The sequence below is a fragment of the Dyadobacter diqingensis genome (assembly GCF_024220585.1).
Lineage (GTDB): Bacteria > Bacteroidota > Bacteroidia > Cytophagales > Spirosomataceae > Dyadobacter > Dyadobacter diqingensis.
The window spans coordinates 57672-115342 of record NZ_JAMXKF010000015.1 but is presented as its reverse complement, the minus strand read 5'-3'; the positions used below and the strand labels follow the sequence as shown (position 1 = coordinate 115342).

Here is a 57671-nt window from a genome sequence, read left to right as displayed (position 1 = left end):
ACGCCACCCATTTCGTGAATGTCGTTACCAGGATTTCTGTGCCCGTCGTGTGAACGAACGTTTTTGAAACCTGCATTGGTAAACATTTCGCTAACCTGCTCAATGTAATCCTTCACCATTTTTTCATCGTTATCATCATATCCGACCGATATTTTGAGCAATGGCATGCCATACGCGTCTTTCAACTCCTTATCCAGAGCCACGTAGTTACTTTCCTTAGGAATCGTTTCTCCCATCATGTGAGAGCCAACACTCCAGTTGCCATATTTTGTATCAAGCAAGCTCGATTTTAAGGATTCTCCAATATCGCTGCGATCGGAATAAGTCATACGGTTCGCACCAAAACCAGCCGCATATCCTCTTAGAAAATCCGTTTCCTGTTTGTAAACGTTTCTAAAACGGGGGATATATCCACTGTTCGGACGTTTTCCATCCGTTGTAGAATCAAGGAAACCTTCATATTCTCCTGAAACAGAAGCACGGTAATTGTGGAATGCAACATATTTTCCAAGCACTCCGCTGTCATTACCCAGCCCATTCGGGAAGCGGGATGAAATGGAATTCATCAGGATCAGGTTTGTGTTTAACGCGGCTGCATTCACGAAAATAATTTTGGCATAAAATTCCATCATTTCCTTCGTGTTGGCATCGATCACACGCACACCTGTTACTTTTTGCTTCTTATCGTCATAAATCACCGAGTGAACTACCGAATGAGGACGAAGCGTCATGTTCCCGGTTTTCATTGCCCACGGAATGGTAGAAGCATTACTGCTAAAATATCCGCCAAATGGGCATCCACGTTCACAAATAGCCCGGTGCTGGCATTGGGCACGGCCCTGATCCAGGTGGATTTGCTTGGGATCCGTCAAATGTGCAGCGCGTCCGATGATGATATGGCGGTCTTTATACTGCTTTGAAACCTGCTCTTTAAAGTATTTTTCAACACAGTTCAAATCATGTGGTTTCAAAAATTCACCATCTGGCAGTGTATCGATCCCATCTTTGTTTCCCGTAATACCCGCAAATTTTTCAACATGACTATACCAGGGAGCAATGTCATTATAACCGATCGGCCATTCCACAGCAAATTTATCTCTTGCCGGCCCGTCGAAATCGAACTGGCTCCAACGCTGTGTCTGTCTGGCCCAAAGCAGCGACTTACCTCCAACCTGATAGCCACGAAGCCAGTCAAATGGCTTGTCCTGAACGTAAGGATGCTCGTTATCTTTTACAAAAAAATGCTGCGACGACTCCTTGAAATTGTAACATCTGCTGGCAATCGGATTGGCATCCGTTACAGATTTCGGCAGCCTTTCCCTGTGATCAAACTCCCAGGGCTGCATGTTAGTCGTCGGGTAATCTTTAATATGCTGAACGTCACGTCCCCGCTCCAAAACAAGAGTTTTCAACCCCCTCTCGGTCAGCTCCTTTGCTGACCATCCGCCACTGATCCCTGAGCCAATAACAATGGCATCATAGGTACGGGCTTTTTCACTGTCTATATTAAAATTCGCCATTTTGGGTATTTTCTATTTCAATTTTTCTTCATCGCCGGACAAAGCCGGGGATTTATTAATTATCAGTACTCATTCCTTTTTTAACAGGAACACAGCCGTGATACCTTGCCGGTATAAACTCGAAATGTGTCAGGTTCGTCATCACATATTCCGAGGACATATACCCCTGGATCGTCAGGTTTTTCACCATTCCGAAAAACGCTTTCTGATCCGAATCCGCACTTTTTTCAACCTCTTTCAAAAGTTGCAGCTGCTGCGCCTTGGTTGCGTCAGCAAAGGATTTTCCAAAATTCTTTGTGCTTTGGGCTTCCACCGCATCAATGCCTTTCGAGAAAGTATCCTGCGCTTTTTTGTCGTAACAATCGGTCACCATCCGCTGCACAAAAGTGGCAACGCCCAGTTCTCCTGCACCCGGTGTATCAGTTTTAGGAATAATGGCTTCCACAACCGACTTTAACACTTCTGCCTGCCCGGCCATTGTGTATTTTACCTCTCCAAGAGACGAATGATTCCATCCGGATGCCCATACTGGCAAACTTACCATCGCTCCCATAGCTGCCGCCATGTTTTTAAGCGCTACCCGTCTTTCCATTTTATTATTTTTCAACGATTAATATACATCTTCAAATTTTCCGTTTCGCCGGCTATTCTTCCAGAAAATCCAGGTCTCTGCCATGGGTTTCAGGAATAGTCAGAATAGAATAAAAACCGATAACGAAACAAATAAGCCCAACCAGCGCTCCGGAGTCAATCACCGAAAAAGATCCTTTGAAACCGGCAAACAAAGTCGTCATCACCACCACCGTTCCACGTACCATATTGGGCACTGTGGTTGCAGCTGTTGCACGTAAATTGGTACCAAACTGCTCCGCACCTATCGTCACAAACATGGCCCAATATCCAATTCCGAAACCAAGTAATGTTGCGACAGTATATAAACTGCTGGCCGTTTTAATTCCCGTGTACAGATAAATACCCGTGCATATCAACGTAAAAGCCATCATAATAAATACAGCTTTTTTACGAGATTCCAGCCAATGACTTAAAAAACCACTCAGAAAATCGCCTACCGACAACCCAACATAACACCACATAATCGACAGCCCCGGTTTGATTGCTTCTTCGATACCCAGTGCTTTTCCAAATTCATTACTAAAAGTGGCCAAAATCCCGATCACAAACCAGGTCGGCAATCCGATGCCTATACATTTCAGATATCTGAACAATCTGTCTTTATTCGTAAACAAGGCGAAAAAGTTACCCTTTTCAACATGTTTCTGGCCTTTAACACCTTCAAAAATTCCCGATTCGAAAACACCGATACGCAGCAAAAGCAGCGAAATCCCAAGTCCTCCGCCAATGAAATAGGCATTCCGCCAGTCGAAAAACTCAACCGTAAAATAACCTACAATAGCGCCCAGCAGTCCGATCCCTGCTACCAGCGAAGTCCCGATTGCACGCAGATGTTTTGGCAGAATTTCAGAAACCAGGGTAATCCCTGCACCTAATTCTCCTGCCAGCCCGACCCCCGCAATGAAACGAAGTATTTTATAGGTCAACGGATCCTGAACAAATCCGCACGCAACGTTGGCAAGAGAGTAAGTAATGATTGATCCGAAAAGTACGGATAACCTACCTTTTTTATCTCCCAAAATCCCCCATAGAATCCCTCCGAGCAATAATCCTGTCATTTGCCAGTTCAATATACTGGCACCGGTTAAGGATATTTCTGCCTCTGAAAGCCCCAATGACGCAAGACTTGGCAACCTGACTATCCCAAAAAGAAGTAAATCATATATGTCAACAAAATATCCAAGTGCGGCAACAATAACAGGTGCGCTGAAAAGATGTGAAAAAGTTGAACGTGGTGTAACCAGGGTATCCATTCTGTTATTTAAAAATTTTCAGGATTTTATGCAATATTATATAAAATAGCCGGACTATTATCCGGCTATGCTGACTATAATTAGTATAAAAGTAATCTTAGAATCATGTTTTGATAAATAAGCATCACTTTTTTTGTTTTTCACGCTCTCGAAGCCCGTTTTCAATAAATCGTTACAGTTCGAGACGTTGTTTGTCTTTCAACAATTGCTCTTTAAGTTTTTCATAATCCACATCCTGTACGCTCACCTTACGGTCTATTGCCTGTACGGCCGCCGAAGCTGCGCTTTGTCCAAGAATCATAAAAACGGGTTCCATCCGGATGGAGCCATAGGCAATGTGCGAACTAGACAAACAGACCGGCACAAACAGGTTCTGACACTCCTCCTTCTTTGGAATAATGGAGGCGTAAGAAATGCTGTAAGGCGTCTTCGGATGAACACCAATATCTCCCTCATTTTGTACAAAACCATCCGCCTTCACATAACGCTGGGCATTGTGCGCATCAAGCGAGTAAGATCCCATCCCGACGGATTGCGAAACAGCTTTTTTCCCAAGCGTCTCATTTTCGGTCATTACCCCCTGCCCGATCATCCGGCGCGCCTCACGCACGTAAATCTGATGCGGCCAGCCACCGTTATCTTTAAATTCATCTTTGGGCAGGCCCCATTTGTTCATCTCCGTACGCACATCCTGCGGCACATTGCTGTCATTGGATAGATAGTACATCAGCCCTTTCTGGTACAGCTCATGGTCTTTGATAATCTGTTTTCTTCTTTCGTAGGTTGCATCCGGATAGTCGTAGTTCATACCGATAAAATCGGTACTGAACGGACCATGGTTGTTGGTATCGGTCTTTTTGTTCGGAATCGGATCATACTTATCAAAAGTCTCTGTCCAGCCGGCTTTGTACACACGGGCCAGCAGCTCGTATTGGGCAGGGTCATAACCTTCCGGTTTTACGAACGGAATCCGGTTGTCCGGGTTTGCAGAAAGGCACATACGGAAGCAATATGCCTGAATTTTATTATCGCCTTCACCATTTTTGCCAATTTTTTCATCCGTAACATAAGGCAGCAAACCGCTTTTCGGGTCACCTTCCACTTTGTAAGGACTTACATTTTTCTTGAAATAATGTCCATGCTGAAAAACTTCTGCCTGAATACCATTCCATTCTTCATTGTAGACGCTATTGGCTTCACGTCCCACATGATATTTCACGCCGGCAGCCGCCATTAAGTCACCTTCATAAGTAGCATCGATAAACATCTTTCCGGTAAAAATTTTTCCTGAAAGGGTTTTGATCGAGACGATTTTACCGTCCTTTTTGACCAATCCTTTTTCCCGGTCCAGCCATTCGTCGCGGTAAATCTTGACGTTATTTTCTTTAACAAAATCCTCAAAAACCTTTTCTGCTACGTGTGGTTCGAAAATCCACATCGTTCTGTCGGCACCGTCCATGGCAGGAGTTCCCTGGCCTTTGTTGCCATACTCTTCCTTTTTCTGCCACTGCCAGGCTTCCGGCTTATCGTAATGCATGAACACACGATGGTAAAATTCACGCGCCAAGCCGCCGATAACCGACTTATTCCCTGTGTCCGTGAAACCAAGTCCACCTGAGGAAAGTCCGCCCAGGTGCTTATCGGGTGATACGACCAAAACCGTTTTACCGGATTTAATAACCTGAACCGCAGCCGTTATCGCACCGGAAGTTCCTCCGTACACGATCACATCCGCGTTGTACGTTTTTTTATTCTGGGCTTTCGAAATCGTGATACCCAGCACAGAGGTTATCAGAAAACTGAGCAATACAACCCGCTTTGTCAAACATTTAAACAGCATATTACTTTATCTAAATTAAGGTAATGGAATAGTTTTCATTTCTTGATCAATCAAATAGATCATTGATCCATCGTCATTAATAACCCAGTAATTTTTTCAGATAACCCGGATAACTGTTACCTTCCACGCCACCGCCACCGTTGGTGATGCTGTCTCCAAAACAAACAAGCCGGTTGTAGGAAACGCCGGTACGGATCAGAGCTTCGTAAACAGCAACAGCCATGGTACGGTATCCTTCAGGCGTTGGATGAACACCATCTGTTTTCTGACTATTTAAAGTGTTTTGAAGCAAACTGCTACGCTCTTCACTGATATTTCCGACTTTGTCAAAAACCCGGTGCATATCCAGAAAATGGAGTTTATTATCATCCGCCACCTTTTTAATGGTTTCATTAACTTTTTCCTTCCGCCCTCTGTGACCCTCTTCGCCATAAAAGCTCTTTTCATGACGGGTGTATAAATGGGGTTCATAAACAGGCAGGATCGTCATCAGCATGATCTGGCTTTTCACGTCTAAAATCATTTCTACGATTTTTCGGAGATTCTTCTCATACTCAGGCAGCGGAATGTACTTTTTACTGTTCATATCATTTGTGCCAATCATCAGTATGGTAAAGTCCGGCTTATGACTCAAACAATCCTTGTCAATTCTGGCCAGCAGATCGACCGTATTATTGCCTCCGATGCCTGCATTGATGATAAATGGTTTTTCGTACACCTGTTTTCCGGAAACAGTTGTTTCCGGAAAAGCAAGTGAAGTAGCGGCTAACGTTGTCTGCAAAAATTGCCTTCTTTGCATTGATCTGATGTTTTAAGTCTGAAATATAAAATCAGAATCCCGGATTTTGTGTAAGGTTAGTATTTACGTCCCGTTCTGTTTGCGGAACAGGGAATAAATAGTTTTTCTCAGCCACAATGATGGTCGGATTCTGCGCCTTGATTGCACCCACCAGTTTTTTGGTGCGTACAAGGTCATACCAGCGATGTCCTTCAAAGGCCAGTTCAAGTCGTCTTTCAAGCAAAACGGCATCCCGGAATTCCGCTTGACTTAATGAAGCCGGCAATTCTGCCAAACCTGCCCGAAGTCTGATCCGGTTTACTGCTTTGAAGGCCTCTGCATTTCCCGCACCCTGCTCATTCAGCGCCTCGGCATACATCAGCAAAACATCTGCATAGCGTATGATCGGAAAATTATTGCTCCCCTCGCCGTTAGCTGTGGCCGACGGATCAAGATACTTATAAACATAACCAGGAAAATCTACGCTGGCCGGTGCAGCAGGCGTGCTGGTCGCAGAATACAGTTTGATATTAATATCCCTCCGTTTGTCAGTGGCGGTGTACGTATCATACAAATTTTTAGTAACCGGATCATCGCCAAAACCCGCGATATTATTGACACGATCAAAATTTGGGCGCATATATCCCTGCATCCAGCTTCCTTCTCCAAAACCTCCACCCAACGCCTGCACTTCAAAAACTGCTTCCTTCCCGTTTTTGTTGCCAATCAAAAAGACTTCTGAATAATTGGTCCACAGATCATAAACACCGGAATCAATGACCTCTTTCGCTTTTTGAGAAGCTTTTGCCCAATCCTGTCTCGTTAGGTATACTTTCGCCAAAAATGCAGTGGCAGCACCCTTGGTAGCCCGTCCCTTATCCGCTCCTGTATAAGTAGCCGGAAGAGCAGCTTCCGCTTCCGAAAAATCCTTGATCACCTGAGCGTAGATTTCATCCGCAGATGCTCTTGATGCCTGTAAATTGTTTAATGAAGTCGTTTCGGTCAACATAAGCGGCACGCCGCCAAATAATCTGACCAGGGTAAAGTAATAAAAACCCCGCATAAACTTGGCTTCGGCCAGCAGCCTGGCCTGAAGAGCTGCATCCATGGAAATACCCGGAACGCGTTCCAACACCGCGTTAGCCCTGTTGATCGCCCTAAATCCGGTGGACCAAACCGACTGAAAAGTACTGGTAGCCGGCGTAAATGTGTATTTGTCAAGATCATTTTTAGCCTGGTTCGCCGTGGAGCGGCCTCCACCCCACTCAGAGTCGTCGGTGGCCTGATCCTGAATAATCCACATCACCTGATTATACATATCAGCCGAATTCATGGCGTCATAAACAGCATTTACGGCCGCTTTGGCATCATCGGTATTTTTATAAAAATTATCGGGCGTAAAGCTGGACTGCGGAACCTGATCCAGCACATCACAGGAGCTCGCCCAAAACAAGACGAAGAAGAAAGGTATTATCTTTTTCATTATCCAAATATTTTATAACAACTTTATTAAAAGCGACTTACTTAAAACAAAGTCATGTTGGTGTATTAAAATTTAGGTTGCCTGCCCTGACGGACTTTTTAGAAACTTACATTCAGACCAAAAATCAGTGTTTTCGCTGCCGGGTAACTTGCGTAGTCAAAACCCTGGCTGCGGCTATCCTGTCCAAAACGGTTTACTTCCGGATCATATCCTGAATATTTAGTCCAGGTGATATAATTCTGCGCAGTGACATAAACTCTGACTCCCTGTACGTGAATCGATTTTGTCAGGGATGTGGGCAGGTTATAAGCCAGCTGCACATTTTTCAGCCTCAGATAGGATCCGTCTTCAATCTGACGCGTCGAAATTCTGTTGGCAGGACGGGTTGTGGACGCACGGGGAATATCTGTGTTCGTATTTGTAGGTGTCCAACGGTTCAGCATATCGCGGTCCTGATTGGTCGTTCCATTCAGATACTCAAGTTCAAAGCGGTTTGCGTTCAGGATTTTATTACCATAAACGCCCTGGAAGAAAACAGTCAGATCCAGCCCTTTGTAAGAAAAAGTGTTGCTGATACCGCCAATAAATTTAGGCTGTGCACGACCGATGATCGTCCGGTCATTATCGTCAATTTTCTTATCCCCGTTTAAATCCTTATAACGACGATCTCCCGGTTTTCTCGCACTCGCATCAACCAAAGCCGCCAGTTCATCCGTTGATTGGTAAAGGCCATCCGTCACATATCCGTAAAACGAACCCAACGGCTCCCCAACGCGGATTATTCCGGAATTAACATTTTGCGCAATATTGGCCACATCACCTGCGAAAATTTGCGGAGCGCCGCCAATATCCAGTACTTTGTTCCGGTTGATCGCATAGTTAAAATCGGTTTTCCATTTGAAAGCACCGTCCAGGTTATGCGAGGTAATACTCAGTTCAAATCCTTTGTTTTCCACTTTACCAAGATTTTTGATAGCACTTGAAAAACCGGATGAACTTGGAATCGTGACGTTAAGCAAAAGATCCTTCGTACGTTTCAGATAAGCATCAGCCGTCACGGTGATACGGTTTCCAAATAACCCCAGATCAATCCCAACGTCCGATTGGGTCGTTGTTTCCCAGGATAAGTCCGGGTTCGCAATCTGATTCGGACCGATACCGGTTGACACAACATTACCCAAAACGTAATTCTGCGTGCTTAGTAATGAATAAGCCGGATAATTTCCGATTCCGTCCTGGTTTCCTGTTGAACCAATCGTCGCCCTTATTTTCAGGTCGCTGATTGACTTAATATTTCTGATAAAACTCTCTTCCGAAGCCCGCCATGCCAACGCCATTGACGGGAAAAAACCATACCGTTTGTTCGCACCAAAACGTGAAGAACCATCAGCACGGAAAGATGCGGTCAGCAAATATTTTTCGTTAAACCCATAGTTAATACGTCCCAGATAAGATTCAAGCCCCCATGTGCCAATACCCGAAGACGGAACCAAAGCCACAGAACCCGAACCCAGATTGCCCGTCCCCAGATTGTCATTTACGAAATTACGCGAGGCAGCATAACTGCTTTCCGAGCGATTTACCTGCTGGGTATAACCTACCAGGGCCGTCAGGTTATGTATTTTGTTGAATGTTTTCGTATACGTTAAAAGATTTTCGTTCAGCCAGGTAATGGATTGACCATTACTGATACTTCCAACACCGCCTTGCGACAAACCACTGGAAACACTTCTCGGCAGATAACTGTCCTGTTTCTGAATAATACCGTCGATGCCCATCACGACCTTGAAGCTAAGACCGTCCATGATTTGGTATTCTCCAAAAACATTACCGAAAACACGGTAAGCGGTATTTTTATTTTTGCTCTCTCTTGCCAGCGCAGCCGGGTTATCGGCCGTGAAGTTTAATGCCGGATTGTTCATCAGGTAAGTCCCGTCCGGATTGTAAACCGGCAAAATCGAAGGAAATTGCAAGGCTGCGATCGTAACCAAACCTGCGCTTCCCAAGCTACCATCGGTACGCGACTGGTTGGAAAGTGTGCGGTTTACAGTAAGACTATTGCCGATTTTAATTTTGTTCGTCAGCTTTCTGTCAAGATTGACACGGAAAGAGTAGCGGTCAAAATCAGAATTGGTGACAATACCTTTTTGCTTAAAATAACCTCCTGAGATTGCATACTGGGTTTTCTCATCTCCGCCGCTCATCGACAACTGATAATTGTACATAGGTGCCGTACGGAAAATTTCATCCTGCCAGTCCGTCCCTTCACCGAAAGCCTCTACCTGCTGCGGCGTATAAACCGGGTTTCTTCCTTCATTTGTATTGGCGTCATTTACGAAGGCTGCATATTCGCGCGCATTCAGGACTGGATATTTGCGACGAACCTGTTGTACTCCATAATAAGCGTCCAAATTGATGGTCGATTTTCCGGCTTTCCCGCGTTTGGTTGTGATGATCACCACGCCATTTGCCCCTCTGGAACCATAAATCGCCGTTGATGAAGCATCTTTCAAAATCGCCATCGATTCGATGTCACTTGGATTAAGTGTACTCAAAACGTTAAAACTTGAACCGCTGTTTGACGACTCATTTTTAAACGGGATTCCGTCAATGACATACAAAGGCTCGTTATCCCCCTGGATCGAATTCCCACCACGTATACGAATAGTCGTAGCACCGCCGGGTGCTCCCGAGTTTTGTGTGATCTGTACACCGGCTGCACGTCCCTGCAATGCCTGGTCCATGGAAGTTACGGCTACTTTCTTAATTTCGTCAACCGGAATGGTCGTAACCGAACCAGTTAAATCCGTCTTTCTTACCTGACCATAACCTACCACCACGATCTCCTGTAAAGACTTATCCTCAGGTACCATATTAACAGTCAGCACACTTTGGCTACCAACGGGAACCTCCTTTGTAGCGTATCCTACAAAACTGAAGATCAGAATTGGTGCAGCATTTTCTGGCAAATCAAGCTTAAAATCACCGCCAGTATCGGTAGTCGTTCCGGTTTGCGTACCTTTCACTACCACGCTTACACCGGGCAATCCAATACCTGTCTCATCTAAAACCTTACCCGTAACATTCTTTTTAGGAGCATCACCTTTTCCGGGAATGACCGGTTCCGGTAAATTTTCCAGACGTTTCAGGATAATGATTTTTCCCGATATCTCATATTGTAGCCCCAAAGGCGTCAAAATATCATCCAGGACCTCGTAAAGCGGTTTATTTTGCGCTGAAACGTTAACCTTTCTTGCAGACTGAATCAGTTTGGAACTGAACACGAACCGTACGTCCACCTGTTTTTCTACCTGATTCAAAACTTTTTTAACTTCGCTGCCATTGGCATTAATGGATATTTTCTGGCTCAGCAATGACTGCCCGTAACTTTCGTGGGCATAGCCGTAGCCAATAAACATGAGCGCAAAGAGGAGTTGTGTAGCCGTTATTCGCATAGTCCAAAGTAATACCTGCTGGTATTGTACTGGTTTTTTCATAGATTTGATTGTTTTGTTAAGCTGGAAAATTTGGCAAAACGATCCCCGCCTCCGTTTTCGGAGGTTCTCTGGCGACAACCTGAGGGGATACATTCGGGAGTCGGTAATGCGGGAACATTGCCGGCTCTTTTTTGTTAAATAATTCGTTTGGATAATTTCAAATAATACAGAGATTTAAAGGGTTAATGTAGCATGGTTAATTGTTAATAGCTGATCAGTTCTTGCATCCTTTGCCATGGACTACGATCTGGCCATCCAGAATTTCGTAGTTCGCTTCGATTGCTTTACAAATAATCGTCAGTTTTTCGTGTAAAGTCTGATTTTCCAGAATCGCCGTCAACGGACAGCCTTTCAGCAACTCTTCATCGTATAAAATATCAATTCCATACGCCTTTCCGATTGAATCAAAAACCTCGCTAACGGGCGCGTCTTCAAAGATGAATTGTGGCGCCTTGGCTTTTGAGATGATTATTTCCGGTTTTTCTACGAGCGTTTTCACCATACGGATCTGATCTCTGGCGTAAATAATTTTCTGGTTGGGCGACAAAACCACCCCTTCCAGCTCACGGTTATTGATCTTCTCTTCAACATCGGGGTCTAACTGTGTAAATACAGAAACCCGGCCGGTTTTTACTTCCACCGTTACCTCCTTCGAAGTTTTGTAGGCTTTGATCGTAAAACTTGTACCAAGCACTTTGGTCACCAGTTCGTTGGCGTATACAAAAAAAGGACGTGCAGGATCTTTGGATATGTCAAAAAAGGCTTCGCCTGTCAAATAAACTTCGCGTTTACCGCCGACAAATTTACGTGCATAACGAATCCTGCTTTCCGGTGCCAGCGTGACCCGGCTGCCATCTTCCAGACTTACCAGCAGAGGTGCTTTTGTGGTATTAATTTTTTCAATCAATAACCCGCTATCGGTCGCCAGGTTTTCCTTTTCACCAAACTTGGCCAGATTACTTTCCGGCAAACGTGACTTGGCCAGCCAAGCGAAAAACATCACAAACGTAAGCGACGCTGCAATCCTGAACCAGAATTTTTTATAAAAAGGGATAACCCGGAAAGCTTCCGGTTCCATGACGGTAATACCTCCGGGAGTTGTTTTTGAAATCGTTTCCTTGACCAGCTTCGAAATTTCAGCCGTTGAGATTTCCGGCTCAGCCACGCGCAAGGACAACACCACTTCTCTTGCCTTGTTGATGTTATCCGTCATTTCCGGATTTTCGACCTGCAACTGCTTCCATACCCTATCCGATTCGCGTGTGGGCGTAAGTACCCATTGCCGAAAGAATGTGTCCCAGACAAGGTCTTCTATTCCGTATTTTTTATAGTCGTTCATATCAGCTTCATGCATCACTATTATACGATAGACAAAAGCACGAACCAGATACCAATAAATTTTAAATTATTTCTAAAAAAATTGATAGAAAAATATTCTTGACAGGATTATACTGCTTTTCATTGGTTTTAATCGAATAAAAAGGGTGTCGATTGAATAATGGGAATCTAAAAAATGAAGGGAAATTTTGATAACAAGAATGTGGGGGTATTCAGGAATTCAGGTCTGTTCGAACCTTCCGGACAAAATCAAACGTAACATCAACCACGGAGGCTATTTTCTCGTCACGCAGCGCAGACGTTTTGATAAGGTTTCTGATAATTCCAGTTGCGTTGTTTCAACTCATTGATGGGATCCCTTATCAATTAAGATCTCTAACATGCTCATCATTTTTACTTTTAAAGAATCTCACCCGTCTTGATACCGTTACAGAAAAAAGTGCACCATCAATAAAGTAAAAAACTCTGCTTTCCAGTGCTTTTTTAATTGTTTGATTGCGATCTGGAGGAGGTTGGAAACTGTTTGCGGTGAAATACTCATCACTTCGGAAATCTGGCCACGATCCATTTCCTGAAAAAATTTCAGATAAACCACTTCCTTTTGCCGGGTCGGAAGTTCATCCAGTAATTTTTTAAGTTTTTGCGTAATCACCAGAGTCGATTCATTTTCGATGTATTCCTCTTCCACGGAAAATTCGATATCAAAATTTCCATTGATTTCTTCTACCGATGAATCCGAAAGTAATGGTTTTGACATTGCACTTCTGTGCATCAACCGCCGCAGTGAAGCCATCAGATAAGGTTTTACGGCAATATCATGACTTAAATTCTGACGGCGCTCCCATAAGATAAGGAACAGGTCCTGAATATTATCCTTTACAAATTCCTTGTCTTTCGAGAACTTGCTTCCATAATGAAAAAGCGTACGAAAGTGAGTCGTCATCAGATGGTCGAATGCTTCCACTTCACCGGCAAGAAACCGCTGCCAAATGATCTTATCATCGGGAATTTCCTGTAAGTGAGTGACTGAATGCATGGGTTTTAAAATCTAGACTTCAAATTAACACATTGCACCCTACAAATCACAATAGATTTTATAAATTTATTTCTACTAACTATCGTCTACTCAACTAAAAAGCGAAAATATTTACGTCCTCGATTCCCGGAAATCGAAAGAATATATAGGCCCGAAGTCATTTCACTACGCGGATAGATTTCAATCATCCCTTCGGTGCCGGTTTTAAAATCAAAAGGCAATTCTCTTCCAGTCAAATCATATATTTTCATCACATCGGGCTTTTCACCGAAACTATTAATCCTTATCAACGCAGCAGAAGCCGGGTTCGGGCTGACATAAAACTCTCTCTCTTCTTGAAATGAAAACCCAGTTTCTTTAGTGTCTATAACCTGACCATATTGATCCATCTGTTCGATACGATACCGATTAACGCCTTCGTCCGGTTCGTTATCCAAAAGCGAATATTGCTGTGTGGTTTGTCCGGTCGCCTTAACCTCACCGATGATGCTGTGCAAGTTGTTGACCGTATTTTTACTGATTATAAAATGATCGGAATCGCGTTCCATGGCCGTTTCCCAGGACAGTCTCACCTTGCCATGATCCTTTTCCGCTTTAAACAAAACAATATGCAGCGGCAGAACACCCGTTACATCGCGTATCCGCAAACTTGTAAAACGTACTTTTCCGACCGCATTACGGAAACGGATTTCAAAATTGGACAGTTTTGACGCCGAATAAGCTGATGCCCCGGGATAGGCATCGGCATCATTCACCTGCAAGGTTTCGTTCACCCAAAGATCATATTTTCCCGGCATCACCTTATGATCAGGATTAGCTGCTGTTTCAGGCTTGCGATAGATTTGCCCGTCCGGCGAATTATTCAACACCCACGTGAGTGTTACGGGCGTACGAAGGGGTAAAGGGCTGCTATTCCTTCCGGTTTCAATATCGTGCACGACAAAAGACGAGGCCAGAAAATTCAGAGAAAACCTGCTGAACAAAAGTGCATTGGCGGGAATCTTGTTATTGGTCGGTGAAAAATTTTCTCCGAGATAAAAATACACGGCATTCGTCCCCGCAGCTCCTATTTCTTCCACGCTGAAAGTGATCTGAATATACAACGTTTCAGGATTTGGAGAAAACGGTACCGCCCGCAAAGCTCTCACGATACCACCTGTGGCTGAATCCTGCTGCAAGCGTATCAGATCCATATAACCCGGTCCGAATTCATATTTCGACAAGGCTGCATTTGTCGTGATCAAATGACTGAACTGTCCGATACCCGGACTAGGGCTGACAAACGGCCCGCCGCCAGCAAAATTTTGCTCCATGTAATTGGTTTGTGCTGAAACATTTTTTGTCAGACAAACCGTCAGGCAGACGATCAGAATGAGACGATATTTAGCCATAATCAACATCGTTATAGTTAAAAAGCTGTTGATTTGACGGGTAATCATCTCTTTGTCACACATTTAATCGAACATCGATTAAAATAAAAAATCCCTTTCCGGGACAAAGGCCGAAAAGGGATTAAACAACACCAGGTATCTCTCACTTATTATTGATGAGCAATTTTAAAAACACGCACCGTACCATCTTCCTGTTCCAGATGAATGAAATAAATTCCATGCGCATAAGATTTCATATCAAGCTTGATCGAAGCAGCGGTGACTTGTCCGTCGTACATCACGTGGCCGAAAGAATCGATCAGGCGAATTTTACGGACCCGCTTATTGCTGATCACAATTTGCAATACATCGCTGACCGGGTTCGGAAATAACTTGGCCCAGGCGAATTCAGGGAAATTAACCGACCTGATCCGGCTGTAAGCAAAAGTGCCGTCACGATCGACCATTTTCAGTCGGTAATAATTCATTCCCGACTCCGGAGTTTCGTCCGTAAAATGATAGTTGGTCCGGACCTCGCTGTTCACGGCTGCTGATACTTCACCGAGCTTATCCCAGTTTTTTGCATCCGGGCTACGTTCAATTTCAAACCGGTCGCTGTTCATTTCAATTGAAGTTGCCCAGGTCAGCAACGAGGTCAAACCCTCCTTATTGGCTTCAAAACTAATCATCGTGACAGGTAAAGGCGTGCTAAGATCCACCGTAACTGTCGCGGTATTGCTTTCCTGCCCGGCCGCATCTTTTACCGAATAAGTAAACGTATCAATTCCCTTGTAATCCTGATTGCCTTTAAACCTGAATTTCCCGTGACTTCGAAAAACCGTCCCATGCAGCGGAGCACGCCTGATCGTCAAAGTCGTTGTATCCCAGACCGTACATAACGACTGGTCGTTGTTCAGGACATCCAGCAGCAGCTCGACATCACTTTTTCCCGACGTCATATCGTCGGTGGCAACCGGTCTGTTAAAAATCAGATGTATCGCCACCGAAGCATTGGAACTACACCCGTCGGCATTTAGCGCATAGGCTGTGTAATTCCCTTCCTCGGAAATAACCAGGTCACTTCCGGAAATATCCGGAATAACCTGGTCGTTTTTATGCCATTCGTATTTACTGGCATCAGCGGACGCTGCCTTAAGCCTGATAGAAGTTCCCTTACAAATCGCTACTTCCCGTACCCCGCTCTGCGCGAACGCGGAGCCGGGTAAAAAAAGTATCACTGCGATGAAGAGTACATTTTTCATATTTTGATTCAATGAAAATCCTTTCTGGTTCCTCAAAAAACAATAAAAAGAAAAACCTCAGATTAGTTAAGCGAAATACTTGGCACCACAGGAAGCGGCAGATCGTTTTTGATCTGTTTTGCAACACCATTCACAGCATTAAGCAGCTTCGAAGCCGTTGGTGCATTGGGTTGGCCGGTTGCGGGAAGAATGTAACTTACCAAAGCTTTGTAGGTACCAGCCGAAGTGATTGCCAAGGTGCTGCTTGTTTGTCCGCTCACGTCTGAACCGTCTTTTGTCCAGGCAAAAGGAGAAAGCGTTACACCATAAGTACCAAGCCCGGTGACAGCCGTTACGTTGGCCGTCAGTGTGGTATTGACCGGAATACCCAAACAGTAATTATCTTTCCCGTCCGCGGTCGTCAGCGAGACGGTTATTTTAGGCAATACAATAATGGTATGTTCAATCAGGTCAGACAAACAGCCGTCGACTGCCTCCAAAACGCCAAAAGTCAGCTTATGGGTTTCAACACCCAGCTCCGAGCCCGTTCCGAATATCTTCGTGTACACACCCCCTGTGGCTGTATTCAGCGTTGTGGCAACCTGCCCGGCTCCCGGATCCAGCACCCAGTGGTATTCAAACAAACTCGCCACCGCAGGGGTCAGCGAGAAGGATTCTCCGCTGATTACATAATACGTCCCACCAGGAATCACAGCTGCTTTTGAAGAGAAAGCAATAACAAAAAGCGCAAAGCTAAGGCACAATGATGTAAGTGTCTTTTTCATAAAGATTACGTTGATTAAATTTTCTGATGTTTAATTTTCTGCTATTCGTTGTGACTCAATCTATGGATCACCGATTTGAATAATCTGTTTATACGATAATTGTTTCTGTACAAATGTCGCTGTTTGCCGGAAAATTGATCAGGTTGTCCGGATAAAACCAGCCACTGTCACTTATTAAGAAAAATAACGTTGAGTAAATGGTGTAGCATTTACTGTTTTGAGTATCCCATATTCATGCGGGAGATATTTCGCCCTTAGAATTTAAAATTATTTACCTGTGCACGATTAACTATAAACGTCAGGCAGTATCTTTCCCGCTCAGCCGGAAAACACATTCCGGCGTCCAAAGTACAGACATACCATTCCTGTATCTCTTTCACCAAAATCACGTTCATTTTAGTAATAGAAACAGGCAATTCTGAGCAATTGAATTGATTTTTTACATTCAGATCATCAATTGGAGTATCTTATTGGTTTGACGAAAATATCCGGGATCCCGTCTCGCATTACCATGCTGAGAAACGGCCGAAAAAAAACTGAGGAGTACATCTTTTTTCATGATAGTTGAGTTAAACTGATGAGAAATATTTAGTAAAATATCAAAAAGGGTTTATGTTCAATATATAGTCAATCAGGGTGTTAACGCAACTCCGGGCGAAACGGGCGGGTTAATAATACTCACATTCACCTTTTTCCGCCCCGATGGTGTCACACATCCTGATTTTTGAATATCTACGTAATAGTTTTTTACCTGTCCTGCTGTCGACAAACCGCTTACTGAGTAATTTTTCCCGGTATTAAGCAGAGACCCGTCTCTCAGGGTATCGTACCATTTGTATGTAAATGTTCCTATCCCGCTCAGGCTTTCCTGTACAGTAAGGGCCGATAAGGCCGCGGTGGCAATATTGGAACAAACCGAAAGATCAGGCGAAACTGGCACATCAGGAACTCTTCTTATATCAAAGATACTGAGTCCGTTACTTCCCAGCGCGACTCCTAACAGCCCCAGGTCAAGATCCACGGTGACCCTGTCAAAAATTACCGAATTGTTGGATGCGTCTTTCGGGGCAAAGTAGGCTGTCACTTTGTTGTTATTGGTACTCAAAAGATTCAGCAAGTCCACATCCAGTAATGCACTGAACAACTGGGAAGTACCTACGGCTGTTGCGCCGTTATACCCTTGAACCTTAATACTACCTGCCAGCGAAACTGCCGTAAATGCGCCATTCTTTGCCAGAACGATCCTTACCGCATCCGCGGAATTTGATGTCCCGTTAAAAAAGAAAGTCTGAAAAATATGCCCTGACAATATCGACAAGCCAGTTGCGTAAAACGAAGAGGCTGTGGATGAAGCATCACCATCAATGGCATTTCCCGGGCTGCTGACGCCAAACGAGCCTACAGTGATACCCGAACTTCCTGTTGTGCTGACATTGGGTAAACCACAATCAGCTACATTAAATGGAAACGGATTGGAGTCATTACCTGCCGTTGGACCATAAAAGGCATAAAACACATCAAAAGTATTGGTTCCCAGTGCTACCGGCGATGTCAGCGTAATCCGAATCGACTGAAAATTTCCGGTTGGCGTAACAGCCATGTATACATTTCCATCACCCGTATAGTAAGTTTTGGGTGCCGCATAAGCCTGTGCCACAGCAGTTCCCGTTCCGGTAGCCGAGGTATAGGCTGCTATTGTAACGCCTCCGCCCAGCAATGCTACCGCCGTGGCTGTTGTTTTTATATACACGGTCGAGTTGCCCGTCACAGACCCCGGAAACGCCAGCTGCAACCAGGCTGTGGCCGTTCCTACTGTACTGGATGCAGTCAGACGCGCATAATTTGCATTTGGTTCAACATTGGTAACCGTATTGATCGCATTGCCAGGATTCGCTACATCAAAGCTGCCAATAGTCCCGTTTGAGCCGCCATTCGTTTGCGAACTTGCATATATGGCATTCGACGGCTGGCATAGAGCAAACTCATTTAAAATACCAATCAGACTAATAAAAATAATCAGGTAAAACGCTCTTTTCATAGGCGAGTTGACTATTTGTAGAATTATTACTAGTACGTCACAATATTATAGAATCTTTTCTACAAACCAAATTATTTTACAAAAATTCTAAAAAAATATTTTTCACCTTAAATACTTTACTGTCATATAGTTGCGGGACAACTAAAAAAACGTTCAAATTGAGATAATCGGCCCCATAAGAGTTCCTATTCCATAAACAGTGCGCAGATAACTATGTTTTCTCTACAATCAACAAATTTGTCCGATAGTTAGCACCTATCATAGAAACCGACACTTTTTAGTAAGCATTGGCTATTATGGCCAGTTAATTTATTTCACCGACATTTAATATCCGATCGTATCAATGTTTTACAATATAAAAATAATAAAGTTTAATTTGTAGAATTAATACTAATTATTTTTAGACAAAAAAACCTCCATGTCCATTTGCGTCAAAATGTGAGGCAAAAAATGAACAAGGAGCTTTTAAAAATTGGAATTAATAATCAACGGCTTCCGCCCTGATCCTTAATCTTTGATAATTCTTCGGCCATCAGTTTAACCTTGTTTGGATATTGACCGGCCAGGTTTGTCCTCTCGCCCATGTCTTTGCTCAGATCATACAGCTGAGGTTTTGGGTCATTTCCAAGCTCCGTCCCGGTGAGTTTGTTATAGGACTGGTTTGTATTCGGCTCAATGTATTTCCAGTTACCCTTCGTAAAAGACAACGCGCCGCCTTGCTTCACAATGCTCTCCCGACCGGTTTTCGCCTTGCCAATCAGTGCGTCCATCAGCGCGAAACTATCGGTCGCTTCCGTATCAGCGATTTTCTGCTGAAAAAACTGCGCAAAGGAAGACAGCATATCAACCTGACATATGAGTGCATTGGAAACCGTACCTGCTTTAATGGAGCCTGTCCATCGAACAAGCCAGGGGACCCGGCTGCCGCCTTCAAAAGCGCTGTATTTCCCGCCGCGCAATACTCCGGCAGGTTTGTGTCCCTCTGCCAGTTCAACGGCCCTGTCGGCATAACCATCGTCAAGAACCGGGCCATTGTCGCTGGAAAACATAATGATTGTATTTTCATCCAGATGTAAGGCTTCCAGTTTTTTCAGGATTTCGCCGACCGTCCAGTCCATTTGCAGAATCACGTCACCACGAAGCCCCATTTTACTCTTGCCTTTAAACTCCGTGCTGGGCATCCTTGGAACGTGGATATCGTTCAAGGAAAAGTAAAGGAAAAACGGATTTTTCTGATTGTCTTCGATAAACTGTTTTGCCTTATTTAGAAAGACATGCCCAATCTCTTCGTCGGTCCAGCGCGCCTGCTTTCCGCCGCTCATATAACCAATCCGGCCGATTCCGTTTACGATGGTATTGTTATGCCCATGCTCCGGCGAGGCCTGTAATTTCAATAACTCCGGATTTTCCTTGCCCGTCGGCTCCTTTCCCACCTTTTCCACATAGTTAACCTCAATCGGATCTTCCTTATCGTATCCCACGATCTCGTGATTTTCAATAAAAACAGTCGGGACGCGGTCGGATGTCGCCGGAAAGAAATAGGCGTAGTCAAACCCTACTTCGTTCGGCCCAACCTTGATAGGTTTGTTCCAGTTGATATCCTTTCCCGGCGTTCCCAGGCCCAAATGCCATTTCCCAACGGCCCCGGTTTTGTACCCTGCATTTTGAAAAACAAGCGGCAGTGTAATCTTGTCCGTCGGAATGATCAGCGAAGCATTTCCCGGCAAAACACCCGTACCTTTTTTACGCCATGGATAATTGCCTGTCATTAGCGCATAACGCGAAGGCGTGCAGGTTCCCGACGTGGTGTGCGCATTGGTGAATTTTAAACCCTCCTGAGCCAGGCGGTCAATGTTTGGAGTACTGATTTTGGTAGCGCCATAAGAACTCAAATCCCCATAACCGAGGTCATCTGCATAGATAAAAATGACATTTGGTTTTTGAGATTTTCTTTGGGCCGTGGCCCCTGAAGGGAAACAGAAAACAAAAAATAATAAAATTCTGGACAATGATTTAAATATCGGACCAGAGTTTTTATTGGTAAAATGATTCATAAATAGCAGGTTTACTTATAAAATAGGTTCAGGAAATTTTTATACAACTTAATGCGATCATCAAATATATCGTAAAAAAATAATCCCGTAAAGGTATGATTAACCTTCACGGGATATAAAATAAAGTTTTAAATCGCTTACTTCCTGGCCGTCAATTTCTTAATCAAATCAACCTCAGCCTGCTTATAAGGTGTTCCGTCTTTTCTGAAAATGTCGTGGAACCAAAGTGGAGGCTCGCCGGAGTAGCTCTTTTTCCAGCTATCCCAGGGATAAATGGTTTGCGATTTTCCGTCAACCAATCCCCAGTTGATCGCACCAACGTTGTATTTTTTAGCAATCGGAAGGGAGCCTTCGAAAAAGCTGCCGTTCCCGCGCGACATATATTCCGTACAGATCATCGGACGGTCATACTGCTGCAATTGTTTGATGCGTTTTTCGAACTCCTGCGCACTGTCGTAGTTATGGAAAGTAATCACGTCTGACTCGTCGATACTCGCTTTCTCAATCGGTTTCAAAGTTTCGTGAGAAGTCCAGTCGCCTGCCCAAACGCCGGCTGTCAACGGCTGCTCAGGATTTACCGATCTTGCCCATGCAAAAGATTTGGTCATCAACGGCAATACATAATCCACTTTATTGGGAAGCTCAATTTTGCCGTATGAACTGTTGTTCGTATTGTCCGGCTCGTTCCAGATATCCCAGGCCAGCACGCGGTCGTCGGCGGCAAATTTTCCAACCACACCTTTCACATACTGCTCCAAACGTAGATACTGCGTACTGTCTTTCAACGCGTTGAATCCAGGGCTTTGCACCCATCCCGAGTTATGCACACCAGGCTTAGGCGCGCGCTGCGTTCCCAATTTCGGAAAGGGATCCCAGCAAGAATCAAAAAGTACCAGAACAGGTCTGATCTTATGTTTGGCTGCGATGTCTAAAAATACATCAAGCCGCTTTAAAAAACCGGCTGAATCCTGCTGATAAAGTAAATCATGCAAGTACACCCGCATCGTATTCATACCAATTCCCTGTGCCCAGCCCAGCTCTTTGTTGATAGTAGCGGTATCAAAAGATGCTTCCTGAAACATTTCAAGCTGGTTAATGGCCGTACTTGGCAAAAAGTCTGCGCCTACAATCCATTCCTGCCTGGCATACCAATCTTTTGCCTGCTCCTTCGTCCAGATTTCCCGGCCGGATGTTTTCGTCGTTTCGGCTGTACTTTCCTCCTTTTTCTCTTCTGCTTTTTTCGCGCAGTTTTGGAAAGAAAGGCAAACCAGTAATGCCCAGGCTGTCGTTTTTAAAAATTTCATTTGTAAAGATTTAGAGTTTTAAGTTTTTTCACGCAAAGAAGGAAAGACAAACGCGAAGATCGCTAAGTGTGCTTTTCAGTCTTCCGCCGGAAAACGTACACTATTTAAAAAAAGGCGCTTCACGCTCATCCATACTTGGTTCTGCATTCAGAATTTCCGGCCAGCCATTTTTCCAGCTCACCCGGTCCAGCATCAAAAACCGGCGATTTGCCCCACTCGACACAAGCGGATTTTTAACGTCAATGGCATGGTACAACATCCAGTCCTGCCCCTTTGAATCGGTTATTAATCTGGAATTATGTCCGGGGCCGGCGATTGTTTCGGTGCGTTTTACCAATACCGTACCCGTACCTCGTTCCCTCAGATCTTTCCCATCCTTGTCGATGTAGGGGCCAAACAAAGTTTTGGATCTGCCCACCCGGACATTGTATTTGCTTGCCGCTCCATCACAACAGTTTTCTCTCGAACCAAAAAAGTAATAATATCCGTCACGCTTATGAATCATAACGGCTTCGAAATCCCCGGCGGCAATTTTGATTTTCTTCTTCAGATCAGGAATTGATTTCCCGTCAACGGCCATTTCCACGCCATAAGTTCCCTGTGTCGGAGCATCGCTGAAACTTCCCCAGAAAAGATATTTTTTACCCTGGTCCTCAATAAAAAAAGGATCGATTGAATTCGGCACATTCACTTCCGAGCTCAGCAGCAGTTTGCCATGATCGGTGAAGGGTCCCGCAGGCGCATCGGAAATAGCCAGCCCAATACCCGGATTGGGATCTCCCCAGGTCGAATAGGCATAATAAAGGTGATACTCTCCGTTTACTTTCACCACCTCCGGCGCCCAGATCCCTCCCTTTTCTTTCCAGGTAGGTCTTGTCAAAAAGGCGTCCTGTACAAAAGTCCAGTTCGTAAGATTTTTCGAGCGTACAACCGCCACCAGGTGTCCCGGTTTGCCATCACCCCAGTTATCCTGTGTTCCGTAAGCATAAAACCAACCATCGTCCGCCTTGATCACAGACGGATCGGCCAGGATCGGTTCAAAAACCGGGTTGTGATACCTGGAAACATTTGTATTCGCTGCATTCTGACCGAAAACACTGCCCGAAAAAGCGGTCAGGACAGACAAAATAAGCTGTACTTTTCTCATATAATTCTCTGTTTTGTAAGTCATCTATTCCAGCCAGATCATTTGTGTAAACGCACCGTTTGCAGCAACATCCCATACTTCAACCCTCACCCACTTTCTGTTTTTGAGGTTTGGTGTAAAATGGAATGTCTTTTTACCGAAAGCCTGGGTGTCATGCAGGTTAACCACTTCCCGGAAAATTTCTTTACCATCGCCGGAGATAATTTCGACTTTGTTCAAGGGAAATGTCCAGCTGGTTTCCAAAACGATATCCGCGATACCTTTTGTATCCAGTTTTACTGTTTCTCCCAACGGCTTGTTGTTTACTTTAAATACCGGCAATAAAATCTCACCGGTCGTTGAGAAAAATTTACCTTTTTCCATCGCGTCCAGTACCGGCTGCCAGCCGTTTTTAAATTCCGGTATTTCGTCCAGTTGCAAATAATTCACATTCAAATGACCATACAGCTCGTACTCGGGTTCTATTCTGAATAGATCGGCTTCGGCAATGATATGCTTTTTCAGTCCCCAGTTGGCCATATCGTCCATCAGGTCAAGCGCACGTTTCCCTAACTTATCCTGCGAAAGATCAGCCGGAAGTGCTTTCCAGGCAGCACCCAGAAAACGATCGGATTTAAAAAATGCCTCTTCCTTGTATTTGTCAGGAAAACCGGTGGAACCTTTGGTTCTGGCATGCGCCGTCCAGGCAAGTCCCTTCTCAATTTCAAGCAATTTCAGCATATCTTCCTTGCTCCCGATCCGGTATAGTTTGCCGTACTCCGGGTGGTCTTCCACAAACGGATCGTCTTTACCTCTTGACATCAACCAATAAACCGGTTTTGGAAAAATATTCATCCAGTGCCCGCCAAAGAAATTGTTAGGTTCCTCGCCAGGCAGTAACAGGAAATTTCCGCCGGATAACCGGGTACATTCTTCAAACAAAGTTTTTTGTTCCAGCCATCTTTTCACCTCAGGGCCACGGGGACTTCCAGGCCCGTGAAATTCTCCAAGGTGTACAATATTGACGCCCGTATTTCTGAAAGCTTTGACAAAACCAGGGATCTCGGGAAGCGGTTTATGTGTCAAAACATCGTCCACATGCTCCTGATGAAAATGGCTCGCCATCGTGTAATATCCTTCCTGTGACTGATACGTATCGTTATGTGTAAAAGCCTTTACTTTTTCCAGCACTTTACCATCCTTTTCCGCACTGATGAGACAGAAAAAATTAAGACGTTGCTCCGTTCCCGGAGGGGCATTAAACCAGGGCACCCAACGTCGGTCGCCAAGCATATCGTTTCTTATTCCCAATCCATAACCCGGTATCAGCTTTCTGTAATTATTTCCAAACCAGGTATGGTTTAAGTTGTAACAGTTATCCAACGGATAAAAGTATTGGTGAGGCGACGGAAAAACAGCCATGCTTCCCTCCTTGCTCTGCCCGATAATGGTTCTGTATTTCACTTCCAGCTCTTGTCCGGTTTCCTTTCCGTCAAGATTTTTGTGCTGGATATACTGCTCCGTATCCGACCAGAATATTTTCTCCCAAGGAGACTTCTGGCTTACCAGTCCGGCATCGTAAATAATGGCGACGGAATCACGTTTGGTTGTTAACGCAGCCGCAATATTCAATAACGGACTGCCATTGTACAGGGTAATATCAACCGAGCCGGAAAAAGGACCCGCATTGGCTCCGTCTATTTTTATCTGCGTGTGTGATCCGGATGAGATTACTTTGACACCGGTTTTTACCAGTTTTACAGTGTAGGTTTCGTAAGGCAGGTAGGCTGTTTTGTCGAAAAAAATATTCCAGCCATTTTGGGATACCAGATCCCTTTTTCCAACATTGATAATAAAAGCCGGATCCAGATCTCTGGCCACGGTACGGGAACCACTGCCTCCGGTAAGTTGAATAGTGCTGACCAACGGTTTCTCGTTTGTCAGGTCAATCGCAAGTTTTCCGGTTTCCGATTCTCCTGTGGGCCAGCCAATGTTCAGCATATTGCCGGTGACTTCAACCCGGACATTACTTTTTTTATCAAAACCCTTAAGATCAACCGGTACCTGCGCCATAGCACCGGTACCGATCGTGAGTAAAAAAAACAGGATCGTATTTTTCATGGTTGTAGATTTTGAAATAAAACAGGCAAAATGTTCAGCCCCTGGTTAATAAGAATATTTCAAGGCAAACATGCGCTTGTAGAAATCCAGTCCTTCCGAAGCAAGCTCATCCGCACTGTTGGCAAGCGGTCGCCAGATACAGGCCGCTCTGGCCAGTTCCTTGGACGGTTGCCCGAAAGTTTCTATCACCACAGCACCTTCATAACCTATTTCTGTTAAGGCTTCGCTGATGCCCTGCCATTCCAGGTGACCCGTTCCCGGTGTCCCGCGGTCACTTTCATTGCCTTGTACATGGCACAGTAAATCTTTACCGATTTTTCGGATAGACGCCGGGATGTCTTTTTCCTCAATGTTGGAATGAAAAGTATCCAGCACGATTTTCAGGTTTGAACTTGCCACCTCGTTCACAATCGATAGCGCCTGATCGACGGTGTTGACCATATCCGTTTCGAAACGGTTCAAGGGTTCGAGCCCTACAACCACACCATGGTCGCCGGCTATTTTGCCAATTTCCTGCAAGGTTTCAACGCACCAGGCTCGTTCCTGTTTCTTTTGTTCGTCGGAAACCAAACGGGTTTTACCAACCGCAGAATAAACCGGACCACCGAAAATCGGACTGCCGACGTTTTCCGCGATTTTGATACAATCGATAATATATTGTTTCCCCAGTTTACGGAACTCCGGTTCGGTGCTGGAAATATCCCGCTCCGTTCCAAACGCTCCGCTGATGGTAATTTTCAAATCCAGGTCCCGCGCGATATCCTTGATCAGGTTCCAGTCGATTATATGCGTGTCTTCTACGGCTATTTCAATGATGTCATAACCCATATTTTTTACCTTGGTAAGTAAATCGATGTTCTCCGTAGAAAAGGGAGAGACCCAGATAAATGTACTTGCTCCGAATAACATGGTCTTGTTTTTTGGGTGAATAGGATAACAGATGTTCACAAGCACATCTGGATATGCCAATAACCATGGGCGATGCCCATGGTTAAGATATGAAAGCTGGCTGGACTTATGCCCTGCAATGCGATCAGTCGAATGTTGGCACGTTTACACGGATACCACCATTCATTGCCGACTCATGCGCACAAATTCCTGCACAGGTATAGTTCGCCGCCAAAGCTGCGTCTACCGCAGAATCACGTCCTTCAACAATAGCCGCTACAAATTCCTGTACAAGGTGCGGATGCGAACCGCCGTGACCAGCGCCCTGCAAGAAGGAAACGTGGTTTGGGTCATCAATTTTTTCGCGTTTCGTAAAATGTTTGATCGGCTCGATCAACAATTCATCCGTATCCGGCACATCAATACGAACGGCATTTTCGCCACCGTCAAAAATCACGTGACTTTCGTCCTGCAACTGCTCCCACTCAAATGACATTTTTGTACCGTACACGTCATAACTTTCGCGGTACTGACGAACCACATCAAATAATGAACGTGTTGCCTCTGCCACAACATCAGAGTTTTTCAGCGTGAAAGTTGCCGTTTCTACTGCGAAAGGAGAACCGTAACGGCTCGCAAGGTCTTCTGAAAGACGGCCCGATCCGTGGCATACCACTGTTTCTGCTTTGGTGTTGTTAATTTTCAAAAGCGGAGAAATTGCGTGGGTTCCGTTCAACATCGGCGGATAACCTTTCCAGTATTCCCCCCATCCTTCCATGCTCATATCCTGAATGTGCGAACCGCGAACAAATTGGATTCTTCCTAATTCTCCGTTTTGCGCAAGCTTCAATCCGTAAAGGAATTCACGTGTGTACAACGCCGTTTCCATCATCATATACACTTTATTAACCCTGCGTTTGGCTTCAACGATAGCGGTACAATCTTCCACAGTCATAGCCATAGGGATTGTACAAGCCGTATGTTTTCCACCGTTAAGAGATGCCAGGGTCATTTTCGCGTGCTCGGGAACGGGCGTTACAATATGGATTGCATCTACATCCGCTCTTTTGGGGATGTCTTCGAAATGTTCAAAAACTAAATCTTTGTCCAGATTAAATTTAGCCGTTAGCTCATCACGGGTTTCTTTGCTGCGTGTGCAAATACCCACAGCTTTAATATTCGGGTGACTTTGATAAATCGGGATAAATTCTTTTCCAAAACCCATTCCCACGATAACGACTGTGATTTGTTTCTGACTCATAATGATATGCTTTTTTGGTTTGATAATCAGCGGGCGATGCCCGCTGCTAAGATATTGCGCCCTTTCAGGGCTGTTTGTTAAGAGAATTTTATTTGCCTGCTGCCCATTTTACGGAATTCCGCAGAATGGTTTTGTATGGTTCGATGGTATGTGACTCGGCGTCGTGGCCCAGCGCTATGCCTACGATTCTTCCTTTTGGATATTTTACGATGAAAATACTTGGGAATACCTTGTCGGAATCCGCTGCCTTGGCTGTTGCCAATACCTCAATCGGAGTCGCTGATGGTGCTGCGATATAATAGTACAGCTCATCTTTCAGACCGAATGTAGCCGGAACACCTTTGGTCACCGGGTGTTTTGCAGCGGTCAGGCTTACATCAAACGGGCCGTATTTGTTATGCCCTTTTGAGCCACCGCCTACCAGTTTTTGGTTGTATTCGGGCCAGTCGTTCCAGTTGTACCACAGAGCCGGATGTGCAAGAACCAGTCCTTTACCCGAATCAACAAATGCGAAAATTGCCTTGCGGGTTGCGTCATCACCGATTGGCTGGTTATTGGCTAAATAAAGCACATCAATGTTGGCAAGTTTTGAGAGAATGGCTGATGGGTCGCTGGTATATTCCACCGAAGCCAAACCATCCTTCTGAAGCGTAGCCACATCCTCCTGCTTGTACCAGCGATCGAAATCGTGCGAGGAGCCACCGCCTACGAGCAGCACCCGGATGGCTTTCTTCTTTTTCGGATCGGCAGCATTGCTCTCAGCATATCCGATGCCGAATACCAGCAGAAGCAAAAGCGTGAGGCCTGTTTTAAAAAGTGAATTGGTCATTTTTGATCTATTAAATTGAAAACTAGGTAGCTATCGTTATTTAGTCACACGCAGGATCCCGTTCATTCCGCGCCAGTGGCCAGGGAAAGTACACACATAGGGATAGTCGCCCGGCTCATTAGGCACCGTAAATTCCAGCGTTACGGTTTCTCCCGAATTTACCAGTTTGGTTGAATACAAAACTTCCGGGATTCTCGGAACATACTGTTTTTCTGCCGCTTTGGGATCCGACAACAGGTCATCTGCCGCTTTTCCTACTTTCTGCAAAGTACCCGGTTTCAGAATTAACATGTTATGCTGCATACCATCAGGGTTTTCCAGGTTGATAATTACCTTTTGTCCCGCTTTTACCTGAATCAGTTTTTTGTCGTACTGCATGATCTCTTTCTCTACTTTCAGGTCGATTACAAGCGCATTAGCAGATTTTGACGTGGTAGTCGCTGTTGTGGTTTTTACTTCGTCCGTCCTGTTGTTGTCCGGTCTGTTCAATTCCAGAGAAGCTTTTTGGAAATTTCCTTCAAAACCGAACCGTCCATTGTACGACCCCAGCTTATCATCACCTTCCACATCTTCTCCCGTGCGAACCGTATTGCTCAGCGGAGCTGCAAATAACATGTGCGCTTTGCCTTCCGCAGCAAGTTTACCGTCAATTTCAATGCTGATTTTTCCGCCCTGTGTCAAGCTTGCCACAACATCAAATTTCTCCGGAAGCGGTTCTGTTGTCGCCGCCTGGCTGATCGCACCATGCTGTTTAACAGCCATTACCAGTTTTCCATCCTGAATATACAAAGCATAACCACCCTCTTTTCCTCCTTGTCCGGCGATGAAACCTTTTAATTCTCTGTCTTTCGCCTTGGTTACACTGGCCTTAATCGTGATCTCTTTTCCCGTCACATCAGGAGGGAATTGCAACGTATTTCTTCTTCCCAATGGATAAACCTCCTTGCTTAAAGCAGCGGCAACCTGATCAGAAAATTTCGATCCGCCTTTTTGCTTTTCAGCAGCAGCCAGAAAACCTTTTTCATGGGTAACGGCAGCCGCCAGCAATGCTTTCGATAACCAGGCATCCTTCGCATTTTGTTCGTCCAGAGAAGCCTGGTATACCGCCGCACCAATTTTATCAGAAGCAGGATATTCAACCAATACCGCAAATGCGGCAAGGCGGGTATTCAAATTCAGGTCTTTCAGCAATTTCTGAATCGACTCAAAACTTTGCTCATTTCTTGGCAAAACACTGGCAGCCGCTTTTCTTACACCGGCAGCCGGATGAGAAAGTGCTTTACTTGCCGCCTGCAGCGCCTCTGCATTCGAACCATCGAGCAGACCTAGACCGTGTAACGTCCAAAGTGCATGCACAGCCGGACTGTTTAAACCTACTTCATCTACTTTTGGATTGCTTATAATTTTATACAGACCCGGAGCTACCGAAACATTTTTAGATTCTACCAATAAGCGCTGAGCCGTCATGCGCCAGAACATATTGTCATTTTCCAAAGCGGCTACCAAGCCTGGCAAGTCATTTTTAGAAAGTTTCAACGCGGGAGCTTTCTTGCCATTTTTATAAACAACACGATAAACACGACCATGATTTAAATCACGCATAGGGCTGCTGAATGCATTTCCCGGTCCGTGTGGCTGATCTTTGAAAGGCATAATAAACTCCGAAGGCGACTGAGCCGGAACGAAAACATTGTGCTGGATAATGAAGTTATACCAGTCGGCAATCCATACGGCACCATCAGGGCCAACTTCTGCCTGTACCGGACCAAACCATTCATCCGAACTTGCCATGAAATTCCATCCGTCTTTTTCTTTAAAACCTGCACCGTCCGGTTCGATGATAGCGTTGTGTACCAAACGAATGGTTGGTTCCGTCACGAATGCAACCCTGTTCCAGTATTCTTTTGGATAATTTCTTGCTGTGTAAAAGTGATGCCCGGCAGCGGAAGTAAACCCGCCAACAACGTCCACTTGTCTTAAATTCGGTGTCATCGTGTGTGCGTCATAGTGCCCATCGATTTTCTGCACCGACTGGATCGCCGGCTCCTCTCCACCAAGCGAGCGCTGAAGATATTTGGCTGGCATCGAATAAAACGCGCTGTGGGTGTTGTTTGCCGTAGAAAGGAAAACGTTCGCATCCTCTGAAAAACCTAATCCCCAGGTATTGTTATTACTCGTACCCAAATAAGCAAAGTCTTTTCCATCCGGTTTGAAATGGTAAACGCCCTGCGGGAAATTCAGCTTTTCACCGTTGATTGTTCCTCTGAAACCCGCGTAACCATTCACGCCCCAGATTTTGTTATCAAAACCATACTGCAAATTGGAAGGTCCGGCGTGCGTATCGTTTTTCCCCCAGCCCGTCATGATCACTTCACGGACATCCGCCACGTCGTCACCATTGGTGTCTTTCATAAAAACAAAATCAGGTGCCATCGAAACAATGATTCCTCCATTGGAGAAAACCATGCTCGTGGGAATATTCAGTTTGTCTGCAAAAACAGTGAACTTATCTGCCTTGCCGTCACCGTTGGTATCTTCACAAATTTTGATCCGGTCATTGGCCGCCCCGTCCGTTTCCTTGAACGTATTAGGATAATCCACCGATTCCACCACCCACAGACGGCCGCGTTCATCCCAGGCCATCGCGATTGGGTTGGTGATATCCGGTTCCTGTGCAAAAAGCTGTATTTCAAAATCCGCAGGAACCTGTGTCAGTTTATTTGATTCAGCAGGTGATAAAGCATCCTGCATTTTAGGCACAACGTGACGTTTTGTATATTTTGAGATCGTATCCGCATTGTAAATATCAGGATTTGGCATATTCAGCGCCGCAATATCCTTGTTCACCTGATCACCGATTGACCACAATACACCGTTTCTTACCAGGTCAAGAAATCCGGCGTTGGTCCAGGTTGCGTCGTCGTGACCGTAAGCAGTATAAAACACGCGGCCTTTGCCCTGATTTCTTACCCAGGTATAAGGTTCATGATGATCTCCTTCCACACGTTCGCCCAATACCGTTTTATCAGGATTAAGATTCTGGTGGACGTATGTTTCATCAAAGGTTTCAAAATCGGTTATACCCTTCATTACCGGATGATCAGGTTTCAGAATGGTATTTTTAAAAGTGCCGGCTTTATGAGAGGCAAATTGTCCGCCAATTGTCTTAATATACCAGGGTGAGTTTTTGAAACAACCAGTGGCCGAATGTAGCGGAATCAATCCTTTTCCACCTTCCACAAATGCCTTCATGGCACTTTCCTGAGCGGGAGATAATGAGTCGTGGTTCGCGTAAATGATCAACCCATCGTATTTACTTAAATTTTCAGGATTTAAATCTTTGAGATCAACGGTATAAGTCAGGTTAATACCACTGCGAAAAAGCTTGATCGCGAGCCAGGGAGCATATTTCCCCGAATCGTGGTGCTTGCTGTTATGGCCGAGGAAAAGTACCTCACCTCTTCTCCCTTTGTTTTTCAAACTTCCGGTTTTCGCTCCCGATGAACCCATTTTGTTATGGGCGCACCCTAAGGCAAACAATCCAATAAATAATACGCTGATGTACTTCCTCATTACTCCATTCATTTAATCTAAATTTGCATTAATAATTTTCTTTCTCCGGCTGGCCCTGAATGATATTGCAGTTTCGCTCTATTCTTTCCGGCTTAAAATCACTGGTTTATGATGAAATGTAATTTGTTCCTGACAATGGTTCAGGAACTTATTTTTCAGGAACGGACAAGAAAAATGCCCGTCCCTGAAAAGATTAATTTGTTATAACTGCACTTTTTCAACCGTTGTAAATACCATATCCTCAACGTCTTTGATTTTTACCCCGACACGGGCGTACACATAATTCTGAGCTGTTGCCAACGCCGGAACTGTGGTAACCAGACTGACCGCATTCAGGTCTTTGATGTCTGCTCCGTTCACGTCTATTACCGAGACATTAACCCCGCGGGAAACAAACTGAGAGGTATTTACGTAAAGTGAAACACGTTCAATGTCCTTTGCGTCAACACCTGTAATGATCTTGTCGAGTTTTAATGAAACCGAAACCTTGCTTTCTCCGCCACTGAACTTTGCATTGCGGATCATGTAGTAAGGCATTACTTCTAAATCCAGCTTTTGATTTCCGGCAACTTTTACAAACAGGGTATCCTTTGCAGTCGCATCTTTTATGATGGTTTTAAACGGGCCGTCTCCTTTCGGGAATACCAGCTTATAGTTGCCATCAAAAAGCAGAGCAGAATAGGCTCCTTCCTGGCTCACGGCCGCATCAATCGCCGCCAGTTTTCCAAAACCTGGTTGCCAAAGCTGAACTCTTACCTGAGCGAATTCCACACCCACCGGTTCGCCTTTGTAGACGATTTGCCCGGAGAGTTCCGATTTCGGAGCTGTATAATTATCCTTATCACAGGAAACAAACAGCGCGGACAACGCAAGCATGTATATCAAATGAAACTTCTTTTTCATAATATCGTATCGTTTGAAAGTGATGATCTAGTGATTTGGGTTTCTTACAATCTTGGGGTTGTTATTAACGATATCATCAGCGATATAAGAATAATAATTGCCCAACTGGAAGCGGTCAGAACCGGTAACCCGGCTTAACTTCGTCACTTTGTAAATCCACTTTCCGTTATTGGCAGAGCCCGGATCGTAAATTTTGTAAGACCACAAGCCCCATGGCTGCGTGTTTCTTTTCGTAGCCTTCCCAAGATCTGTTGAAAGTTCGCTCGCTGAAATCGCGTTCCCGTCCATAATCAGGTGGGCAATTCTCCACCGTTTCATGTCATACAGATAATGCCCTTCAAATGCCAGCTCAACCCGGCGTTCGTGCACGATACGGTCGAAAGTGATTTCCGATGGCGTAAGTGGCGTTACAAGACCCGCCCGTGCTCTGACCTGATTCATGTACAAAGCCGCATCAGCCGGATTTCCAAGCTCAAAAGCAGCCTCAGCAGCATTCAAAAGCACTTCTGCATAACGGTAACGCACGAACCAGACTTCGCTCTGAACCCCGCGCTGTCCCGATCCGACAACCGGGTCAAGATACTTACGGATATAAAATCCGCTTTGTGCAGTAAATTCAAAACCATCAATCGGGCCATCAAACCCTACTACCTGCTCAGGTACTGTTTTACCTGGTAGCGTTTTCTGTCCGCCGCGGTCATCTCCACTGATAATACTTCCGTTGGCAAGTTGAAAACCAGCCCAGATATCAACCGGACGTCCTTTGAATGATGTCCCGGGCAACAACACCGTGCCACCCAGACGGGCATCACGACCTGCAAAAATATCCACCTGATTGTTGTAATAAACCGGAGCTCCCGAACCATTTACCGTTGGTATTGGCGCAAAGGTATTATCCAGTTTTTCAAATGCCTCAACGAAATTAAGCGATGGATTAATACGACCGCCTTCCTCTTCCTCAGCACCATAACGAGGCTGATTAGAGATGGTAAACCCGTGTACTTTTCCACTTTTCAGTTTAAAATCATCTGCAAAAATGACTTCTGAATTGTTCGCCTTGTCATAGAAAATACTTGAAAAGTTTTCAGATAAATCCGGCTTTTTCGTGTAAAGTGCATAAGCACCAGCTCCTCCGCTGATAATTTCCTTTGCCGCTGCAAGCGCTTTGGTGTAATAACCCGTTGCCATGGTGGCCGGAATACCAACTTCTCCGCCAGTCAATGCCACTTGAGGTGTATTGACGCCGTATTTTGCAATCGAGCCTGCGTAAAGTGCAGCACGTGCCTGCATGGCCAGTACAGCCGCTTTGGTTACACGCGATTTTTCTCCTGCATTGACCGGAAGTTTGGCTTTTATTTCCTCAGCCTCCTTGATAATAAAATCATATATCTCTGATTCCTTCGCTCTCGGATGGCGCAGATAACTAGGATCTCCGCTAAAATCATAAGTCAATGGTTCCAGAATCAGCGGAACACCGCCCATGCGTTTTACCAATTCAAAATAGTAGGATGCCCGTAGGAACCTGGCTTCTGCCAGAAAGCGGTCTTTTACTTCCGCGTTCAGTTTATCGGCAGCCGTACATTTCTCAATGAACAAATTAATGTCACGAATGTATCCGTAATCCCAGGTAGCCCATGAGCCCGTTCCCCAGCCGCTATTCTGAAATTCACCATAACTGCCTGCGTTTGAGAAAAAGGCCTCATTGAAGCCAGCCAGTGCAGCCCAGTCTTTAACCGAAGCAATGTCGTAATAACGGTTGTACAAGTTCCCGATCAGCGACAATACCTGTCCCTCGTCGGTCCAAACCTGCTCATCAGAAAGAAGACTTGTCGGCGGACGGTTCAGGAACTTATCGTCATCACAACCCACGCTTAACGTGAGCATAACCGTCAGTATACTATAAAATATTTTTTTCATCGTCAGTTCTGATATTTTTATATTGACAAACTAATACCAACGTTAACAAACTTGTTCTGAGGATATTGCAAACCATTTCCGTCAGCAATTTCCGGATCTATCCCAAACTCTTTCATGTTATCGATCGAGAAGAGGTTATATCCGTTGATGTACACTCTGGCACGCTGAATTTTCAGTTTTTCCAATACCGATTTCGGTAGTGAATACCCAATTTCAAGTGTTCTGGCACGGATATACTTCACATTATGCAGCCAGAAAGTCGAGTTTCTGTTGTAGTTGCTATGCCCGCCATTGTTGTAACGTAACGCAGGATATTTACCCGGAATCCATTCGCTGTTCAGATCAAAAGGATCTTTGCGGCGCCATCTGTCAAGGAACATTTTGTTTAACGCGCCATCATTCTGATAGGCCCATCTTTGTTCCCAATCCTGGTTCCAGGAATAAAGTCCCCCACCAGAAAAGTCAGCGTTAACCGAGAAACCTTTCCAGGTTGCAGACAGGTTCAGACCAAAATTGATGTTTGGCTGTCCGGCCACAGTATACCCGATCGGTCTCACGTCAGCATCGCTAATTACTTTATCGCCATTGATATCCTTGTAAATCAAGTCTCCCGGAAGTAAAGTTCTGTTGCCCTGGCCGTCAATACTAACCGGATATTCATTGATCTGCTGCTGCGACTGGAACTGACCGATCGCCTCATATCCCCAGAAAATATCTTTGTAACGGCCCTCACCCGAAGCTCTGTACTGGTCAAGCGAATTGTTGAAGATCGGTTTGTAAGAAGAAACGAATTTACTTCTTGAAAAAGAAAAATTACCTCCGATCGAATAACTTACATCACCAGATTTTCCGTTGTAAGACAGTGCACCTTCCCAGCCTCTTTGTGAATCGCTGTTTACGTTTTCGTCAGGAAGATTGTACCCCAATTCACTTGGCACGAGAATATCATATTTCCGTCCGCGAAGACCTGTTCTCAATCGCTTGAAGTAGTCGAAAGATCCGGATAGTTTTGTTCCGAAAAAGGAGAAATCTGCTCCAACATCCGTGATTTTACTTTTAAACCACGATATGTTGTTAATAATCTGCCCTTTGTTCACAGACGTTACCACAGCGTTTCCGCTTAAAATTGCATTTCCCTGATTGTAGTTGTAACCCGGCAGATAATCATAAGGTCCGATTCCGATATCATCATCTCCCAACACCCCATAAGAAGCTCTCACTTTAAGATCATCTAAAATGCTGTGGTCGCCTATCAGATTTTTGATAAAACCCTCTTCCGTTAGTCTCCATCCCGCAGAAGCTGATGGGAAATAACCTACACGTCTGTCGGGTGCAAATTTCCAGGATGCATCACGACGGGCTGAAAATTCAACATAATACTTGCTTCCATAGTCATAAGTCAGTCTACCGATATACCCTATACGTGCTTCCTGATCATCCTTATCTGAATAGGTATCCATATTGGCGAAGTACATCAATGGTAACACGTTGGTTGACGGTACGGAGTGTACCCATTGCTCCTGATCTCTCTGCTCCTGACGTTCGGCAACGAAAGTGGCACCGATGTTATTTTTACCAAATGTATTGTTGTAGTTCAATTGTCCCTGGTAAACGTTACGCATGATTTTACGCGTACGTCTTTCTCTCCACGGGTTTGTACTACCACCGGTTACTTTGTAAGAATCATCCGTAGGATTGTAAGTATATGCCTTGTACGTGTACTCATGACCATTCAAAACCTGATCAGCGATGTAGTACGAATACATACCCTTTGCAACCAGTCCTTTTATACCCGGTATTTTGTACTCAGCATTGATGTTGCTTTGTAAAACACGCCAGATGTTGGTCTGATAACCGCCCAGTTTCTTATTGTTATAAGCCCAGTTGGTTTCATTATGCTTTATATCGTTAAGATAATTCGGGTTGTCATTTGCGTAGGGACGTTCGAACGGGCGGTTTCTCAGGATAGCGAAACGTGGCAGCCAGTAATCGTCACTTCCCGGAATCCCCGGATTGTCTCTCGTTTCGATACGTCCGTTAATCTGCACACCGATTTTAAGATTATCCGTAATTTTCGCATCTACGTTACTCTGAATGTTATTTCTTTGAAATGTAAATTCACGCCCCAATACCGAATTCTGGAACATACGCGACGCGGAGATATAGTAGGTAATTTTATCAGAACCTCCGGTCATGTTTAAATTCACAGAGTAAAGCGGTGAATTCTTTTTAACAATAAAATCTTTCCAGTTGAAGGATTTATACCCCATCTCAGTACCGGCCTTATACTTTTCCAGCTCAGCCTGTGTGATAGCGGTTTTACCATACTGGTTCATTTCAGACTCTGCTTTGCCCAGCATCCACTGATAAGAATCGTTTACCACATCCGGGAAACGGGACCAGTTTTGCCAGCCAGTATAAGCATCCAGGTTTACTGTATTTTTCGTACCGTTTTTACCTCTTTTGGTTGTTACTACCACAACCCCGTTTGCTGCACGTACCCCGTAAATAGCCGCAGAAGCGTCTTTTAACACGGTAATACTCTCAATATCATTCGGCGAAATGTTGTTGAACTGACCTGCATCCTGCTGAATACCATCAATAACAAACAACGGATTTCCCATATTCCGGATCTGGATATTAGCACTTCCCCCCGGGCGTCCATCAGCCATACGAAAGGTTACCCCCGGAATTTTACCGGCCAACCCCGAACTTACTGTTGAACCTCCGTGCACCCGTTCCAGGTCTTTGCTAGTCACCGTAGAAATGGCACCTGTAAGCGATTCCTTCTTTTGTGTACCATAACCAACAACGACTACTTCTTCCAAAGCCTTGTCGTCAACTTTCAAGGTGATATCCAGATCGCTTTGTGCGCCGGTCACCAATATTTCCTGTGAAATGAATCCCACAAATGAAAAGATAAGCGTGGCATCACCATTTGGAACATTAAGCGCATATTTACCGGAAGCGTCGGATGAAGTCCCCGTCTGCGTGCCCTTTAATACAATACTAACTCCCGGAAGCGCAGCCCCCGTTGCGTCTTTCACCGTTCCTTTCAGTACACGGTCAGCCACTGCTGTATTAGTCGCAGCAGCTTGTTCGGAAACGATTTCAACAGCTTTTTCAGTCTGGTGATCCGGCTTGATAACAATCAGATCGTCAGATACTTTATAGCTCAGATTCAGTGGCCGGAGCAATTCATTTAACGTGCCGGAAAGCAGCTGATTATTAGCATGAAGGGAAACCTTACGTTCTGATTGGATAAGCCTGGAACTGAAGACAAATTTCACATTCGTCTGCTTTTCCAATTGCTTCAAAACTTTCTTGATATCCTGTCCTTCAATGTTAATCGTCACTTTCTGATTCAACGCTGACTGCGCGGTGCTTTTGTGAGCCCAGGAAAAACCCGCGAACACACAAGCAAAAAAACATTGAATGACTGTTATACGCATGAGTGCAAAAAGTAAGTCATCAATTGGTCGATTTTTTTTCATATTTTTGATCGGATTTGTTGGTTAATGTGATTTATTCAACACAATCCCCCCGTCTGTCCATTTTGTAATGGATAGTAATGTGCCTGGTAAGCTATTAAAATGGGGAGTACTCAGAGATCGGTCATGCGCTAACATGGCTGATCTTTTTTCGTTAATGAGGTAATACTTTACGCCATAGAAGATAAGTTTAGGTTCGAAAATTGTTTAACTGAAACTGCAAAGCTTTCAAGTTTTACCTGCATTTATTTACATCCCAATCCGGTTATCTTCACCTGATTATTCTGAATTTCGAACTGCGCATCCAGTGCATTGCATATCACCGACAGTTTTTCATGAATCGGCTGACCGATCAGAGTCGCATTCAAAGGACAATCTCCCATCAGGGATTCATTGTACATAATTTGTATGTTGTAAGCCTTTTCCAGTGTTTCAAATACTTCCGAGACCGGTGTTTCGTCAAACACAAATGCCTGCTTAGAAATATCTCTTTCACCTTCTGCAATTGTTACTTTTTCAACTGATCTGGTAAATGTGCCGGCCTCTCTTGAAAACGCCACTTTCTCCGTTGGGTTAAGAATAAAACCTTTTAGCTCACCCGAATTTACCTTATTATCCGTACCTGTTAATTCATCTACGGAGAAAACCGATACCTTGCCGGTTGTCACTTCTACCTTAATTTCCTTTCCGTTTTCCGGAGCATCGACAGAAAAACTGGTGCCCAGAACCTTTGTTGCCAGCCCGTAAGAATAAACCAGAAACGGCCTCTTTGCATCCTTGACAATTTCAAAAAAAGCTTTGCCCTTTAACACCGTTTCCCTTGTTTGGGCATTCATACTTTTCTCGTAACGCAAACTGCTTTCCGGCTCTAAAACCACCGAACTTCCATCCGGCAATAAAACCAGCATCGGTTTATCCGTATTGTTACTTCTTTCAATCAGATCCCGCGACACCCCGGCGATTTGAAAATCCTTACCATGTTCGCGCGCCGCCTGATTGACGTAATACCAGTAACTGAAAGACGTCATGCCAGCTATGAGTGCTGTGGAAGCCGCGATACGCGCCCATCTCCAACCTGATATAACCCTGCCGGGCTCAGGCTCAGTTTCTTCCTCGACGATCTCTTCGTCCTTAACCTCTTCTTCACCGCGTAAATGACGCTCTACCGCTTTCCACATCTTTTCACTTTGTTCGGACGTCGGCTGAGATTTTCCGGTGTCTTCCCCCATAAAAATAATATAGCGACGTGCCGATTCGACGGTTTCTTTTTTCCGTGGATTGTTTTGAAGAAACTGCCGCCAACGGATTTCGTTCTTTTCATCGGGTTTTCTGACCCAGGCAATAAAATCATCGTTTCGGATCAGTTCCGTGAGCGAGTACGGGTCATGCTTCATAGTGAATAGAATTCGGTCAATTGCTCTTTCAATAGTAAAGAGTGACGAATCCTGAAAATGACCTCTTCAAAATGTAATTATTTTTGAAAAAAGTTTTAAAAAATTACTAACAAGCACAAAATCAGCACTGAAACAAGGAAATGTTGGGGAGTTTGGCGGAAAGAAGTGATCGCCTTGTAGATTAGATTCCGGACAGACTTTTCGTTAATACCCATAATTCCGGCAATTTCTTCAACACTGAAATCGTCAAAATAACGCAGGGTGATTACTTCAATCTGTCTTTCGGGGAGTTGGGAAAGCACTTCCTGAATTCTTCGTGAAATCATCGAATTCGATTCATGCTGGATCAGCAGCGTTTCAGAGTTGGCATACGTATAGGGCATTTCCCAGTCGGGCAGCATCGTCAGCTCTTCTGTGATCGGAAATTTATCTGAAGCCACGTGAATTCTTCTTCTCAAAGCCCTGTAAAGGTAAAATTTTACAGAGGTGACATTTTCAGTAAGCGTTGACCGCAGCCGCCACACATCAATAAATACTTCCTGTACGGCATCTTCCACAATCGCGGAATTGCCGGACAACTTGCTTCCGTAATTATACAACGTACGGTGGTATCGTTCGAAAATGAGCGTATAAGCCTGCTCATCTCCGTTTCGTATACCCGTCCAGAGCTGCTGGTCCGTAAGTTCCAAAATGAAGGTTTCAGAAGTGGTCAATACTTGATAATTTTTCTAAGAAAGTATAAAGCTAATTATTTATACTTAAAATGATATTTCATTGCGAAAATAAAAATGGAAATCATTGATTACACAGGCTGTTACAGAAGAAAAAAAATTGTGTCTGCTATGAAATCGCATGAGTATTGAAGTCATAATACTGTCCAATCAGGCTCGGTTATCTTTTTCTATTTCCAGCGGTAATTTTGTATATTTGTTTAGATCACCAATAATTCAAAACAAAATGGATAGAATTATTTTAGAAGTAGATGACCGATCAGCAAAAAAGTGGAAGTATGCCTCACAAGATAAAAAAGAACGGCTTTCCAAAAGTATCGGACAATTGATCGATCGAAGTTTAGCCGCAGAAGACGATGATTTTTGGAATTTTATAGATAAGATCAGCAGTGAGGCCGAAGCAAATGGGTTAACTGAGGAGCGCCTGGCTATTTTGTTAAATGAAGAATAGGCCGAGGTTTGTCCTGGATACCAACGCATGGATAAGTATCGCTTTATTACCAAAATCGGTCAACAGCCAGGCATTGCGCAAAGCTGAGTGGATAGGTGAAATCGTATTTTCAAAAGAGACACTATCCGAGTTAAAGGATGTTTTGATCAGGACAAAATTTGACCGGTACTTGTCATTACCCAACCGCTTCGAATTTTTCGATCGCATAGAAGCCAGGTACACCGAGATTTTAGTAACAAGTAGCTTTGCAGATTGCAGAGATGCGAAAGACGACAAATTTCTGAATCTCGCAGTTGATGCGGGCGCCACAGCGATTATCAGCGGAGATAAAGATCTGCTTGTGCTGGATCCTTACAAGAACATTCGTATCGTGAACGCATCCGACTTTCTGAATTCATTTTAAAACAAAAAATCCGGAAAGCTTCCAAATTGAAAACTTCCGGATCGTATCGTTTTCAGGCGACTACAACACAAGGTCCCAGCCGTCGCGGTATTCTCTTTTTACAAACTGATTGGCAAGATCATAATTTGTCACCTTCATATTGGCAGCATCCCATTCCAGTTTTTTCCGTCCGTTGTATTTATCCACCGTTTTTAAAGCGGTCGGGTTGTCGCGAAGCATCCAGCTTCTCAACGCCAGGTTGCCGATCAGGATACTTTCCGTAAAAGGTGCTGCATATTCAAACGGCGAACTGGTCTGGCCTTTTCCATATCCTGCGATACAGGCATCGACCCAGTTCAGATAATGATCCTCGTTAGGAACCCTTTTTATCGTTTCAGGAACTTTCAGTGTCTCATTTTTCTTCAATGGAAGCAATCTTGGATTGGCACCATAACAGTCGGCCATCAGCTTTCCTTTTTTTCCGATAAAAAGAACACCACCGTCAGAATTACCAAACAATTCGCCGGGTTGGAGCTCTGCCGGAAGCTCCGGAAGAATCCCGCCGTCGTACCAGCTCACCTTGATATTTCCTTTGCCGTCATTCCTTGGATAATCCAAATGTATCGAAGTCGAAAAAGGAGTCCAGTCCGGATTATGATCCTTTTCTCTCAATGTAAAAGTCCAGGTGTTGGCCACGCTGCACTCTACTGAAACCGGATATAAAATGGGAAGAATCCTGTAAACCGGGTCCATGATATGACAGGCCATATCACCCAGCGCACCCGTTCCGTAAGGCCACCAGCCACGCCAGTTCCACGGAAGATAGGCTTTGTTATAGCCTACTTTTGGAGATGGACCTAGCCACAGATCAAAATCCAGTTCATTTGGAATCGGGTCCACATTGTCTGTCGGCACCGCTTGCGGCCAGACAGGCCGGTTAGTCCAGCAGATTACTTTATCTACTTTGCCGATCACGCCGGAATCATATATTTCTTTCATCCGGCGCACCCCGTTTCCTGAGCCCCCCTGATTTCCCATCTGGGTTATTACCTTGTATTTTTTAGCCGCCTGACCCAAAATCCGGGCTTCATAAATATCGTGTGTCAAAGGCTTTTGCGTGTACACGTGTTTACCCAGCTGCATGGCCGCCAGCGTAGCCACGGCATGTGTATTGTCGGGTGTAGAGATCGACACGGCGTCAATGCTCTTATCTTCCTTTTTCAGCATTTCCCGGAAATCCCGGTAATATTTTGCATTCGGAAACTTCTCCCTGGAAACAACGGCCTGCCGGTCGTCGACGTCACAAAGTGCGACGATATTTACATTCGGACTTTTTGCGAAACTTGCCAGATCACTTTTACCTTTCCCGCCTACCCCGATCCCGGCAATATTCAGCTTGTCGCTGGGCGCAACAAAACCTTTTCCTAATACATGTCTTGGAACAATAAAAAAGGCAGAAGCTGCCAGTGAAGATGTCTTAATAAATTCCCGTCTCGAGGAATCCTCATGCTTTTTTTGCTGATCTTTCATCGTGTGAAAAGTAACGTTTGGTTAAGGACAAAATGCTATGACCTTATTTATACGCCGAATCACATCAATAGTACTATTTCATTGCAGGTTATGACAAAATAAAAAAGCACAAAACCGGTTAGGGTCCTGTGCTTTTCCTATATGACGGTATTTTTACAACGCTTTCAGCTCATGCAGCAAAGCCTGCACCTGTTCCAGAGAAGTTGCCGGGAAGTTAGCAATGCGCAGCTGAGACGCTTTAAATTTGCCATAACCACTTCCGATAACCATACCTTTTTCTTTCACGGCTTTAATGATATCCGCAGAGGGTGCTTCGGTATTCGCCACAACAACGGTCTGCGAACGGTATTTCTTTTCGTTCACAAAAGGTGCGAAACCGCTGGTGTTTTCTATAAATTTATAGATCAGATCTGCCTTTTGTTCGGTTTCCTTGCGGATCGTTTTCACACCGATCTTATTGAAATCTTCGGCTACTTTGCCCAACAAATAAATCCCCATCACGTTCGGTGTGGCAGGTGTCTCGTTGTTTTGGGCATTTTTCCAAAGCGTCGGTAAATCATTATGTCCGCCGATCGAATATTGATTGCGGATGTATTCTGCTTTCTTAAGGCATTTTTCGTTGACAATCCAGACACCCAAACCAGCCGGTAAACCGAAGGCTTTCTGAACCGAGAAAAACGCGGTATCGATCAGACTAAAATCCAGCTCAGGATAAGGCGCTGATGAAACAATATCCACGGCGATAAACTTGTCCGGATACTTCTGTTTCAATTTATGAATTTCAGAAACGGGCATTTGCACGCCTGAACTCGTCTCATTATGCGTTGCACAAATCAATTCGGCATATTCAGGAACGACAACCTCCGATGCGCTGAAACCTTCGCCCATCGGTTTTTCCTGAATGTGCGCATACTTGCACAGTGCCTGTGAGTAATCATGAAATTTTTTGGAAAAAGAGCCATTCACCAAATGGAAACTTTCTAATTCCACACAGCTAAATAAAATACGTTCCCAGGCTTCCGAAGCCGATCCAAGAAAAAGAATGGCGTGCGAATCCGGAACATTTAAAAGTGTACGTACCTGATCAACCGTAAACTTATGCAAATCACGATATTGCTGGCTACGGTGTGATATTGAACCAAGCTGCCCGCTTACGAAAGTTTGTAAATGTTTTTCAAATGTCGGATAAAGCTGTGCGGGACCAGGGGTAAAAAAAGTTAGTGACATTTTTATGATGCTAGAAAGTGGGAGTCATTGGTTGTCAAGACTTATCATTTGTAGTCAATGATTGCCAGGGTTTGTCATTTTTAGTCTGTTATTGTCAACTGTCGCCAACCGGCTATACATGACAATGAATGACTAAAAATGACAACTCCCGACGCTCCTTGGCTATACTTATTAGTACAACATTCTGAAACGAATCGTACCTTCTACTTCTTTCAGTTCCTGAATAAATTCTTCAGTATAATTTTTAGCAATATCCACGATCACATAACCGATCTTTTCGTTTGTTTTAAGATACTGGCCGGTGATGTTGATATTGTTCTTCGCAAAAATATTGTTCAGCTTCGCAAGAACCCCCGGAACGTTTGCATGAATATGCAGCAACCGGTGAGAATCTTTAAGTTTCGGCAGCTGCACCTCAGGGAAATTAACACTTCCGTAAGAACTACCGTTGTTCATGAATTCAAGCAATTTGGAAGGCACAAAGTGTCCGATATTTTCCTGCGCTTCTTCCGTGCTTCCTCCGATATGCGGTGTCAGAATCACATTCGGCAAACCGCGTAATGCACTTTCAAAAACCTCGTCGTTCGTTTTGGGCTCTTTCGGGAATACATCCACACTCGCTCCGGCAACTTTTCCGCTTTTCACAGCGTCTGCCAGTGCCTCAATATCCACTACGTGACCGCGGGAAAGGTTCATGAAAATAACCCCATCCTTCATCAGATCAAACTCACGTTTTCCGATCAGGTTTGTATTTTCTTTACGCCCATCCACGTGCATGCTGATCACATCAGAAATGCTCAGAAGTTCTTCCAGCGTATTTACTTTCCGTGCATTTCCCAAGGAAAGTTTTTCGATCCCATCATAGAAATACACTTCCATACCCAAAGCCTCCGCTACAACAGAAAGCTGTGTACCGATGCTTCCGTACCCTACCATACCCAGCTTTTTGCCACGTACTTCAAAACTTCCGTTTGCAGATTTATCCCAAACACCGGCATGCATCTGGTTGCTTTTCGTCACGATATTACGGATCAACACGATCATTTCACCAATCGCAAGCTCAACAACAGAGCGCGTATTGCTATATGGCGCGTTAAATACCGCGATACCGCGTTCAGCAGCCGCTTCCAGGTCAATCTGGTTTGTTCCGATACAGAATGCACCAATCGCCATCAAGCGGTTTGCATTTTCAAGAACACGTTTGGTGATATTGGTTTTAGAACGGATACCAATGATAGAAACATCCTTGATGCGTTCGCAAAGCTCATCTTCATCCAGCGCGCCTTTCACGAACTCCACATTGAAACCTTGCTCTTCAAAAGCACGCAAGGCAACCGGGTGAACATTTTCCAGCAAAAGCACTTTAATTCTGCTTTTTGGATAAGACTGACTTCTGCTTAATTTATTGTCATATAAAAAGTCGTCAAAAGACGTAGCAATATGGTCCGCCACGGCTACAACCTTAGGACGCTCAACATTTTCTGTAAATGCGTAAAAGCGGTTCGCAAAACCTGCTTCCTTAATCTGATAATCAGTATATCCGTCACCAATTGCGTATACATCGCCTTCCAGTTTCAGCGATGCCAGCAATTTGATTTTCCCTCCGTCGGTCGACAAAACATTGTCCTGGTCAATACCGATGATATTCCCTTCCTCATCAAAACGGAATTCGTTGGCATAAACATGATCAGCTCTAAGGCCCAATTCCGTTACGATCGGAACAATGAATTCTTTAAAACCGCTGGAAACAATAAATATATAGTCCGCATTTTCAGTCAGGAATTGCCTGTTACGCAGGAACGAGTCAGAAACTTTTGTACGTAAAAGAGAAATCAATTCCTCAATGTTGGCACGGTTAGCTTTCAAAAGATCAATACGCTGACGAAGTCCTTCTGCAAAAGACATCTCGCCATTCATTCCCTTGTTTGTCAGGTCAACAATCTCCTGAACAATTTTTTCACGTTGAGGATGTCCTGTCAAGGCAATAGCAGCCAACTCGTCCAGACCTTCTACTTTAGTAAAGGTGCTGTCAAAATCAATGATGATGTGCGGGGGATTGAGTGTTAATGTCGGCATGAAGCGGGAGATAACTGAAAAAGTATCAAATTAAAATGTAAACGTTCGAACGGTATATTTTTGGTTGAATTCCCAATTTTTCCACAAAATTACGAATCTGTTTTCTATGACCCTAAAAAAATGTGCATCTGACGCTTTTTAATATTTTTTATGATCTATAAAAAAGGAAAAAATCCGCTTTTCGGGTTAAATATGGATGAAATTTACTTGAAAAGGATCACAAAAAAATAATATTTCCTTGTCATAATATATATGGATCTACAACCAAATCTGTAACAACTATTTGTGCCCAAGAAATTCCAAAGCGCGTGACTCCGACCAATAAATTCCTCCGGAAGACTCAGATGGCCTGAAACCGCAATGCCCTCCGGAGCCGGTAATTTCTAAAAACACATGGTCCAGATCGGCAATAATGCCCTCAGGCAAGCTATACGACGGTACAATCGGATCATTCACTGCATTGACGATCAAAGTCGGGATGGCAATATTTTTCACAAAATGCATCGAACTGCATGATTCATAATAGTGGTCGGCACTTGTGAAGCCATGAAGCGGCGCTGTAAAAATGTGGTCAAAATCGTATAGGGTATTGACAAACTTAAAGTCGGCAGGATTGATATCACCCGGAAAATGCTGCGCTTTTTTGTCAACCTTGGGTTTAAGCGTTCTTAGAAACCGCGACTGATAAACCCGGTTTTCCAGCTTGATAATGGCCAGACTGCACGCTTTCAAATCCATGGGAACGCTAAAAACAACGGATTTCTCGATATTGGTGCTAATTTCCTGACCTTGTTCACCCAGATATTTAAGCGTCAGATTTCCACCCAGACTAAACCCCATCAGCTGGATTTTATCATATCCCTTTTGAATGGCATGCTGGATCACCGCTGCCAGATCCTCTGTTGCGCCGCTATGATAAAACCGGGAAGTCTTGTTCATTTCTCCACTGCAGCTGCGGAAGTTCCAGGCCAGGCAGTCATAACCTGCAACATTAAGCACCCGAACCATCCCTAAAATATATTGCCGGGAGCTGTCTCCTTCAAGTCCGTGAGAAAGAATGACCAGCTTATTTTTACCCACGGGGTCGTTGGCTTTTTTATCAGCGGGAGACCAATCCAGATCCAGGAAATCATTATCAGGTGTAAAAATTCGCTCCCTCGTATACTTTACATCTTTTATAACCCTAAATAACGCCGGATATATCGTTTGCAAATGGCCATTAGGAAGCCAAAAAGGAGGAATGTGGGCAAAATTTCTATTTACAGGCATGCATTTGCGCGGATAACTTAACAGGAAAACAAATTAACGATGTAAATGTTTGCTCATTGCAAAAAAAATTCACTCCCTATATTAAAACACAAAAGTACACCAGAGGTAAACTGAGGGCCATTTTAAATACTCTACTACTTCTATCGGCAATAATTAATTTTTACTTTTTCTAAATAAAAAAATTCTTTTCTCTTGTATATCCGGAAGACGTTCGTATCTTTGGTCTTCAAAATATATAAGAACAATACTAATGGCAGAAGGTACAGTTAAATTTTTCAATGATTCCAAAGGATTTGGTTTCATTTCTCCATCTAATGGAGACCAAGACATTTTCGTTCACGTTTCAGGTCTTCAGGACGATATCCGTGAAAATGACAAAGTGTCTTACGAAGTAGAAAATGGCAAAAAAGGTCTAAATGCAGTTAACGTAAAAGTTATCTAATTTTAATCATAATATCATTTGGAAAGCCTGTTACCGAGTAACGGGCTTTTTTTGTGCCTTACTATTTCTGTTTATTCAAATCTTCAAAAGCTTTCTGAATTTCAGGATTCGACGGTTCGCTTCTCATTAATTTTCTCCGCGCCGCCACATCCGGCATCCATTTGTAAATCCAGGAAAAGCCTGCTTTTCCGTAATAATACAGCTGTGACTGGTAAACCGGATCCAGCAGGGCATTATCCAGGCTCACAAATTCGTAATTTTTATTCTTCAGCTCGTCAACAATCCGTGGCAGATAATCTGCATTCAGGCTGTTGTCATGACAGAGATAAATCTGCCGGATCGGTCTATTGTAGATTGAAACGGAAAGACTATCGAAATGTGAAAACAATTTCAGGGTAAGATTAACATACTGATCACCAATCCATTCCGCTCTTTTGCGATCATTTTCAGCCAGCGCTTTGTCGTACAAAATGGCATGCAGCCAATCTTCACTTTCGACCGTGAATGGTGTTGAGATATAATTTTTCTCCTTTAGAAATTTCTGCGCAGTTAGTTGTTCCAGACTATCATTCCCGGCTCCATTGTACGGAAATCTGAAATATCTCGACTCCTTATTAAATTCTTTCAGAAACGATTTCGTCAGCACCTCACCTTTAATAACATCTTCTTTAAAGGCTTCCAACCCGACCTCCGCATAATTCTTATGGGCAAATCCATGATTTCCCGCGGTCACGTAACTTTTAGACAACCAGCTTTTGAGCAGATTCCTGTTCTTTTCTAGTGCTGTTGTCTGTTCCAGATTACCCTCATTGATAAAAATGGCAACCGGGATTTGAAGAGAATCTAATTTTTGCTGCAACGGGGATGAAAAATTTTGCAGCTGGTAAAGCCTGGTGTTCGGAACGTCGTCAATGGTTACCGAAACCGAGCGCTGTGCATTCGCAAAGTTGGCCAAAGCACAGGAAATAAACAGCAGGAATACTTTCTTCATAAAATGGCTAATGGTCTTTAGTATAATCGAAATTACAAAAAACTACCAGATATTTTGCGAAACAAAGAACGTGTCAGATTTAAAAAATGATAAATCTGACACGCGTTCAGCGCTTATTTTATCGCAAGCTCCTTTTGAAGCCACATATCATCCCAGCTCCTTCCTGCCATTTTGTGGATATTTTCACGCTCCTGATTTTGGACATGATATGTTTTTCGTACGGCATAACCCTCGGATCGTTGGCTGCCAGAAGTTCACACAAATAAGGTAGCTGACTATTATCAAGACTCATAATGTACTCCATATCCAGGTTATTGGCATAATTAGGATTATACCAGGTTATGAGCCGGTCCCAGTCGACCAAACCGTATGACCCGATAACAAAATAAAGCACCCATGTATTTTGCCGTAACAAATACCAGTTTGTCTTTAACCGGTAAATTTTAAGCAAGGTAAGATAAAGGCCAATTCCGGTCAGCAACATCCCAATAAATACCCAGATCCGCTTATAGGTTAAACCAAATGAGTCAATATACAGGATATTTTTATAACAGGTGAAGAGGATTAATATACCATTCAGTGCAATCCAGAGTGACGCCAGTCTGACTAACTTTTCCTTTCTCCCATAGAAATTCTGGTTTGCCCGGAAATAGTACATAATCAATAAAATGGCGACGACCAAACTGATTACCAAAGTCTCAAATCCCTGATGTACCTGTTGTGAAAAATCAGCAGCAGAATGATTCAGCGTTGGCACAAAGATCTGTATAACGTTGAAAGCCAGAAACAGGATGATCAGGGCATTGAGCATGATGAACATAATGACTGCCTGTTTATTTTCATAAAAAAGCCCTAATGGTGTTCCTGATTGTCTTTTCACACGAATTCTGGAAAGAACGTCAGGCTGTTTTACATCCCATTCTGTTAATTTGTCAATGCCATATGAAAAAAATAGCGGGCAAATAATAATAGCTCCAAAACCCATGTAGGCAATCAATCCGAAGTTAAACTCCCATTCAGGAAAGGAAATTTCCAGGAGAAAATCAGGATTTGATGCACCGTATAACATATAAAAAATAACGGTGACAGAAACCGGGGCGACATACAGAGGCATTTTTTTGAATGAAAAAAGCGAGTGATGCGGTTTTAACAGCATTTCCTGCGCAAATTTTAATCCACTCATTATGGCCTGTAAAAAGCTGAACAAAAAACTACCGATTATCCCGTTAACAAAAGCTACCCACAAACTGCTCCGGGTTGCAAACACGAATCCGGCAAGGATTACGAATGAAATATTATAAACGAAAACATCGCTCCATCTCGCATGTAATGCCGTTCCGATCGCAATGATCAAATGCCCGGTTGCTGCCAACAACCAGAATTTTTCCTTTAACAGGCCATGATACCATGTTACAACGGCAACCATTAACAAAGAAAATACGAGCGCGTTAACGCCGGTTTCGTTTTCATAAAACAAATAAGTGTGAGCGGCTGTCATCGCAAACCAGAGGAGACAAGTACGAATTTTGATCATAATTTCAATATTTTAAAAGTACTTTGAGTTACAAAGTAAATAGATTTGAAATTAGAAAGACAAGAAAACAGCCAAATATTTTTCTGCTTACAATAAAAAAGCGGATAACCCTGACAGGCCATCCGCTTTCAACAATAAGTTAAACTTTTTTCTACCGTGCTACCTCAATCTTGAACTTTTTACCTTTCATTTTTTCTTCCGAAATCAGGCTGAGCATGGCTTTCACCTTATTCTTTCTGACGGCGGCAAAGGAGATATTGTCTTTAACCTCGATCAATCCAAGATCCTGTTTTTCAAGCTTCCCCTTTTGCAACAAGAAACCGACAATATCCATTTTGTTCAATTTGTTCTTTTTCCCGCCGCTGATATAAATGGTTGTCCATTCGGATGGAGCAGGTAAAGTCAACTTGCCGGGCAGATCAAGAACCGGAGGTTTTCTTTCTATATAATTTGGTAAACTTTCATCGGAATTCAACAAAATATAAGCCGTCCCTTCGGATAACATTCGTGCTGTACGACCGTTGCGGTGTGTAAATTCGTCACCTTTCATCGGAAGTTCAAAATGAATAACATGCTTCATATCAGGAATATCCAGACCGCGCGCTGCTAAATCCGTTGCCGCCAGATACAAAACAGATCCATTCCGAAAACGAATTAAAGTACGCTCCCGATCTTCCTGTTCAAGCTTACCGTGAAAGTAAGCACAGTCGATACCCTCCTCTTTTAAAATACTGCTTAATCTTTCGACAGATTCCCGTTGATTGCAGAAAATCAAGGTTGATTCCGGACCCAGAAAGCTGAGTAACTGAACAAGTTTCTCGGTTTTGTCCTTTTTTTCCGACAAAACCATTTTCACTGTCAGGCCACTATTTTGCTTCTTGTTTTCAATAAAATCCAGTTCTACCGGATTTTTCACCCTTGTAAATGCCGGTACTTTTGTCCCTGCCGTAGCCGAGACAAGGATTGTTTTTTTCAACGCACGGAGATTGCCCATAATCTCCGCCATTTCATCCTGAAAACCAAGCTCTAAGGACTTGTCAAATTCGTCAAGAATCAGCGTGTTAATCTTTCTGGTTGTAAAAGTTTTACGGAAAATATGATCCATAAGCCGGCCCGGTGTTCCGATCAAAAGTGCAGGCGCCTCACTCAGGCTTCTGATTTCCGTCTGCATATCGTGGCCGCCATAACAACAGGTCACTTTAAAACCCGTTGACATTTTCCGCCAAACCTGCTCAATTTGCAAAGCCAGCTCCCTAGTCGGTACAATCACGATGCACTGAACGTCCGCAACATCCTTTTGTAAAATAGATAAAAGCGGCAGCAAAAATGCCAGCGTTTTACCCGAACCCGTTGGCGATAACAACAGTATTTCTGAATTTTCCTGAATCGCAGTATTTGCTTGCAACTGCATCTCATTTAACGCAGCAATTCCCAGCCCTGAAAGGGTGGTCTCTAAATTTTCCTGATTTGACATATGACAAAGGTACTCTGTTCCGTGACGAAATCCGTGCACAGTGAATTATTTGATCTTTATTGTCCCCTGAAAGCGTTTTGGCTGGTTGTACAGGACCAATCCGAGCAATTTCCATTGATGGTCACCGGATACATCATAGTGGATCACACCGTTAGTTAAATAGGTGTCGGTGCGCCCGGGCGCCCATTCATGCCCAATCACCGTTCCTGATTTCAACACCTTTCCAGACAATTGCGCATTCGTAAGAGAATCCCTGTTATAAACATACATCAGGTTCAGATTATAGGAGAGTGATTTTTCCAGATTCTCCGTACCAACCACCTCATTCATCTTCAATTGACTCCCCTGACTTTGATTATTGATAACAGCACTTCGCATAAAAGACAAAATGCCAACGATAAATATGACCGTAGAAAGCATTCCGAGGTTTTTCAAAATCAATTTCAATACGCTGAACACAATCAGCAGGAACCAGACAAGCATTCCCAAATTCAGCAAAGACCAGAAGAGGTAAATCATATGTATATTTTAAGTTAATAAAAATAGAAAAGCAGCCAGAGTCCAGCTGCTTTTCTATTTCAATTTGTAATATCTATAACGCGGCTATTGCGGGATTCTGTCCCTGCCCTGCCGCTCAAACATCCATTGCGGGTATTCCGTGTTTAACAAACTGACTTCGTACAACTGAGCGAGATCAGATTGAGACAATGAAATGGTTGTTGCAGCGATATTTTCTTTCAGCTGTTCCGGTTTTTTAGCGCCGATGATCAGACTCGTAACACTTTTTTGGTTCAATACCCAGGCCAGCGCGATCTGGGCGACTGATACACCATGTGCCTCAGCAATCGGCTGAATCACCTCAATAATATCGTATGCCTTTTCCTTGTCGATCGGGGGAAAGTCGAAACTATCGCGACGGTTATCACCGGAGGTTTTATTATTTCTTGTGTATTTCCCCGAAAGAAAACCACCCGCCAACGGGCTCCATGGCATTAAAGCAAGGTTTTGATCTTCCATCATCGGAATCAACTCGCGTTCGAGCTCACGGCCGGCGATGGAATAATAATGCTGGCAAGCCACAAATTTGGTCCATCCGTTTTTTTCGGCAATCCCGTTCGCCTTCATGATCTGCCAAGCCGCGTGGTTGCTCACACCCAGGTAACGTACTTTACCGGAACGAACGATATCTTCCAGACCCCGCATCGTTTCTTCAAGCGACGTGTAGGCATCCACGCCGTGAATATAAAATAAATCAATATGATCGGTACCCAGCCTGCGCAAACTGTCCTCAACCGAGTCCATGATGTGCAGCCTTGATAAACCGATCTGGTTCGCGCCCGGAGCCATTCTGCCTCTTGCCTTGGTGGCAACAACGACCTCGCTCCTGCTGATCCCCAAATCCTTAAAAGCTTTTCCGAGTATTTCCTCAGATTTCCCGTAAGAATAGACGTTTGCGGTATCAAAGAAATTAATTCCGCTATCAAAAGCTGTCTTGATTAAAGCATTACCATCTTCCTGCTGAAGCTTTCCAATCGCCTCCCAATATCCATCTCCACCGAATGTCATCGTGCCAAAACAAAGTTCCGAAACCAGGACACCCGTATTTCCTAAAAACTTATACTTCATAAAATAGTCTGTTTTTAATGAATACTATAACCGTCCTTAAAAGTAAGGTTTATTTCAGCAGGGCGACATTATTATTCGAACAAATCTTCCGACCTGTCCAACATCAGAATAGAGCCCTGTGGAACGATGACGTATTTTTCGCCATCATATTCCAGATCAATTGCGTTTCTCTGAAGATAAATCGCAATATCCCCTTCCTTGGCCTGTAATGGCATATATTTCAACTTCTCCTCCGTTTCTTTCCAAGACTCATCCTCCGACGCAGAAGGAATTGGATAACCCGGTCCCACTTTGATGACATAACCGCTTTGCACCTGTTCCTTTTCGGTGATGGTCGGCGGCAAATATAGGCCGGTGGTCGTACGGTCCGTAGGACTTTTCGGTTTTATCAAAACACGATCTCCCACGATAATCAATCTTCTTAGTCGGTTGTCAGCTGTAACTTCGTACATATATAAATCTGTCGCGGTGCGACGTTATGGATAATTTTGTAAAATCTTATCTAAAAAATGATACTCACCGATTTCCCTGTCAGGTTGGCAGAAATCAGGATATGGAAAATCTGTATTTTCAAATGGTCTATTGAAAATCTGACATCGTACACCAGTCCGGAACTAGAACTGGAAGTAAATAAACTGATTTGACGTAACCACGCCCAGAAAATAAACCAGGAAGGAAAGTGTGATGAAAAGCAGGAAAAATACCACAGTGTTTTTCGTCGGGATATTCTGACAATAATGTTCTTTAACCAAAAGGAACAAAATAAGAAAAACGCAAAACCACATTTCGACCAGGTTAAACGGCGTTTCGATCCGGTCGCTTAAAGAAAGGGTTACAATTTTACTTAAAATAACCATTGAGTTCCCAATGGAATTTCTGAAAAATATCCATGCCAATCCTACCAAAATGAAGGTTACGACAACGCCTCCTGCTTTGACAAAGGCATTATCCGGCCACGAAAACCCTGCCTTTTTCAACCATTTATCACGTAACGAGGCGGTCACCTGGTACGTCCCATGAAGAGCGCCCCAAACAACAAAATGCCAGCTCGCACCATGCCATAAACCACTCACAAGAAATACGATAAACTGGTTGCGATATTTGTTGAATTCTCCATTGCGATTACCGCCCAATGGGATATACAGATAATCACGAAACCAGGTAGATAACGAGATATGCCAGCGTCCCCAGAATTCAGCGACCGATTTTGACTCATACGGAGACCGGAAGTTATCCATTAAGGTAAAACCCATCACACGCGCCGCGCCAATGGCTATGTCGGAATAGCCCGAAAAATCGCAATAGATCTGAAAAGAATAAAAGACCGTGGCAGTAAGCAAAGTTAACCCATTGTGATCCGCAGGAGCCAGATAGGCATGATCCACAACCTGAGAAAGGCGGTCGGCAATCACGATTTTTTTAAAGAAACCAAATGCCATCTGCATCAGTCCCGACTTTACGTTTTCAAAGTCATACTTAAAATAGGAATGAAACTGGTAAAGCATATTCTGCGGGCGCTCGATCGGACCGGCTACCAGCTGTGGGTAAAACATCACATAAAGCGCATAAATACCAAAATTTCGCTCAGGCGCCTGGTTTCCACGATAGACCTCGATGGTATAACTCATGGCTTGAAATGTATGGAATGACAAACCGATCGGTAACAAAATGTGACCTGCGTTGTTCACCATCCAGGCAAGCACAGGCTGCGGAATAACCCTTTCCAGATGCGGGATCATTGGGCGCAACCCAATACTTCCGAGTAAATGGTTAAAGGAGTTTTCAAGAAAATCGTAATATTTGAAGAAGCAGAGAATACCGATATTCGAAATAAGACTGACGATCAGCAGGAGCTTTTTCTGTTTCTGATCTTTCGTCTGGGATATCCAGATCCCCGCATAATAGTCGATAACGATGGTCGCAAACAGGATTAAGATAAAAACCGGTTTGAAAACCATGTAAAAGTAGCAGCTCGCCGCCAGCAGCAGCATCCATCGTCCACGCCACGACAGGCAAAAATATGCCAGCGTAACCACTATAAAAAAGACAAGAAACTGTATTGAATTAAAAAGCATCAGTAACGAACGCGCATAGTGTTATTGAATAATTACTTTCTGGCCGGTCTGCAAAACTTTGGTACCATTTTTTGATACATTCCAGACACCAACTTTATATTCTCCGGCTCTGATCGTGCCCTTTGGACAAATCGCTCCCGTATTATTTAATGGAAATGAAAACAGATACAGGTTATTTTCCGATTCCAGGATGGCATAATTCCTTTCACCAGAAACCGTTTGAAAATCATGACCGATGTTCAGAACATCCGGCGACAACTCATTCAAAACAACCTTGGCCGTCGGCAATCCCGTCGAATCCGCCAGTGAAATTTTATCCTCATCTTTGTGAATAAGCGGCTTGGGCAAAGAATAAATACCCATTTTGTCCACCTTTAATAAGGTCGTTGCCAGCATGGTTTCAAAGGCACTGTTTTTAGTAGCACCCAAACCAACACCGTTTCTTTTCTGGTTAAAAGCAAAAGCCGTACGGGTCACACCGGTTTCTTCGACGATCGGCAAATAGTTAATAAAGGTCGAAGCCCACACACCGATGGAAACAAACAGCAATAATGCAAAAGTCAAAAGCTGGTTTCGGCCGGTGAATGTCTGCATTACGATAATGTAAATTACGGAAGTCATCACCGCAGGGTACATTTTATAAGTACTCCAAAGGATAATATGCGCGTCAAATCGGGTTCTGAAAACGACAACGAGGATCATACTGATCAACACATAGACCAACGTACCAAGCCAGAACGCGTTCCAGCGGCTGTTATCCTGTTGTACTTTCGGCAACTCTTTAAATCTTTTTGCAAGCGGATCCGGAATCCATTTCCCCCAGAAAGGCGACGTGGATAAGATACCGACAAGCCAGATCACAAAAATCACAAATAACCCAAGTCCGGCCAGTGTCGGGATGATCATTCGTTTGGCAAATGCAGCATTGGCAATGATGTCAAAATCTCCTCCAAGCATCGTGAAAAATGCAATGAAAGTACGGAATGGATATTGCAGGATATAGTCGAAAGCCTTGTCATTGCCCTGTACAAAATCAAATCCATGGAAATAAAGATAAATAGCAGCCGCACCAGAAATTGTCCACAAAACAGCATCACGCCAACGCACCTGAAACAGCAAAAGTACAAGTCCCGAAGGCCAGACCATCATCCCGTTACCCATGCTGAACGTGTCAATATAAGCCAGCAATAACGCCAGAAACAACGGAAATGCTCTTTGTTTGGCAAGGAAATACAAACTCGCAACGGATAACAAAATCACCATTTGGTACTGCAAAGACATGATGGTCATGAAAGTACCGGCGTAAGACTGAAAATTGAATATAAAGAAGGCGATTGGCACAACGAGCACCCATTTGCCGCCCTGACGCAGATAACTGTAAGCGATCAAGCCAAACAAAACGAGAACGCTCAGGTTTCCGCAAAAAGCAAGATCACGGAAATTAAGCTTATTCGTTAAAAAATATTGTCCCAAAACAATCAGACGCGCTGCCAGAACCCTGTGTTCGTTGTTCGGAAAAATGATGGTCTGCCATTTTTCTATCAGCGAAGGCGCTTCGATCCAGTTGATCAGGAAATAAGGAATATTTTCGACGTCATCGAACCAGGGAATATTGATGCTGTATTTTACACAGAAATAGTAAAATACGACGATCACAACCAGTGGCAATAACCCAAGGAAAAATCGAACAGGAAGCGGTATGTTTTTTTCCAGGCTATTCATGTTTATCAACCATAATGATAGCCTCTTTACCAAAATAACCCGCCATGCATTTATTCCACCAATGATCGCGGTTGACCGTGATATCGTCGAAATACAGGGATAAAGGCCTTGTCCTGATAGGCGGCAAATAAACGATCGGATCTTTTGAGTTCTGGATTAACGCATAACGCTCCTCCGTTTCTCTACTGAATGCGGCAGCTTTTCCTTTCAATAAGTCGGTGTAAATCATTTTCACATTGCTGCTCCGGAAAAACGAAAACGCAATAGAAATAACCAACAGGGAATACAATACGCCATAACGCAGAAACGATAGGGGAAACTGTCCTGTGTAGCGTTGGTGTAAATAGTGAAATATTACACCAACCACATAAAACCAGCCAATCAGGAAAAACAGATAAACACAATTTAAAGCACGTGCAGAAGGCTCAATGCCAATACCGTAATACGACGGGAATATTTGCGCAGATA

Annotated in this window: 42 protein-coding genes (2 of these 42 cut by a window edge); 3 read left to right on the top strand and 39 right to left on the bottom strand. The window is 44.0% G+C overall.

Translation table 11 applies throughout. The features are described 5' to 3' along the window. The 26 genes from M1L62_RS28340 to M1L62_RS28215 form a co-directional block, all read right to left on the bottom strand. On the bottom strand, positions 1-1520 hold the 5' portion of the coding sequence (locus M1L62_RS28340; RefSeq protein ID WP_254563012.1) for a GMC oxidoreductase. Its footprint begins 193 nt before the window's first position; only the first 1520 of its 1713 coding nucleotides appear in the window; the start codon lies at positions 1518-1520; its stop codon lies off the left edge, out of view. A gap of 55 nt (positions 1521-1575) precedes the next feature. Beyond that, complete coding sequence (locus tag M1L62_RS28335; RefSeq protein WP_254563011.1) at positions 1576-2112, bottom strand: gluconate 2-dehydrogenase subunit 3 family protein; 537 nt, start codon at positions 2110-2112, stop codon at positions 1576-1578. Between the two features lie 52 nt (positions 2113-2164). Further along, positions 2165-3406, bottom strand: a complete 1242-nt coding sequence (locus M1L62_RS28330) for an MFS transporter (protein WP_254563010.1) — start codon at positions 3404-3406, stop codon at positions 2165-2167. A 172-nt stretch (positions 3407-3578) separates the two neighbouring features. Further along, entirely contained in the window at positions 3579-5189 is a 1611-nt protein-coding gene (locus M1L62_RS28325) for an FAD-dependent oxidoreductase (RefSeq protein WP_254563022.1), read from the bottom strand. A 133-nt stretch (positions 5190-5322) separates the two neighbouring features. Beyond that, positions 5323-6045, bottom strand: coding sequence for an SGNH/GDSL hydrolase family protein (locus tag M1L62_RS28320; protein ID WP_254563009.1), 723 nt, complete (start codon positions 6043-6045; stop codon positions 5323-5325). A 31-nt stretch (positions 6046-6076) separates the two neighbouring features. Beyond that, positions 6077-7507: a RagB/SusD family nutrient uptake outer membrane protein gene (locus tag M1L62_RS28315; RefSeq protein ID WP_254563008.1), complete on the bottom strand. Its 1431-nt coding sequence runs from the start codon at positions 7505-7507 to the stop codon at positions 6077-6079. 98 nt (positions 7508-7605) lie between these two features. Further along, on the bottom strand, positions 7606-11004 hold the full coding sequence (locus tag M1L62_RS28310; RefSeq protein WP_254563007.1) for a TonB-dependent receptor: 3399 nt from the start codon (positions 11002-11004) through the stop codon (positions 7606-7608). A 214-nt stretch (positions 11005-11218) separates the two neighbouring features. Beyond that, positions 11219-12358, bottom strand: a complete 1140-nt coding sequence (locus tag M1L62_RS28305; RefSeq protein ID WP_254563006.1) for a FecR family protein — start codon at positions 12356-12358, stop codon at positions 11219-11221. A 411-nt stretch (positions 12359-12769) separates the two neighbouring features. Continuing rightward, positions 12770-13378 carry an RNA polymerase sigma factor gene (locus M1L62_RS28300; RefSeq protein ID WP_254563005.1) on the bottom strand — a complete coding sequence of 203 codons (609 nt, stop codon included), beginning with the start codon at positions 13376-13378 and terminating at the stop codon, positions 12770-12772. A gap of 86 nt (positions 13379-13464) precedes the next feature. After that, positions 13465-14769 carry a T9SS type A sorting domain-containing protein gene (locus tag M1L62_RS28295; protein ID WP_254563004.1) on the bottom strand — a complete coding sequence of 435 codons (1305 nt, stop codon included), beginning with the start codon at positions 14767-14769 and terminating at the stop codon, positions 13465-13467. A gap of 149 nt (positions 14770-14918) precedes the next feature. Continuing rightward, a complete protein-coding gene (locus M1L62_RS28290) occupies positions 14919-16010 on the bottom strand; it encodes an Ig-like domain-containing protein (RefSeq protein WP_254563003.1) in 1092 nt (363 codons plus the stop codon). A gap of 62 nt (positions 16011-16072) precedes the next feature. Then, positions 16073-16774, bottom strand: a complete 702-nt coding sequence (locus tag M1L62_RS28285) for a hypothetical protein (protein WP_254563002.1) — start codon at positions 16772-16774, stop codon at positions 16073-16075. Positions 16775-17405: 631 nt separating this feature from the next. Continuing rightward, positions 17406-18812 (bottom strand): Ig-like domain-containing protein, encoded by a 1407-nt coding sequence (locus M1L62_RS28280; protein ID WP_254563001.1) that lies wholly within the window; start codon positions 18810-18812, stop codon positions 17406-17408. A gap of 485 nt (positions 18813-19297) precedes the next feature. After that, positions 19298-20866 carry a sulfatase family protein gene (locus tag M1L62_RS28275; RefSeq protein WP_254563000.1) on the bottom strand — a complete coding sequence of 523 codons (1569 nt, stop codon included), beginning with the start codon at positions 20864-20866 and terminating at the stop codon, positions 19298-19300. Between the two features lie 137 nt (positions 20867-21003). Then, the gene (locus M1L62_RS28270) at positions 21004-22170 is read right to left on the bottom strand and encodes a cellulase family glycosylhydrolase (RefSeq protein ID WP_254562999.1); all 1167 of its coding nucleotides are present in this window, start codon (positions 22168-22170) and stop codon (positions 21004-21006) included. Between the two features lie 100 nt (positions 22171-22270). Continuing rightward, positions 22271-23317, bottom strand: a complete 1047-nt coding sequence (locus M1L62_RS28265) for a family 43 glycosylhydrolase (protein ID WP_254562998.1) — start codon at positions 23315-23317, stop codon at positions 22271-22273. A gap of 24 nt (positions 23318-23341) precedes the next feature. Further along, positions 23342-25417 carry a CehA/McbA family metallohydrolase domain-containing protein gene (locus tag M1L62_RS28260; protein WP_254562997.1) on the bottom strand — a complete coding sequence of 692 codons (2076 nt, stop codon included), beginning with the start codon at positions 25415-25417 and terminating at the stop codon, positions 23342-23344. A gap of 45 nt (positions 25418-25462) precedes the next feature. Beyond that, positions 25463-26326 carry a sugar phosphate isomerase/epimerase family protein gene (locus M1L62_RS28255; protein ID WP_254562996.1) on the bottom strand — a complete coding sequence of 288 codons (864 nt, stop codon included), beginning with the start codon at positions 26324-26326 and terminating at the stop codon, positions 25463-25465. Between the two features lie 124 nt (positions 26327-26450). Next, positions 26451-27566 (bottom strand): Gfo/Idh/MocA family protein, encoded by a 1116-nt coding sequence (locus tag M1L62_RS28250; RefSeq protein ID WP_254562995.1) that lies wholly within the window; start codon positions 27564-27566, stop codon positions 26451-26453. Positions 27567-27654: 88 nt separating this feature from the next. Next, positions 27655-28395 carry a ThuA domain-containing protein gene (locus tag M1L62_RS28245; protein WP_254562994.1) on the bottom strand — a complete coding sequence of 247 codons (741 nt, stop codon included), beginning with the start codon at positions 28393-28395 and terminating at the stop codon, positions 27655-27657. Between the two features lie 36 nt (positions 28396-28431). Then, positions 28432-31968 (bottom strand): PVC-type heme-binding CxxCH protein, encoded by a 3537-nt coding sequence (locus M1L62_RS28240; RefSeq protein WP_254562993.1) that lies wholly within the window; start codon positions 31966-31968, stop codon positions 28432-28434. A gap of 201 nt (positions 31969-32169) precedes the next feature. Beyond that, positions 32170-32871, bottom strand: coding sequence for a DUF3823 domain-containing protein (locus tag M1L62_RS28235; RefSeq protein ID WP_254562992.1), 702 nt, complete (start codon positions 32869-32871; stop codon positions 32170-32172). Between the two features lie 27 nt (positions 32872-32898). Further along, on the bottom strand, positions 32899-34788 hold the full coding sequence (locus M1L62_RS28230; protein WP_254562991.1) for a RagB/SusD family nutrient uptake outer membrane protein: 1890 nt from the start codon (positions 34786-34788) through the stop codon (positions 32899-32901). Positions 34789-34805: 17 nt separating this feature from the next. Continuing rightward, positions 34806-38282 (bottom strand): TonB-dependent receptor, encoded by a 3477-nt coding sequence (locus M1L62_RS28225; protein WP_254562990.1) that lies wholly within the window; start codon positions 38280-38282, stop codon positions 34806-34808. 242 nt (positions 38283-38524) lie between these two features. Further along, positions 38525-39673, bottom strand: coding sequence for a FecR family protein (locus tag M1L62_RS28220; protein WP_254562989.1), 1149 nt, complete (start codon positions 39671-39673; stop codon positions 38525-38527). Positions 39674-39768: 95 nt separating this feature from the next. Next, on the bottom strand, positions 39769-40386 hold the full coding sequence (locus M1L62_RS28215; protein ID WP_254562988.1) for an RNA polymerase sigma factor: 618 nt from the start codon (positions 40384-40386) through the stop codon (positions 39769-39771). Between the two features lie 244 nt (positions 40387-40630). Between M1L62_RS28215 and M1L62_RS28210 the strand changes: the two genes are divergently transcribed. Then, positions 40631-40855 (top strand): hypothetical protein, encoded by a 225-nt coding sequence (locus M1L62_RS28210; RefSeq protein ID WP_254562987.1) that lies wholly within the window; start codon positions 40631-40633, stop codon positions 40853-40855. Beyond that, entirely contained in the window at positions 40845-41258 is a 414-nt protein-coding gene (locus tag M1L62_RS28205) for a putative toxin-antitoxin system toxin component, PIN family (RefSeq protein WP_254562986.1), read from the top strand. The genes M1L62_RS28210 and M1L62_RS28205 overlap by 11 nt, the downstream gene beginning before the upstream one ends. 60 nt (positions 41259-41318) lie before the next feature. Here M1L62_RS28205 and M1L62_RS28200 read toward each other — a convergent pair whose 3' ends face one another. The 4 genes from M1L62_RS28200 to M1L62_RS28185 form a co-directional block, all read right to left on the bottom strand. Further along, positions 41319-42767, bottom strand: coding sequence for a Gfo/Idh/MocA family protein (locus M1L62_RS28200; RefSeq protein WP_254562985.1), 1449 nt, complete (start codon positions 42765-42767; stop codon positions 41319-41321). A gap of 153 nt (positions 42768-42920) precedes the next feature. Then, on the bottom strand, positions 42921-43994 hold the full coding sequence (locus M1L62_RS28195) for an aminotransferase class V-fold PLP-dependent enzyme (protein WP_254562984.1): 1074 nt from the start codon (positions 43992-43994) through the stop codon (positions 42921-42923). Positions 43995-44165: 171 nt separating this feature from the next. Then, positions 44166-46070, bottom strand: a complete 1905-nt coding sequence (gene serA / locus M1L62_RS28190; RefSeq protein ID WP_254562983.1) for a phosphoglycerate dehydrogenase — start codon at positions 46068-46070, stop codon at positions 44166-44168. Positions 46071-46349: 279 nt separating this feature from the next. Then, positions 46350-47339, bottom strand: a complete 990-nt coding sequence (locus M1L62_RS28185; protein ID WP_254562982.1) for a YheT family hydrolase — start codon at positions 47337-47339, stop codon at positions 46350-46352. Positions 47340-47589: 250 nt separating this feature from the next. On the opposite strand from M1L62_RS28185, the gene M1L62_RS28180 reads away from it, so the two are divergent. Beyond that, positions 47590-47781, top strand: coding sequence for a cold-shock protein (locus M1L62_RS28180; RefSeq protein ID WP_090339609.1), 192 nt, complete (start codon positions 47590-47592; stop codon positions 47779-47781). A gap of 61 nt (positions 47782-47842) precedes the next feature. On the opposite strand, the gene M1L62_RS28175 is transcribed toward M1L62_RS28180, so the two are convergent. From M1L62_RS28175 to M1L62_RS28135, 9 genes are all read right to left on the bottom strand, one after another. After that, positions 47843-48772, bottom strand: a complete 930-nt coding sequence (locus tag M1L62_RS28175; RefSeq protein WP_254562981.1) for a polysaccharide deacetylase family protein — start codon at positions 48770-48772, stop codon at positions 47843-47845. Between the two features lie 118 nt (positions 48773-48890). Then, a complete protein-coding gene (locus M1L62_RS28170) occupies positions 48891-50306 on the bottom strand; it encodes a DUF4153 domain-containing protein (RefSeq protein WP_254562980.1) in 1416 nt (471 codons plus the stop codon). A gap of 151 nt (positions 50307-50457) precedes the next feature. Continuing rightward, a complete protein-coding gene (locus M1L62_RS28165; RefSeq protein WP_254562979.1) occupies positions 50458-51780 on the bottom strand; it encodes a DEAD/DEAH box helicase in 1323 nt (440 codons plus the stop codon). A 45-nt stretch (positions 51781-51825) separates the two neighbouring features. Beyond that, positions 51826-52299 carry a hypothetical protein gene (locus M1L62_RS28160; RefSeq protein WP_254562978.1) on the bottom strand — a complete coding sequence of 158 codons (474 nt, stop codon included), beginning with the start codon at positions 52297-52299 and terminating at the stop codon, positions 51826-51828. 84 nt (positions 52300-52383) lie between these two features. Next, positions 52384-53406 (bottom strand): aldo/keto reductase, encoded by a 1023-nt coding sequence (locus tag M1L62_RS28155; RefSeq protein WP_254562977.1) that lies wholly within the window; start codon positions 53404-53406, stop codon positions 52384-52386. A 71-nt stretch (positions 53407-53477) separates the two neighbouring features. Continuing rightward, positions 53478-53858 (bottom strand): co-chaperone GroES, encoded by a 381-nt coding sequence (locus M1L62_RS28150; protein ID WP_254562976.1) that lies wholly within the window; start codon positions 53856-53858, stop codon positions 53478-53480. 162 nt (positions 53859-54020) lie between these two features. Then, the gene (locus M1L62_RS28145) at positions 54021-55481 is read right to left on the bottom strand and encodes an MBOAT family O-acyltransferase (RefSeq protein ID WP_254562975.1); all 1461 of its coding nucleotides are present in this window, start codon (positions 55479-55481) and stop codon (positions 54021-54023) included. Positions 55482-55502: 21 nt separating this feature from the next. Further along, entirely contained in the window at positions 55503-57203 is a 1701-nt protein-coding gene (locus M1L62_RS28140) for a hypothetical protein (RefSeq protein ID WP_254562974.1), read from the bottom strand. Next, positions 57196-57671, bottom strand: the end of a protein-coding gene (locus M1L62_RS28135) for a DUF6056 family protein (RefSeq protein WP_254562973.1). 940 nt of this gene lie beyond the right edge of the window; 476 of the gene's 1416 nt are visible here — the last part of the coding sequence; the start codon falls outside the window, past its right edge; the stop codon is at positions 57196-57198. Before M1L62_RS28135 ends, M1L62_RS28140 begins: the two co-directional genes overlap by 8 nt.

Excerpts from the sequence above, each read along its gene's own strand:
- M1L62_RS28270 (WP_254562999.1), bottom strand. The coding sequence starts at position 22,170 with ATGAAATTTTTAAAAACGACAGCCTGGGCATTACTGGTTTGCCTTTCT.
- M1L62_RS28235 (WP_254562992.1), bottom strand. The coding sequence starts at position 32,871 with ATGAAAAAGAAGTTTCATTTGATATACATGCTTGCGTTGTCCGCGCTG.
- M1L62_RS28240 (WP_254562993.1), bottom strand. The coding sequence starts at position 31,968 with ATGAGGAAGTACATCAGCGTATTATTTATTGGATTGTTTGCCTTAGGG.
- M1L62_RS28315 (WP_254563008.1), bottom strand. The coding sequence starts at position 7,507 with ATGAAAAAGATAATACCTTTCTTCTTCGTCTTGTTTTGGGCGAGCTCC.
- M1L62_RS28210 (WP_254562987.1), top strand. The coding sequence starts at position 40,631 with ATGGATAGAATTATTTTAGAAGTAGATGACCGATCAGCAAAAAAGTGG.
- M1L62_RS28220 (WP_254562989.1), bottom strand. The coding sequence starts at position 39,673 with ATGAAGCATGACCCGTACTCGCTCACGGAACTGATCCGAAACGATGAT.
- M1L62_RS28205 (WP_254562986.1), top strand. The coding sequence starts at position 40,845 with ATGAAGAATAGGCCGAGGTTTGTCCTGGATACCAACGCATGGATAAGT.
- M1L62_RS28290 (WP_254563003.1), bottom strand. The coding sequence starts at position 16,010 with ATGAAAAATGTACTCTTCATCGCAGTGATACTTTTTTTACCCGGCTCC.
- M1L62_RS28225 (WP_254562990.1), bottom strand. The coding sequence starts at position 38,282 with ATGAAAAAAAATCGACCAATTGATGACTTACTTTTTGCACTCATGCGT.
- M1L62_RS28195 (WP_254562984.1), bottom strand. The coding sequence starts at position 43,994 with ATGTCACTAACTTTTTTTACCCCTGGTCCCGCACAGCTTTATCCGACA.
- M1L62_RS28140 (WP_254562974.1), bottom strand. The coding sequence starts at position 57,203 with ATGAATAGCCTGGAAAAAAACATACCGCTTCCTGTTCGATTTTTCCTT.
- M1L62_RS28260 (WP_254562997.1), bottom strand. The coding sequence starts at position 25,417 with ATGAAAAATACGATCCTGTTTTTTTTACTCACGATCGGTACCGGTGCT.
- M1L62_RS28265 (WP_254562998.1), bottom strand. The coding sequence starts at position 23,317 with ATGAGAAAAGTACAGCTTATTTTGTCTGTCCTGACCGCTTTTTCGGGC.
- M1L62_RS28335 (WP_254563011.1), bottom strand. The coding sequence starts at position 2,112 with ATGGAAAGACGGGTAGCGCTTAAAAACATGGCGGCAGCTATGGGAGCG.
- M1L62_RS28280 (WP_254563001.1), bottom strand. The coding sequence starts at position 18,812 with ATGAAAAGAGCGTTTTACCTGATTATTTTTATTAGTCTGATTGGTATT.
- M1L62_RS28180 (WP_090339609.1), top strand. The coding sequence starts at position 47,590 with ATGGCAGAAGGTACAGTTAAATTTTTCAATGATTCCAAAGGATTTGGT.
- serA (WP_254562983.1), bottom strand. The coding sequence starts at position 46,070 with ATGCCGACATTAACACTCAATCCCCCGCACATCATCATTGATTTTGAC.
- M1L62_RS28305 (WP_254563006.1), bottom strand. The coding sequence starts at position 12,358 with ATGCATGAAGCTGATATGAACGACTATAAAAAATACGGAATAGAAGAC.
- M1L62_RS28160 (WP_254562978.1), bottom strand. The coding sequence starts at position 52,299 with ATGATTTACCTCTTCTGGTCTTTGCTGAATTTGGGAATGCTTGTCTGG.
- M1L62_RS28170 (WP_254562980.1), bottom strand. The coding sequence starts at position 50,306 with ATGATCAAAATTCGTACTTGTCTCCTCTGGTTTGCGATGACAGCCGCT.
- M1L62_RS28200 (WP_254562985.1), bottom strand. The coding sequence starts at position 42,767 with ATGAAAGATCAGCAAAAAAAGCATGAGGATTCCTCGAGACGGGAATTT.
- M1L62_RS28230 (WP_254562991.1), bottom strand. The coding sequence starts at position 34,788 with ATGAAAAAAATATTTTATAGTATACTGACGGTTATGCTCACGTTAAGC.
- M1L62_RS28185 (WP_254562982.1), bottom strand. The coding sequence starts at position 47,339 with ATGCCTGTAAATAGAAATTTTGCCCACATTCCTCCTTTTTGGCTTCCT.
- M1L62_RS28275 (WP_254563000.1), bottom strand. The coding sequence starts at position 20,866 with ATGAATCATTTTACCAATAAAAACTCTGGTCCGATATTTAAATCATTG.
- M1L62_RS28155 (WP_254562977.1), bottom strand. The coding sequence starts at position 53,406 with ATGAAGTATAAGTTTTTAGGAAATACGGGTGTCCTGGTTTCGGAACTT.
- M1L62_RS28165 (WP_254562979.1), bottom strand. The coding sequence starts at position 51,780 with ATGTCAAATCAGGAAAATTTAGAGACCACCCTTTCAGGGCTGGGAATT.
- M1L62_RS28145 (WP_254562975.1), bottom strand. The coding sequence starts at position 55,481 with ATGCTTTTTAATTCAATACAGTTTCTTGTCTTTTTTATAGTGGTTACG.
- M1L62_RS28295 (WP_254563004.1), bottom strand. The coding sequence starts at position 14,769 with ATGGCTAAATATCGTCTCATTCTGATCGTCTGCCTGACGGTTTGTCTG.
- M1L62_RS28245 (WP_254562994.1), bottom strand. The coding sequence starts at position 28,395 with ATGACCAATTCACTTTTTAAAACAGGCCTCACGCTTTTGCTTCTGCTG.
- M1L62_RS28320 (WP_254563009.1), bottom strand. The coding sequence starts at position 6,045 with ATGCAAAGAAGGCAATTTTTGCAGACAACGTTAGCCGCTACTTCACTT.
- M1L62_RS28300 (WP_254563005.1), bottom strand. The coding sequence starts at position 13,378 with ATGCATTCAGTCACTCACTTACAGGAAATTCCCGATGATAAGATCATT.
- M1L62_RS28150 (WP_254562976.1), bottom strand. The coding sequence starts at position 53,858 with ATGTACGAAGTTACAGCTGACAACCGACTAAGAAGATTGATTATCGTG.
- M1L62_RS28250 (WP_254562995.1), bottom strand. The coding sequence starts at position 27,566 with ATGAGTCAGAAACAAATCACAGTCGTTATCGTGGGAATGGGTTTTGGA.
- M1L62_RS28255 (WP_254562996.1), bottom strand. The coding sequence starts at position 26,326 with ATGTTATTCGGAGCAAGTACATTTATCTGGGTCTCTCCCTTTTCTACG.
- M1L62_RS28285 (WP_254563002.1), bottom strand. The coding sequence starts at position 16,774 with ATGAAAAAGACACTTACATCATTGTGCCTTAGCTTTGCGCTTTTTGTT.
- M1L62_RS28330 (WP_254563010.1), bottom strand. The coding sequence starts at position 3,406 with ATGGATACCCTGGTTACACCACGTTCAACTTTTTCACATCTTTTCAGC.
- M1L62_RS28175 (WP_254562981.1), bottom strand. The coding sequence starts at position 48,772 with ATGAAGAAAGTATTCCTGCTGTTTATTTCCTGTGCTTTGGCCAACTTT.
- M1L62_RS28310 (WP_254563007.1), bottom strand. The coding sequence starts at position 11,004 with ATGAAAAAACCAGTACAATACCAGCAGGTATTACTTTGGACTATGCGA.